The organism is Microbispora sp. KK1-11 (genome assembly GCF_006874435.1).
In the GTDB taxonomy this organism is placed as follows: domain Bacteria; phylum Actinomycetota; class Actinomycetes; order Streptosporangiales; family Streptosporangiaceae; genus Microbispora; species Microbispora catharanthi.
Genome location: NZ_VIRJ01000021.1, coordinates 114,077 through 165,188, shown reverse-complemented (window position 1 = coordinate 165,188; position 51,112 = coordinate 114,077). Strand labels below are relative to the sequence as shown.

Here is a 51,112-nt window from a genome sequence, read left to right as displayed (position 1 = left end):
CGGGGGCCCGCCCCGCACCGCCGGGCCCCCGACGGGCCGCGGTGTGTCCGGGCCCCTTTAGATGGCGGCAGGCGGGCCGACCGCCACCCCCCCCAGTGGGTGGGGCGGCTTGCCCGGGTGGGCGAGGGGAGGGGAGGGGAGGGGAGCCGCCCGGGGGGGGGGGCCCCCCCCCCCCCCCCCCCCCGAGGGGGGGGCGCCCGCCTCTCCGGCGCTGCCGGGCGCGGCGGCGAGCCGCCGCAGGCATGCGAGCACGTCGGCCGGGGTGGCGTCGGACACGAAGTACGGGAAGGGCTTGACGTGGAGGACGACCTCACCCGCGAGCCCGCGGGCGAGGAGGTGGTCGGCCAGCACGAGGTCGGGCAGCAACTCGCGCCCCGCGTTGTCGGCGACCAGGCAGATCCTTGCCGGTGCGGCGGCCTCGATGAGCGACCACAGCAGCGGGCGGTCGTCCACCACCAGGTCCGCCGCCCTCTCGTGGTCGCCCTTGAGGGTGACGCCGAAGGACAGGTCGGCGCGGTTGCCCCAGAGCGAGCCGAGCAGCAGCGCCTCGGCCCGCTCGGCCGGGGAGAGCGTCTCCGTACCGTCGAGCGCCGCCAGCTCCCCGTCCACGACAGTGCCCTCGAGTTCGGCCTGCTTCATGGGGCCGAACGGGTCGACCCCGCGCCACGGGCCGTCGCCGAAGTATCCGGTGGCCTCAAGCAGCTTCCGGTAGAAGTAGCTCTCACCCCACAGGAACGGCACGTCGACATAGCGGCGGCCGATCTTGCCACGTCCCCACTCGGCCCAGGCCGCGCCGTCGTGCGCCGACGGCTCCAGCGGCTCCATGACGTCGCGTACGACCTCGTCGAGCAGCCGGTCGAGCGCGCGCCGCCGGTCGGGCGGGTACGGCAGTGCCCGCGCGACCTGGCGGACGAGGACGGGGTGTCGCTCCCTGAAGACGCTCAGGGCGTAGGAGCCGGGGACGTTCCCCATGATCGGCGGGGCGTCCGCCACGGTCTCGTCGCGGGCACCACTCATCCCCGGCATCCTCCTTCGGCTCGCGGGACCGCACCGTCAGTGCAAGTCAGGACGATTGACGGGATCCCTTCCGATCATATGGTGGCGATCAGAGGTCCACCGCTGACGCCGTCTCCTTCAGCTCCTGTGCGGTCATGTCGGTGACGCGGCTGGCGAAGAACCAGGAGTGACCGAACGGGTCCTCCACCTCCACCTGCAGATCACCGTGGAACTGCATCTCCAGCGGCCGGATGACGCGCGCTCCTGCAGCTATGGCCCGCTCGGCGAACGTCTCGACGTCCGGCACGAAGACCAGCAGGTTGACCGGTGTGCCGCCGATCGTCTTCGGGCTGCGGAAGTGGTATTCGGGGTATTCGTCCCGCAGCATGAAGACCGCCTCGCCGATCCGGAACTCGGCGTGAGCGATCTTGCCACCCTGCCGTGGGATCTCGATGCTCACCTCCGCGCCGAAAGCCCTTCGGTAGAAATCGATGGCCGCCTTCGCGTCGTGCACGTTGAGGTAGGGGACGCCGCCCTTGTACTCCTGGGGGACGGGGTTCGTCATGATGCCTCCTCTCGTCGTTGGCGTCTCCATCTTCGACACCCCGTCTACCTGCGACAACGACGAAATCCGCAACGATCGTTAACCTCTGAGTCAGCGATCGAGCTCCGCGCGGAGGAGCGTGATGAACGAACGCACCCTGCCGGTCTGAGCGCCGGCCGGCCAGACCGGCCCGTACTCGATGGGCGGCAGGTCGGCGATGGGCACGTAGACGATGTCGGGCCGGGCGTGGTACCGAGTGGCCTGGTTGCCCACCACGGCCACCCCGGCGCCGCCGCTGACGAGCGTCAGCAGCTCCTGCCGGGAGGTCGTCGTCCGCGCCCGCTGAATGGGACGCCCGCTGGGCGCCTGCGCCGGGATAAGCGCGTCGAGCAGATACTCGGGCGCGCCGGTGGGCGCGAGAACGGTGTCCCTGGTGAGGTCCTCCACGGTGACGCTGTCCCGCCGCGCGAAGGGATGCCGGGCGGATACGGCCAGCATGCGCTCATCGCGCAGCAGTACCGGCCCGCTCGACAGGTCGGGCTCGCGCACGGGCAGTTCGGTGATCTGCACGTCGAGTTCGCCGGCTCGCAACGCGCCGAACGCGTCCGACAGGTGCACCTCGCGGATGCGCACCTCGCATTCCGGATGACGGGTGCGGAACGCCTCGGCGGCGGCCATGATGGCCTCCCCCACCAGCGGGCTGGAAAAGCCCACCCGCAAGGTCCCGGAGAAGCCGCGCCCTGCGGCGATGGCCTTGGCGATGCCCTCTTGTATGCGTTGGTAGCCCGCCTGCACATCCTCGCGCAGCGCACTGCCGACCGGGGTCAGCGCCACCTGGCGGCTGGTGCGCTGGAACAGTGCCACACCGAACCGGCGCTCCAACCGCTTGATCGTCTGACTGACGCGGGCGCCGCTGACGCCCAGCCGCTCGGCCGTACGGGTGAAATGCAGTTCCTCGGCCAGGGTCAGAAAGATCTCTATGTCACGCCGTTCCATAACCCGCAGGTTAGCGATCCGCCACTGATGCCAATCGAGCCGTGAATCGCAGCGGCCGAGCGATCGGGGAAGGCGGGGCGGCAGGGGTGAGGGCGTGGGTGCGCGAGGCCCCTGCCGCCCGCGGCGTCACCCGTCGCCGGTGATGCGGCCGAGCCGCTCCATGGCCTCGATGTACTCCTCCACCATCTCGAAGACGACCTGCCTCGCCGGCTTGACCTGGTTCATCGCACCGATGATCTGGCCGGCGGGGAACGTGGCCAGCTCGGTCGCGTCCGACCTGCCGATCCGCCGCAGCGCGTCGGAGATCAGCATGAACTGCAGCGGCATCGGCAGCGTGCCGGGCGACTCGGCCGACTCCCACGCGTCGGTCCACTCGTTCTTCAGCAGGCGGGCGGGCTTGCCGGTCCAGCTCCGCGACCTGACCGTGTCGCGGGAGGTGGCCGCGATGATGCGCTGCCGCACGGTCTCGGAGGTGTCGGCCTCCTCCACGGCCAGCCAGATCGAGCCGGTCCAGACGCCTTCGGCGCCGAGCGCCATGCCCGCGGCCATCTGGCGGCCGGAGCCGATGCCGCCCGCGGCCAGGACCGGCACGTCCACCGCGTCCACCACCTGCGGGATCAGCACCATCGTGGAGATCTCGCCGGTGTGGCCGCCCGCCTCGGTGCCCTGCGCCACGACGACGTCCACGCCGACCTCGACCTGCTTGATCGCGTGCCGGGGCGTGGAGGCGAGCGCGGCCACCTTCACGCCCTTCGCGTGCGCCTGCTGCACGACGTCGGCGGGCGGCGGGCCGAGGGCGTTGGCGAGCAGCGCGATGGGATGCCGGAGCGCGACCTCGACCTGCGGCCGGGCGGTCGCGTCGGTCCAGCCGAGCAGCACCTTGCCGGAGTCGGAGCCGTCCAGCGGCGGCACGCCGTGGCGGGCCAGCAGGTCCTCCACGAAGGCCCGGTGCCCCTGCGGGATCATCCCCTGCAGCCGCGCCACGAGTTCGGCCGGGGAGTCCACGTCGAGGTCCGCGCCCTCGTAGGAGGCGGGCATCACCACGTCCACGCCGTACGGACGGCCGTCCACGTGGTCGTCGATCCACTTCAGCTCGATCTCGAGCTCTTCCGGGGTGAAGTACAGGGCGCCGAGCACCCCCATGCCGCCGGCGCGGCTGACCGCGGCGACGACGTCCCGGCAGTGGCTGAAGGCGAAGATGGGGAACTCGATACCGAACATGTCGGTGACACGTGTCCGCATGCGTCGAACGTACGTCGGCCCCCAGCAGACTGCAACGCGTTCTAATAAGCCGTACCGGATGGGTTCCTACCAGACGGTAACCAGCCACCGAGAGGAGGCCAAGGCCCACGCGAGAACACGTTCCACGCGGTGGCCGCCTCTCTGCGACGCACCCCAGCGGCATCATCTGTCACAAGGGTGGCGATAGCTCACGGTTAAAGTCAGATTTCATGACAATGCGGGATTGCGGCCATACCACGGGGGCCGTACCTTCCCCCTATGGATCTGGAGATCCGCCACCTCAGAATCGTGCACGCGGTCGCCGAAGCCGGAAGCGTCACGAAAGCGGCCACCCGGCTCGGCCTCGCCCAACCGTCGCTCACCGCTCAGCTCAAGCGCATCGAGCGCTCACTCGGGGGTCCGCTGTTCGAACGCGACCGCAACGGCGCCCGTCCCACTCCTCTCGGCGAGATGGTGCTGTCCCGTGCCCGGGTGCTGCTGCCCGCCGTACGGGACCTCCAAGAGGACGCGGTGCGGTTCGCCAACACCTCCGTCAAACTGCCCGGCTACCGCATCGGCGCGACGAACGGGCCCATACTCGGCGGGCTCGTCGAGCGCCTGACCGCCGACCAGCCGGGCATCCCGGTCACCACCCGCACCTCATGGTCGGCCGGTGAGCTGACCGCGCTCGCCGTGGCCGGCCGACTCGACTTCGTGCTACTGGGGACGTGCGGTGACAGCCCGCCTCCCCCGGCCGAGGCGATGAACTGGACCACGGTCGGCACCGACCCGGTCTTCGTGCTCCTGTCCGAGGACCACCCCCTCGCGGGGGAGAAGGAACTGGAGCTGTCCAGCCTCGCCGACGAACACTGGACGGTCGCCCCCGGCGACGGCTGTTTCGCCGACTGCTTCGCCGCCGCCTGCGCACGGGCCGGGTTCGTCCCCGAGTCCATCTACGAGACGGACGTGGGGACCTGCCTGCACCTGGTCGGAGTGGGTAAGGCGGTCGCCCTGTGCCAGGCCACCTTCCGGCTCACCGCCGGGCTCGTCATGATGCCGCTGGCCGGGGCTCCGCTGCGGTGGCGGCACCTGCTCGGCTGGCACACCGACTCGATCGGCGCGCGGGCCGCCGCCCCCGTCGTCGCCGCCCATGCCCGGGCCGCGTACGCCGACGCGGTGCGGCGCAGCGCCCGCTACGCCGACTGGCTCGTCACCAACCCCGAATACGGAGCGGTTCCCTAGCCTGCAGAGTGCGCCGGTTGACCGGGGCCACGGTTTCAGGACCACGGTTTCAGGACCATGATCCCCTTGTGACGGGACCGCAGGACCGGCCATGATTCGGACATGGTCGGTCTCGAGGTGGCCCGCCAGGCAGGGGGTTCGCCGCGACGCCCGACGGCGGTGTGGGCCGCCGCGGGAGCGTGGGCCGGCAGCCTTGTCACCGTCACCGTCGGTCTTGTCCTCGGCGGCGGGAACCCGTCGCCGTACCTGCTGGTCGATTCGGTTCAGGGCCTGGTGTATCCGGCGGTGGGAGGGCTGGTGGCGGCCCGCAGGCCACGCAACCCCGTCGGGTGGCTGCTCGTCGGCATCGGCGCCGCCCACGGTCTGGACGTCCTCACGGGTGCGCTCCTGCTCCGCGGCGTCCCCCTGGCCGCCTGGGCGGAGAACTGGCTGTGGTTCCCAGGGCTCGGCACGCTGACGGCCGTGCTGCCCTTCGTCGTTCCGGACGGTCGCCCGCCCGGCCGGCGGTGGCGCCCGTTCCTGCTCCTGTCGGCAGGCACGGTCGGCCTCGCGACCCTGGTGGCGATGGCGCAGCCGACCATACAGGGCCGGCCAGGAGAGCTGCTGACCAACCCGGTGGGTGTCCCGGGCGCCGCCGCCGCGGTGGGGCCGGCATTCGTGCTCTATCTGACCTGTTCCGTGGTGGCCGTCGCATCGTTCGTCCGGCGTTGGATGACCAGCGACCGGGACATGCGCCGGGCCCTGCTGCCCGTCCTCGTCGCGGTGGTCGTGGTCGTCCTCGCGCTCGTCACGGTGAAGGCGGTGCAGGAGCTCGGCGGCGGACCGGCGGCCGGACCTCTGGTGCAGGCGGTGGTGCTGCCGCTGATCCCGGTGTCCGTCGCCGTCTCGGTGCTTCGGCACCGGCTGTTCGACATCGAGTTGGTGCTGCGCCGCTCGGTCGTCTACCTGGTACTCGCCGTGCTGCTCGGCGCCGTGTACGCAGCGCTGATCTTCGTCACGACGGGCCTGCTGCGCCATCGGTTCCCCACGGTGCCGGTGACGGTCGCCACCGTCGGAGTGGCCCTGGGGTTCGCCCCGCTGCGCACCGTCGTCCAGCGTGCCGTCTCGCGCGTGCTGTTCGGCGACCGGGACGACCCGTACGCGGTCCTCTCGGCTCTCGGACACAGGCTGGCCGCGGCCAGGCGCCCGGGTGGCGCGCTCGACGGCGTGACCGAGCTGGTCTGTCGGACGCTGCGGGTTCCGGCGGCGAGCCTTGTCGGCAGGAACGGCACGGTTGTCGCGGCCACCGGCACCCTGCCGCCCGCGGCGCTGCGACTGCCCATCGTCATCGACGGCGAGGAGGAGGGCGAGCTCCTCGTGGCTCCCCGTGCGCCAGGGGAGACCTTCGGCCGGCGGGACCGCGAGCTGCTCGAAGACCTGGCACGGTCCGCCGGCCCGGCGTTGCGCTCTGACCGGCTCGCCGCCGAACTCCGCCGGTCCAGGGAGCGGCTGGTGGCCGCCCGCGAGGAGGAGCGCCGCCGGCTGCGCCGGGACCTGCACGACGGGCTCGGGCCTGCGCTCGCCGCCATCACCCTGCAACTCGACGTCGCCGAGGCGCAGCTGACCCGCGACATACGCGCGGCCGGTGAGCTGCTCGCGGAGGTGCGCCGCAGCGCGGCGCACGTGGTCGCCGACATGCGGCGCGTGGTGAGCGACCTGCGCCCGGCCGAGCTGGACGACCTCGGCCTGCCGGCGGCCCTCGATCGGGTGGCCGAGCGGATCTCGCCCGGCGGCCCCGCAGTCTCCGTCCGTTGCGCCCCTCTGCCCGCGCTGTCGGCGGCCGTGGAGGTCGCGGCCTACCGCATCGTGCAGGAGGCCGTGACCAACGCCGTCCGGCACTCCGGCGCGCGGCGGGTGACCGTGGACGTCGCGGCTCGGGACGGCGAGCTCACCGTGTGCGTGCAGGACGACGGGACCGGTCTGCGGCCGGACGCCGTGCCGGGTGTGGGCACCGAGAGCATGCGGGAGCGCGCCGCCGAACTGGGCGGCGCCGTGGACACCCGTTCCCGCGCCGCCGGGGGCACACAGGTGGCGGCGCGTCTGCCGCTGGAGCCACGATGATCGACGCCGACCCCGGTCCCTCGCTGCGCGTCGTCCTGGCCGACGACCATCCGCTGTTCCGGCACGGGCTCCGCATGCTGCTCGAACAGATCGGGGGGCACCGCGTGGTGGCGGAGGCCGGCGACGGCGAGGCGGCGCTCGCGGCGGTGGCCGAGCACGAGCCCGACGTGGTGGTGATGGACCTGACCATGCCGGTGCTGTCCGGTCTGGAAGCCACCCGGAGGGTGGTGCGCGACCATCCCCGTACCGCCGTGCTCGTGCTCACGATGAACGAGGACGACAACTTCGTCTTCGCCGCGCTGCGCGCCGGTGCGCGGGGCTACGTGCTCAAGGGATGCGAGGGCGCCGAGTTCCTGCGGGCGGTGCGCGCCGTCGCCGCCGGTGAGGCGTTATTCGGACCCGCCGTCGCCGCGCGGATCTCGGCTTTTCTCGGCGGCGGGCCGCCGGGTGCCCGCGAGGCGTTCCCGGAACTGAGCGATCGCGAGCGCGAGATCCTTGACGCGATCGCCGCCGGGAAGAGCAACGCCGCGATCGCCCAGCGGCTGCACCTCAGCCCCAAGACGGTGAAGAACTACATCACCTCCATCTTCGACAAGCTGCAGGTGGCCGATCGCGCGGAGGCGATCGTGCGCGCCCGGGAGGCGGGGCTGGGCCGAGAGTAGAGGGACCGTGACGGGACCGCGCGCACTACCGGGCGGGACCGGGGGACCGCGACGGTGACTGGCGTCGGTGCCGGTCGGCGGCACCCAGGTGACTCGGAGGCTTCCATGTCCCGCACGACCAGGCTGGTCGCGGTGCTCTTCGCGCTCGGCTTCACGATCTTGCAGCCCTACTTCGGCCAGCAGGCCGGAACGGTGCCGGCGGGCACCGGCTACGACACCGCCAACCGCTGCTACGCCCTGGTTCTCGCGGTCCTGGTGTGGCTGTGCGTGCTGCTGCGGCGCCGTGCGGGCGAGGCCACGGCGACGCTCGGCGTGGGCGCCGCGGCCACGGCCACCGCCGGAGTGGCGTTGGAGTTCTGGGTCGGTCCGCTGCAGGACCGGCCGCTGTCGGCCGACGCGCAGCGAGCCGGCCTGCCGGACAGCGCCATCTGGTGGGGAAGCAACGCCGGTTTCTGGGCGTTCGCCGCCGCGGCGATCGTGCTGGCCGTCACCACGATCGTGTGGGGCGCACGAGCCGGTCGGCGCGGCACGCTTCCACGATCGGTCGCGCTCGCACTCGGGCTCACCGGCCCGCTCGTCGTCGTGAACTTCGGCTTGACGAACTTCGGCCCGGTGGCCGCCGGTGCCGGTGGCCTGCTGCTGGCCGGTCCGTGGCTCTTCGCGGCGCTGCCGTCCCGTGAGCGGCGGGAAGCCGCCGAGGACGCGCGACCGGCCCGAAACCCCTGATGGCGGGGCGTTTTGCACACGCTCCCTCCAGGCGACCCGGGCCGGTTACCGTGCCGGAAGCCGTGCGGGGGCGGCCAATTTCGGGCCAGCGAATCTCCAGACGAGGGCGGTTCCATAACTCGGTGATAGGGGCGAACTGATAGATCCACGTGACAGCGGAGGTCGGTTACGTTGACGGCACCCCCCACAGACAAGGAGAGCCCCACATGCTCCACAGACGCACCGTACTCGCCGGATGCGCTCTGGCCGTCACGGCCCTCGCCACGGTCGCCACCCCCGCCATGGCCGAGCCGAACAACTCTCCCGCCTCCTCCGCCGTCAAGCCCCCGCCCGCGATGGTGGACGCCATGCAGCGCGACCTCGGGCTCACCCCCGCCCAGGTCGACGCCCGCCTGGCCAACGAGGCGAAGGCCATGTCCACCGACGCCAAGGTCCGCGCCGCGATCGGCGACGCCTACGCCGGATCCTGGGTCTCCGGCGCCACCTCCGAGAGCTTCATCGTCGCCACCTCCGACGCCTCCAAGGCGGGCGCGGTGCTGGCCGCCGGTGCGCAGCCGAAGATCGTCAGCCGCAACCTCGCCGCCCTCGACTCCGCCGAGGCCGCGCTGGACCGGGCCGCCGCAGACGCGCCCGCCTCCACGTCCGTCTGGTACGTCGACGTGCTCAGCAACAGCGTCGTCGTGCTGTCCTCCAACACCGCCGAGGCCGCGGCCTTCGTGGCCGCGAGCGGCGCCGACAAGTCGGCCGTACGCGTCGAGCAGTCGAACGAGCAGCCGCAGACCTTCTACAACCTGCAGGGCGGCGACGCGTACTACATCAACAGCTCCGCCCGCTGCTCCATCGGCTTCCCGGTGCGCAGGGGCAGCACGCCCGGCTTCGTCAGCGCCGGCCACTGCGGCCGCGCCGGCAACACCACGACCGGCTACAACCGGGTCGCGCAGGGCACCTTCCAGGGCTCCTCGTTCCCCGGCAACGACTACTCCTGGGTCTCGGTCAACAGCAACTGGACGCCCACGAACATCGTGTCGTACGGCAACGCGAGGGTGAGCGGCTCCAGCGTCGCCGCCGTCGGCTCCTCGATCTGCCGGGCCGGCTCGACCACCGGCTGGCACTGCGGCACCGTCCAGCAGCTCAACGCCAGCGTCCGCTACTCGCAGGGCACGGTCAGCGGGCTGACCCGGACCAACGTCTGCGCCGAGCCCGGTGACTCCGGCGGCTCGTTCATCTCGGGCAGCCAGGCCCAGGGCATGACCTCCGGCGGCTCGGGCAACTGCTCCTCCGGCGGCACCACCTACTTCCAGCCCGTCAACGAGGCCCTGTCGGTCTACGGACTGACGCTGGTCACCAGCTGATCCCGGCCGATCGAAGGAGGCTCCCCCGCCGGCCCGTCACCGGGTTCGTCGGGGGAGCTGCTCAGCGGGGGAGCCTTCGCCATAGGGGCCGGGGCAGCAGGCGCATGACGGCGAACGCGAGCCGCAGCCGCGCGGGCACCCATACGGTCACCTTCCGCGTGTCCAGGGCATCCACGACCGCGTCCGCGACCTCGGCCGCCGTCACCGACATCGGGGCGGGGGTCATCCCCCGCGTCATCCGGCCGATCACGAACCCCGGCCGGACGACCACGACCCGGGCCCCGGAGCCGTGCAGCGCGTCGGCCAGTCCCTGGGCGAAGCCGTCCAGCCCGGCCTTGGCCGAGCCGTACACGAAGTTGGCCTTCCGCACCCGCACCCCGGCCACCGACGACAGCACGACGAGCGTGCCGTGGCCCTGCTCGCGCAGCCGGCGTGCCGCGGCCAGGCCGATCGAGACGTGGCCGCCGAAGTTGACCGCGACGTCGCGGGCGGCGGCCACCGGGTCGGCGTCGTAGACCGCCTGGCTGCCGAGCACGCCGAACGCCGGGATCACCACGTCGAGGTCGCCGGCCTTGGCGGCGGCCTCCTCGATCAGGGCGGCGTGCGTCTCCGGGCGGGCGGCGTCGAAGTCCAGCACGTGGACCTCGGCCCCGAGCCGTTCCAAATCCTCGACGGGTGCGATCGCGCCGCGTGCGGCGAGCACGACCCGGCGGGCGCCCCGCCGGACCAGCCGCTCCACGATCGCGAGGCCGATCTCGCTGCGCCCGCCGAGCAGCAGGACGGTGTCGACCGAGCCCAGCGCGTTCCTCACAGCCACTCCCTCGACGACGGAATCAGCACAGGCGCAGCCTACGGGCGAGGTCGGAGACGAAGACGCCGTCCGGGTCGGCCCGGCGCCGGATCTCCCGCCATTCCCCCAGCCGCGGGTACGTCGCGGCCATGGTGGCGGCCGACATGCGGGAGTCCTTGGCCAGGTAGAGGCGGCCCCCGGCCGCGGCGACCCAGCCGTCGAACTCGGTCAGCATCGCGGCCAGCCCGCTCTGCCCGGCCGGGATGTCCAGGGCCAGCGTCCACCCGGGCATCGGGAACGACAGCATGCCGGGCGTGCCCGCCCCGAACCGCTTCAACACGGTCAGGAACGACACGACCCCCGCGCCGGACAGCCGCTCGACCACCCGGCGCAGCGTGTCCTCCGCCCCGAGCGGCACCACGAACTGGTACTGCACGAAGCCGCGCGGGCCGTACATCCGGTTCCAGCCGCCCACCCCGTCAAGAGGGTGGAAGAACGGCGCGACGCCCTGGACGATCCGGCGCGGGGCGGCGGGGGCCTTGCCGTACCAGGCGGCGTTGAAGGCCCGCACCGTGGCCCGGTTGAGCAGGCCGCCGGGCGCCCAGGGCGGGGCGGACAGCAGGGGCCGCGGCGCGAAGGCGAGGGGGTTCCCGCGCGCGCGGGCGGGCAGGTCGCCGGGCTCGGCGTGGTCGCCGCGGGTGAGCACGCCCCGGCCCATCCGCCCGCCCCGCGCGAGCAGGTCGATCCACGCGACCGTGTAGCGGTGACCGTCGTCGGTCGCGGCCATCGTCTCCAGGGTCTGGTCGAGGTCGCGGGTGCGCTCGACGTCCACCCGCATCCACGCGGTCTCGATCGGCACGCACTGGAACGTCGCCTCGACGATGACGCCGGTCAGCCCCATGCCGCCCACGGTCGCCCAGAACAGGTCGTCGCCCGGTTCGAGCGTACGCACGCTTCCGTCGGCGGTGAGCAGGCGCAGCGAGCGCAGGTGGGCCCCGAAGGAGGAGTCCACGTGGTGGTTCTTGCCGTGCACGTCGGCCGCGACGGCCCCGCCGACAGTGACGTACCGGGTGCCGGGGGTCACCGGCACGAACCAGCCGCGCGGGACGAGCGCGGTCATGAGGTCGTGCAGGCTGACCCCCGCCGACGCGGTGACGAGCCCCCCGGAGTCCAAGCGCCACGGACCCAGGCTCCACGATGGCTCGAGCGCCGTGCAGTCGAGCACGAGCCCGCCCGCGTTCTGCGCGGCGTCGCCGTACGCGCGGCCGAGGCCGCGGGCCACGACCCCGCGCCGGCCCGCCTTCGCCACGAGTTCTGCGGCCTCCTCGGCGGTGCGCGGGCGGGCCACCGTCGCACGCGTGGGCGCGGTGCGCCCCCATCCCGTCAGCAGCGTCATGCCAGTTGGATACCGCATGCCAGCAGGATCAGCATCAGCGCGAGGAAGACCTGGAGCGGCCGGTCACGCAGCACCAGTTCCTCGGGTTCCTCCCCCACCCCACGGTCGACCAGCAGCGCGTGCCGCAGCACGACCAGCACGAACGGCACGATGCTGAGCGCGCAGAACGCCTTGGCCGGCCCGGTGTGCTCCTGGAGCGCCCACAGGCAGTAGGTGACGATCATCGCCCCCGAGGCCATGACGCGCACATGGCCGAGGTAGCTCGCGGTGTACGTCTCCAGCGTGGCCCGGGTGACCTGGCCGTCCCCCGGCCCGGCGCGGAGCTCGGCCTCCCGCTTGCCGGCCACCAGCAGCAGCGAGCCGAGCGAGACGACGACCAGGAACCAGCTCGTCACCGGCACGGCCACGGCGACCGCCCCCGCGTAGGCGCGCACGACGTGGCAGCCGGCCACCGCGACCAGGTCCACCACGGGCTGGTGCTTGAGCCAGAGGGTGTAGGAGAAGGTGAGCGTCAGATAGGCGGCGACGACGGCGGCGAGCGGCCACCCGCCCGCGAGCCCGGTGAGCAGGCCGGCCGCCAGCAGCGCCGCGCCCGCGGTCCGCGCGAGCCGTACGGACACGATCCCGGCCGCGATCGGGCGCAGCCGCTTGCGGGGGTGGCGCCGGTCGGCGGCCACGTCGGCCGCGTCGTTGAAGAGGTAGGAGCCGCTGGCGGCCAGGCAGAAGGCGGCGAACGCGACGAGCGAACCGCGCAGTCCCGCCCCGGTGGTCAGCACTCCTGCGGCGGCCGGGGCGGCGAAGACGAGCGCGTTCTTGAGCCACTGCCGGGGCCGGCAGGCCCGCAGCAGCCCCGCCGCGCGCGAGCGCCGGGAGGGCGTGCCCGCCGGAGGCGTCGCCACCGGCGGGCCCATCGGCGGGTTCAGGGTGCTGTCCCGTTTCACGGCTCGGCCGGCTTTCCCGGGTCAGTCCACGCGGCCCGGCCGCAGCAGCAGCCACACCCCGACGACGGCGAGCGCGAGCCCGAGGATGAGCGCCACCAGCGGGAGCGTCGTCTTGATCAGCGTGATCTGGGCCATGTTGTCGCGGGCCGTCTGGACGAGCTCGCCGACGGTCTGCGGCGTGAACGAGGCGGTGGCGATGAGGGCGGGCATCCGCTCGACGCCGTCGGCCGTCTTCAGCACCTCGTGGCGCTGCTGCTCCTGCTTGACCGGGACGCCGGTGGTCGGCTCGACCCAGAAGGTGTTCACGCCGTCGTAGACGCGGTCGACCTGGATGTCGCCCTTGCCCTTCATGTGAAGCACGGAGGCGGGCGCGCTGAGCTTCTCGATGGGCGTCGGCGGGATCTGCTGCACGAACCGGTAGACCCGCAGGCCGTTGACCGTGTCCTCGCCGTCGAACGTCGCGTCGTACGCCTTGCGGGTGTCGGTGTTGAACACCTGGTAGGTCTTCTTCTCGACGCCGAACGGGAACAGGAAGATCTGGCCCTGCAACTGCACCGGCTGCGCGCCCGACCCGCTGTTCACGCTCGTGCCGCAGCAGGTGACGCCCTGTCCGTTGTATTTGTTGAACGCGCTGCGGAACTGCGACATGGAGATCTGCGGATTGTTGTTGGTCACGTCGTTGGCGTTGGTGAACTGGTCCCACACGACGTGGTCGTCCTTGGCCTCCTTGACGTCGCCCCTGGTCGTGACCGTGATGTCGAGGGTGCCGGTGAGGACCTTCAGATCCCGCTTGCTGAAGTACTGCGCGTTCTCGGCGGTCAGCCGCGTGATGCTGTACTGGTTCGCCGGCGCCTGCACGAGTTTGTCCGCGACCTGGAACCTCAGCAGCGGCGCGAGAACGACAAGGAACGCCCCGAGTCCTACGAGGACCACTCCCAATCCGCGGCGCATCGCTCCTCCTGGGGCAGGCCAGTTACTGCCTATTTGTCCTGAAACACGTTCCTATTTCGCTGTATGTTAGACGGGGCAGTGACCGACGTCACCAGGGATGCGGAAAAGTGACCGAAACAGGTTCTAGCTCGACGGCGACTCGTGACATGTTACCGGCCGGTTCGCAACCCGTTCGTGACACACCCGTGCTTTCCGGTCGGGTTCCATCCGGACATGTGGACGCCCTCGACGGCGTGCGGGCGCTCGCTGCCGTCGCCGTCCTCGTCTTCCACGTCGCGATCGAGTCGGCGGCGGCGTTGCGGGACAACTTCTTCAGCAGCCTGCTCGCCCGGGGAGACGTCGCGGTCCCCATCTTCTTCGCACTGTCCGGGTTGCTCCTCTACCGGCCCTACGCGCGCGCCGCGCTGCTCGGCGAGCGTCCCCCGGACACCCGCGTCTACCTGATCAAGCGCGCCCTGCGCATCCTCCCGGCGTACTGGCTGGTCGTGGTCGTGGCGATGGTGCTGTGGGCCGGGCCGCACGTCGGAGACGTCAAGACGTGGCTGCAACTGCTGCTGCTCGGCCAGACCTACGAGATCCACCCCTGGTGGTTCGGCCTCGGGCCGCGCGGGCTCGCCCAGATGTGGAGCCTGTGCGTCGAGGCCGCCTTCTACGTGCTGCTGCCGCTGGTCGCCGCCGCGCTGGCGGCGTACGCCCGGCGCGGCGGCCCGGGTCTCGACACCCGCGCCCGGCGGCTGCTGACCGGCGTCGCCGTGCTGGCCGCCTCGTCGTTCGCGTGGGCGCTGCTCACCTACTTCCCCGTCTACCGGCCCTACCTGAACACCTGGCTCCCCCGGGCCTGGGTGTTCTTCGCGGTCGGCATGGCGCTGGCCGTCGTCTCCGAGTGGGCCCGCCAGGAGGAGAGCGGGCGGGAAGACGGCGAGAACGGCCCGGCGCACCGGTTCGTCCGGGCCGTGGGCGCATCGGCGGGCTCGTTCCTGCTCGTCGCCGCCCTCGCGTACGCCGTGGCGGCCTCGCCGCTGACCGGCACGCGCTTCAGCGGCGTGGACGGCGTCTGGGCGGACCTGTCGGAGCTGGCCCTGTACGCCACCGTGGCGGCCGGGCTGGTGACCCCGGCCGCGCTGCTGCCGGCCGGGGGCTCGCCGTACGGCCGCTTCCTGGGCAGCCGGGTCATGCGCTTCCTCGGCCGGGTGTCCTACGGCGTGTTCCTGTGGCAGTTCGTGGCCCTGTATCTCTGGTACGACTTCACCCAGCAGCAGGCGTGGAGCGGCAACTTCGCCGGCAACCTGGTCGTGGTCGGCGCGCTCACGCTGCTGCTCGCCACGCTCACCCATCGCTTCGTCGAGGAGCCGGCGAGGCGCCTCGCCCGCTTGGCGACCTCTTCGCGGAAGGGGACGCCGAAGGGGACGCCGACGGAGTCGGAGACGCCGACGGGGACGGCGGCGGCGGCGCCGCGGCCGTAGGGGCGGGTGCTCCGGGCACCGGGTCGCCGTAGGCGAAGCCCTTCAGGCAGACCGCCGCCGGGTCGTCCAGCCGGATCAGCAGCCCCTTGCCGATGGCCGTGACCGGGAACTGCACCAGCGCGCCGCCGGAGCCGGTGGCGTGGAACCGCAACTGCCCCCGCTGCCCGTTCATCTCGTAGCTACCGGTGCCGGCGCGCTTGGCGGTGTAGGCCAGCCCGGCGATCGGCCCCGGCCCGCCGAAGGACACGACGTCAGGGAAGAAGATCACGTCGCCGAAGAGCGGGAAGCACGAGCGGCCTCCCGGCGGCACCACCCCGATCGACGCCTTCACCTCGGCCGGCGCGAGCCCGCCCTTGTCGTCGAAGACGAGCGCGTGCTCCGACGGCTCGGGCACGCGCATCCGGGCGCGCAGCGCGGGCCGGGCGAGCGGGGCCAGCAGGTGGTGGCTGAGCCTGCGGTTGCCGTTCCACGGCAGCACGATGTCCTCGGGGAGCGGGCTTGAGTAGATCACCGCCGTGTCCGGGGCCTTGGCGAGGGAGGCCCGTACGGCGGCCAGGTAGGCCCGCACCCGGTCTCCCGACAGCGTGTCGCGGTAGTTCTGGATCGACACGATCGACATCGCGAGGTAGGCGCCCGCGAGGAGGCCCGCCGCCGTCGGCAGCCCGCTCCCGGCGGGAATCGGCCGCCGGTAGGGCTCGGCCTCGTCCCGCAGGGGCAGCAGCGCGAGCCCCAGGCAGACCGCGAGCACGATCGCGGCGTCCGCGACGTAGCGGGTCTCGGAGCCGACGACCTGGGTGAGCCCGGTCCCCCGTGCGATCGCCGTCGGCACGCCGTCCGCGGCGACCAGATAGCCCGCCAGGACCAGCCAGGCGCGCGCCGCCCTCCGCCGCCACAGCACGGTGGCGACCACCAGGGCGGCGAGCACGGCCCATCCGGCGGCCACCAGCAGCGGGCTGGGGTCGGCAAGACCGCCGTTGGGCAGCACCGGGCCCCACGACAACGGCCCGCCGACCACCCCGGCGGGGAAGACCTGGCCGAGCAGGCGGCCCAGCAGGTCGGCCGCGTCGCCCGGCGCCGGGACGGCCGCGCCCTCGCCAGGCGCGGTGCCGCGGCGGGCGAGGTACAGCGCCGCGTATCCGCCCATCAGCAGCACGTACGAGCCCCACAGCCGCCAGTGGGAGCGCAGCTCGCGGAGCATGAGCGCGATCCACGGGCCCGTCCACGGCCGCAGGTGCGACGTGGTCAGCGCGAACAGCAGGAACGGGACGAAGACCCCCTTCGTGCTGAACGCCATGCCGGCGAGGACCCAGTAGAAGGCCCGGCGGGCGTGCCGCGTCCCGCCCTCCCTGGCCCACCTGACCTGGGCCGCCAGAGCCATGACCAGCGCGAGCTGGAGCGGCACCGCGTTGACGGCGGCCGACCACCAGCCGAACGCCGGCACCGTCAGCGGCGAGAACAGGCCGAGGGTGAGCGGCAGCAGGATCCCGGGCCGCGCGCCGAACAGCCGCACGAGCAGCCGCAGCAGCATGACCGCCACGGCCGCCTGGACGGCGAACGTGACCGCCGAGACCAGCAGCCAGTCGTACGGCGACAGCCGCGACAGCACCCAGGTGAGCCCGAGCGCCCCCGGCATCAGGTGACCCTTGTGGACGCGGAACAGGAAGTCGAACGTCAGGGAGTGCTCGTAGGCGTCGCCCACGAACAGGAAGTCGTCCTCGACGAAGGAGGAGGACGTCAGGACGGGGATCCGGACCGCCAGCGACGCCGCGACCAGCAGGACCGCCGTGATCATGACAGGGTTCGCCAGGGCCTCGCGCCATCGCGGCAGCGCGATGCCCGGCCGTCCGGTACGCACGATCTGAGTCATCGGGATTCTCCCAGCGCCATGGGGCAGAAGGGGGTACAAAAGGGGTGTTATGCTCCGGCGCACCCGACAGGAGAGGGACGTCGTGCACGCCGAGCTGTTCCGCGCCGACCTGGCCCGTTCGATTCGCCTGTTCAGCGCCTTCCGCAAGGAGCAGACCGACCCCGACTTCTTCTACGGCCTGCTCGCCCGTGACACCGTCGCCCAGCTCGCGGCGTACGCCGACCTCGACGGCGCGCTCGTCGCGGACGTCGGCGGCGGGCCCGGCTACTTCACCGACGCGCTGCGCGCCGTGGGCGCGCGGCCGGTGTGCGTCGACTGCGACGCCGGGGAGATGAGCGCGCGCACCGGCTCCGTCCCCGACGGCGCGGTGCTCGGCAGCGCCCTCGACCTGCCGATGAAGAGCGGCTCCGTCGACGTGTGCTTCTCCTCCAACGTGCTGGAGCACGTGCCCGATCCGTGGCGGATGGGCGACGAGATGGTGCGGGTGACGCGGCCGGGCGGCATCGTCTACCTGTCGTTCACCAACTGGCTGTCGCCCTGGGGAGGCCACGAGACCTCGCCGTGGCACTACCTGGGCGGGCACCACGCCGCGCGCCGCTACGCGCGCCGCCACGGCCGCTCCCCCAAGAACGTGTACGGCACGAGCCTGTACGCCGTCTCGGTGGCCCGGGCGCTCGCGTGGGCCAGGCGGCATCCCGGCGCCGACCTCGTCGACGCCCTCCCGCGCTACCACCCTCGCTGGGCGACCCCGGTGATCCATCTACCCGGCGTTCGCGAGATCGTGACCTGGAACCTGCTGCTGGTGCTGCGCCGCCGCTGACCCCCTCGGCCGGGTCGCGATCCGGGAGGCGACGGCGAGCACCACGGCGAGCACGGCGGCGAGCAGGCCGCACGCCAGCGGGATCCACTCGCGCGTCAGCAGGATCCACCGGCGGAACCTGGCCGCCTCGTCCGCGAAGGCGCGCACCTCGGCGGTGCTCGTCATCAGGTCGGCGTCGAAGGCGACCTGCCGCTCGACCTGGTCGAACGTGCGCAGCGTGTCGCGCCGCCGCTCCTGGGTGCGCACGGTCAGCCCGCTCTCCGGCTCGACCCAGATCGTGCGGGTGATCTCGGTGTACCTCGCCACGGCGACCCGCTCCTCCCCCGGCATCCCGACCGTCGTGCCGGGCACCGGGCCGGGCAGGTCGGCCGTCTTCACCGGCCCGGCCGAGTAGGTGTAGCGGTAGGTCGGCACGCCCTCGACGATCTCCTCGCGCTCGAACCGCATCGGCGCCTCCCGCCGCAGCACCGGGTCGAACATCGTGTACGAGCGCGGCTCGGCCCCGGCGGGCAGGCGGAAGGCCAGCCCGGTCTGCCGTACGCCGGGGTCGTCGTCGACGTACTCCCCGCAGCACTCGACGGCCAGGCCGGTCCGCCGGTCGAAGGCCGTACGGCGCTCGTGGTAGTCCACGCGCTCGCCGTCGCGGGTGTCGAGCGAGGAGAACTCCACCCAGACGGCCGTACGGTCGTCGCCCGCCTGCGGATCGCCGTAGACGGCCACCGTGTTCTGCACCGGCACGTTCCGGTGCAGCCGGAAGGTGGCGGTGTCGAGGTAGGTGGCCGAGGGCGAGACGAGCCGCTGGACGCGGGTCTGCTCCAGCGGCAGGACCGTGGTGCGCGGGTAGACGTAGAAGTGGAACAGCGCTCCCACGGTGATCAGGAAGGCGATGCCCGCCAGGAGGAGCGTGCGCCGAAGCCGTACGAACGCGCCCGTCATCGAGCCACCTCCCCCTGCTGGTCCCGTACGGCGGCCAGCAGCCGGGCGAGCACGACGAGACAGAGCGCGTCGGCGGCCGGGCCCTGCCCGGAGGCTTGGGCGAGCCCGGCGAGGCCGAGCGCGACGAGCGCCACCCACGCGGAGGCGGCGTGGCGCGCGAAGGCCCGAAGGCGGCTCGGCCCCGCGTGCTGGGCGCCCGCGATCCCGCGCAGCCACAGGAACACCGCCAGCGCGGCGGCGACGACGACCACGCCCGCCACGCCCCCGGCCCACAGCCCGGCGACCGGCGCCGCGATCCACACCCACGGCGTGCGGACGCGGCCCGGCCCCACGGCGCGCAGCCGCGAGCGGCCGCGCACCAGCGCCAGGGCCACCACCACGAGGGCCAGGCCCAGCCCGGCGAGCAGCGCGATGCGGTAGGCCGGGTCGGGCTCGTAACGCAGCACCACCTCGCCGCCGCCGGCCGGCAGCTCCCAGGCCTGCCGCCACCCGTCGAGGCGTGCGGGTGTCAGCCGCGCGCCGTCGAGGTACGCCTGCCAGCCGGCGTTGTAGTTCTCGTTCACCACCAGATAGGACGGCGCGGCGGCGGTGACCCGGAGGCGGCGCTCCTGCGGCCCCCACGACGTCACCGTGGCGGGGGTCGCGGTCACCGCCGCGCTCTTCTCTCCCACCCTGGCCTCTCCCGCTCCGTCGTCCAGCACCACCGAGCGCACCCGGAAGGCGTCGCCCGGCGCCATGCTGACCCGGCTGCGGCCCTCGGTCAGGTGCACGGGCGCGCACCCCGAATAGGTCAGCGGACGGCCGTTGAGCACGTCGTCGAGCGTGCCGCCGACCACCCGGGTCGGCACGTCGTCGCCGTCCACCCGCAGCGTCGGGCCATAGCCGCAGGGCAGCCGCAGCGGGATGGCGCCGAGGCCGCCGAGGGGCTTCACCCCGGGGATGGCGATCTCGGCCACCTCGATCGCGCGGGAGGCGGGCGCGGTGAACTCGATGGTGAACTTCCGCGTCTTCAGCGCGGGGAACGTGAACACGCCGTCACGGTCCACCCAGCCCTGCACCGCCCTTGTTTCCGAGAGCGCTGCGCCGGCGCGCAGCGTGAGCCTCACCGGCGGGATGCCCTGCGCCGAGTCGGGGAACAGCACGCGGATCCGGGAGAACGTCCTGGTCCTGCCCAGGTCGATCGACAGCGTCGGATGCCGGTCGAACGGCTGGGCGTACCACAGCGTCGAGGGATCGCCGTCCATCGCCTGGCGGCCCAGCACGGCCCCGTGCTCGGCCGCCGTGGACGACGCGCTGACGTGCGGATACTGGTTCGGCAGCGTGGTGATCAGGTCCGCCGCCTTCGGATCGGTGAGCACGGCCTGCCCGCGCACCGTGCGCACGCCGTCGCGCGCCACCGGGATGAGCCGGTCGAAACCGTAACCGTCCTCACCGATGATCTGCAGCCGTGAGGAGCAGGTCCAGGTGACCGAGCCCCGCATGCACGCGTCGGCGTCCCCCTGCTTGGTGAGCAGCACGGTGCCCGGGTCGCCCGTGCCGGTGCCCGTGTTGGATGTGTCCGGCACCGAGATGGTCCGCACCGCCCGCACGCCCGGAATGCGCAGGTCGGTGATGCCGACCCGGCTGCCGAGCGCGGTCCTCGGCTCGTACGCGAGCCTGGTCACCCGGATCCGCAGCCACGAGCTCTTCCCTGGCGCCGGGCGCAGCGGCTGGAGCGCGTCGGTCCGCGCCACCGCGACACGGCGGACACCGCGCTCGGTCTCCAGCGCGACCTCCGCCACCGGCGGGCCGATCGCCCCCTGCTCGAAGGCCGCCGAGATCTCGGTCAGATCCACCTCGCCGGTGAAGCGGACCTCCAGCCACTCTCCGGCCGCGCCGTGCCAGCCGTCCGACCGCCATCCCGTGCGCGGATCCTCGTCGAGCGCGGCGTACGGCTGCCGCCCCGGGTCGCGCTGGCCCACGGCGGCCGTGACGGCGGAGTCCGCCGACGAGGCGGTGACGTCCTTCACGTCGAGGTAGCGGGCGGTCGAGGTGGCCGCCGACCAGGCCGGATCGGTGAGGTCGGTCGAGACCGGCGCCTGGTTGCCCGTCAGCGTCGCCGACGCGATGCGCCGTACGTCACCGAACACAATGTCCCGTTTGCGCAGTGTGTCGGTGAGGATCATGTCGCGGGCGGGGATCGCCGCCGCGCCCGGCTCGTCGCCCACGAGCACCGGGCGGTCGCCGGTGAGCAGTCCCTCCTCGGCCAGGTCGAGCACGGCCTCGGGGGCGCCCTCCACGTGCAGCGTGCCCGCACGGGGCACGGTCGAGGCGAGCGGTGCCGTTCCGGGGATCTTGTAGACCTCCAGCGCCGGGTAGGGCTGGTCGAGCCAGCCCGAGGCGGTGCCGTTCGCGGTCAGGCCGACCAGCGGCCCGAACTCGGCGGTCCTGGACAGCCCGGAGTCCTGCAGGGTCTGGTGCACCCGGGCGGGCCAGGCGGTCCCGAGCGTCTCCCTGACCAGGTCGTTGCGGATGAGCAGGTAGGTCACCCCGGCCCGGCGCAGGGCCTCGGTCAGGCCGGGCGAGCCGTGCCCGGTGGCGAAGCGCTCGTCCACCGCCTGCACGACCCGGGCCAGGCCGGGCGATCCCCACGGCACGTTGGCGTGGGTGGCCCAGCGCACGGTCAGCAGCGACTGCATGGGCTCGTCGAGCGGGCGGCCCCACAGATACTCGCCCCGGGCCGAGCCGGGCATGGCGAGCACCATGCCGTCGCCCGCGTTGCGGTTCAGCCAGGCCGCCGCCTCGCGCCAGTAGGCGGGGAGGTCCGCGAAGGAGCCGCGGGCGGTCACCCCGGCCGTCGCGACCGGCACGATCGTGAGCGCGAGCAGCCCGGCCGCCACGGCGGTGACCGGCCTGCGCAGGCGCACCGGCCCTGTGATCGGCAGGGCGACGGGAAGCGCGGCCAGGCCGAGCGCCAGCGGTAGCCGGATCAGCGCGTCGAACTTGTGCAGGTTGCGGAAGGGCGCGAGCGGCCCGTCGAGCAGGTCCCTGACCTGGCCGGTCCAGGGATGGGCGAGGTCGCCCGCGTGGCCGGCGGTGACGATCAGCAGGCCGGCGATCACTGACAGGACCAGGAACGTCCGCTCGGGGGTCGCCCTGCGGACGACGCCGGTCAGCCCGAGCCCGGCCACCAGCGCCGTGGCGGCGACCAGCCACGGCACGGTGGCCTGGTCGTAGGCCGCGGGCAGCCACGGCTGCCCGTCCACCGGCAGGAACGAGATCCAGCTGGACGTGCCGCGCAGCGTGTTCACCAGTGAGGTGACGCTGGTGGTCGCCGACGCCGTCTCGATGAACGGCAGGAACGAGAAGATGTAGCGCCCGAGCAGCAGCAGCGGGACGATCCACCACATCGACACGAGGCCGACGAACAGCAGCCACCAGCCGAGCAGGGCCCACGTGCGCCCGCCGTGGCGGCGGCTGAGCAGGTAGACGAGCGGGACGACGAGCACGGCCAGCTCCGCCGCCGCGTTGACGCCGCCCGCGAACAGGAACGCGGCGGCCGACAGCGCGGCGGCCCGGCGCGGGCTCGCGCCCTCCCGCGTCCCGTAGACCAGTGGCAGCAGCACCCACGGCAGCACGGCGCTCGGCTGGAACTCCGAGGAGTTGATCCCGATCAGGGCCAGCGCGTGCGGGGCCAGGGCGTAGGCGAGGGCGCCGAGGATCCGGGTGCCGGGCGAGCCGATCCGCATGGCCCGGGCCAGTCGCTCGGTCCCGAGGAACGCCGCGCACAGCACGAGCGACATCCACAGCCGCTGGATGTCCCAGGCGGGCATGTCCATGGCCCGGAAGAGCACGTAGAACGGGCCCATCGGGAAGAGGTAGCCGTACGCCTGGTTCTGCAGGTGGCCGAAGTAGGCCGGATCCCACAGGTGCAGCGCGCGCGAGAGGAACCCCAGGGGGTTGACCGCCATGTCGAGCTTGGTCTCGGAGATCACCGCGCCGGGCGCGGTGTTGAAGGCGACGGCCGCGAGCAGCAGGCAGCCCGCCAGCAGCCGGAGCCGGTGCCGCATCGCCCGGCCCGGCGGCGCGGAGCGGGCGGCGGGGGCCGGCTGCGGGGCCCCGGCGATCTCCTCCGGCGCCGGAGTCATCGCCTCCCCGGAGGGACCGGGCTCCTGCGGCTGGACCGAGACGTCAACGGACACGGGCGCGCTCAGGACTTCTCACGGAGGCTCTCGGCACACTTCTCGGGATACCGCGCGGGGAGCTCGCCGAGCTCGCCCGCGACCAGCCTGGTCATCGTCGCCCCCGTCTTCCCCCAGGTGAACTCGCCCGCCCAGCGACGGCACGCCCGGGCCATCCGCGCCCTCGTCAGGGGGTCGTCCAGCTCCCGCAGCGCCTGGTCGACCACGTCGGCGAGCCGCTCGCCGTCGCGCACCAGCCACCCGGTCACGCCGTGCCGTACGGAGTCGCGCAGGCCGGCCACGTCGTAGGCGACGGTGGGCACGCCGAGCGCCGCCGCCTCGATCACGGTCAGCCCCCATCCCTCGAACTCCGAGGCCGTGACGTTGAGCCTGGCGCCGCTCAGCACCGCGTTCTTCTCCGCCTCCGGCAGGAATCCGTGCAGGTGGACGCGTCCGGCCACGTCGGCCCTGCCCGCCCGCTCGGCCAGCCGGTCGTGCTCGGGGCCCCGCCCGACGACGTGCACGTGCAGGCCGGGACGGCCGGGCGCCAGCTCGGCGGCGAGCTCGACCACCCGCTCGACGCGCTTGTGGCCGACCAGGCGGCCGAGGTAGACGACGGCCGGGTCGCCCGGCACCGGCTCCCTCGCGACGGGCCTGGCGGTCGGGCTGCCGTTGGGCACCACCTCGATCGGGGCCAGCCAGCGGAGGCGCTCACGCAGCTCGTCGCGGGAGGACTCGGAGACCGTCACCGTCGTGCACCGCCGATACAGCAGCCGCGCCACCGGCCCCTCGATGAAGCAGCCGATCCGCGCCAGCCACCGGGGGAAGAACGCGTAGAACTGCCGGTCGTGCACGTGGTGGACCACGCAGATCACCCGCGTACGGCGGCGTGCCACGACCGGCGAGAAGAACGGGATTCCGTTCATGCAGTCGATGATGACGTCGAACCGGCGGCGGCGCAGCAGCAGCCAGAGCGGGACGAGAAGGTAGACCAGATACTTGTTGCCCATCCTGCGCAGTTCGATGCCGTCACGCGACTCGCCGCGGGTCTGGTACCGCTCCCGGCTGGTGACGAAGTGGACGCGCGCCCCCTGGCCGACGAGGTAGGCGGAGACCCGCCAGGCGTACTCCTCGGCGCCGCCCGCGACGGTCTGGCTCGGTTCGCGGAAGTTCAGCACGGCAACGCGCACGCCGTGCAGCGGGGGAACGGCGGCCGGAGCCGCACCTGCGCCGGTGGCCGCGAGATGCGGCCTGTCGGGCGGCTCGGGAAGGGCGGCCGGGCGCCCCGAGGACTTCGCCTTCGCACCCTGTGCGACCACGACCACTCCTTCGGGTGACGCGTCTTCGCGGCGAGTTCGGGGCACCGGGGACGCGGCCCCCCGTTACAGGTGGTCCCGGGGCGCGGCGGGTGAGGCGGTGCGGCGAATCGGGGCACGGACGCATGAGGGCATGGCGAAACCACGCCCCTGACGAACTGGGTCTTCGCGGGGAGTCCTTTTCGAGGGAGTCCTTATGAAACGGGCGTCAGGTCTGGTGCGCTCACCTGTCGCCGTAGTTGTAGAGCGGCTTGTTGGGCGGCTCGGCGGTGGGCGCGGCCACGTTGACGACCGCCACGGAGGCGACGCCGGCGAGCACGGCCCCGACCGCGAGAGCAGCCAGCACCTTCAACACGGATGCTTCCTCCTCGTCGAAACGCGCGGTGCGCCGAGATTAGAACGTGATACAGCTCCTACACCATAGCCTTGGTCAAACCGTGATAAAAAGACTTACCGTCCAGTATGCCGCGAGTCCTGGATCTTGGCTGATCACAGCCGCACCAGGAGTAGTTCCGGGCCCCTGTAGACGGGGGTCGCCCCCGGCAACCGGGACAAGAACGTGTTCTCGTCAACTCCTCCGGCGAGCACAAACCGCACCCCCTCCCGCTTGAGCGCCCCGGTGAGCGACGCCGTCGCCGGCCCCGCCAGCAGCGCGCCGATCCGCCGCGCGCGGGGGCTCTCGGCGGCCACCCGGATCCGTCTCCCGCCGCCCGTGCCGACGACGAGCGCGTCGTTCCACACCACCGGCCGGGAGAACATCTTGGTGGCGGGGTCGAGGACCACCCGGCCGCCGTTCCAGGGGAACGCCCGGTAGGCGCTCCAGGGCAGCGACAGCAGCGCGCCGGGGGCGGGATCCCCGTTGACGACGGCCTGGACGCGGCGCCACTCCTCGGGATACTCGGCCGTCCCGAGCCTGCCGAACGCGCCAAGCGCGAACGTCGGCAGGGCCAGCACCGGCACCGCCACCGCGACCGCCGCGACCGGCGCGGGCATGGCGGCGCGGAGGGCCGCCATCGCCACCGCGACCCCCACGGCCTGCGCCGCCGCGAGCGGCGCGACGTACACCTGAGCGTCGCGCAGCGGGCCGAACCCGGCCCACCAGCCGATCAGGGCGCGCGGCACGCCCGGCGCGAACGCCCCGGCGCACGCGATCAGGACACCGGCGCACGCCGCCGCGGCGAGGCCGGGCCACCACGCGGGCCGCCGCACGGACCCGAGCCGCACAGACCCGAGCCGCACGAACCCGAGCCGCACGAACCCGAGCCGCACGAACCCGGCGACCGCGACGAGGGTGAGGGCGAGACGGACGGCGGCGAGCGCGGGCATGTCCTGTCCGGGCACGGTGGCATGGGAGTTCCAGATGCCGCCGAGGGTGAGCAGGCTGCCGAGCGTCCCGAACGGCCCGTCCGCCCGGGGCGCGAAGGCGGCCACCCCGGCGGGATCGGCCGTGGCGTCCGCCCCGAGCACCGATACGAGCGCCGGGACGAGCCACGGCAGGCTGAGCACGGCGAAGACGCCCAGTGGCGGCGACACCGACGACAGCACCGCCCGCCAACGCCTGCGGGCACGCGCGCTCCCGCCCGGCTCGACGGGCCGCGCTTCCGCGTGATCCGGCGGCTCCGGCCGGTGGGCGGGGAGTCGCCGCAGCGCGGCCACGGGGAGCACGGTCAGGGCGCTGACGAGCATGGCCTGGAACCCGCCCACGGCGGCGGGCAGGAGGGCCACCGCGAGCCGCAGGGCCCCGCCGCGCGCCGCGGCGCGCACGGCCCAGGGCAGCCCGGCGTATCCGAGCAGCAGCGCCCACTGCCCGATGAGCAGGCGCTGGGCCAGGTAGGCGTTCCAGGCGTAGAACGCCGCCGCGGCCAGCCGGGGCACAATCCCCCCTCCCGGCAGGACGTCGCGCGCGAGAGCCCCGGCCCCGGAGGCGGCCAGCACGAACAGCCCGAGCAGGATCGCCTTCTGCACGATCTGCGCCGGCACCACGGCCGACAGCAGCGCCACGACCTGGTCGCTCGGCACGGCCCGGGGGAAGCCGTCACCGAGGCGGAGCGGCGGGTCCGGCACGAAGACCATGTCGTAGCGCAGGACGAACCCCGGCCCGAGGGCGGGCCCGAGCGCCAGCACCCCGAACGCCAGACCCAGCGCGGCCGGCCACCACCGCGCGAGCGCCGGCCCCGGGGCGGCGCCGTCACGCCCCCCGAGGCCAAGCCACGCAAATCGGAAGGGCCGCCACATGCCGTACAGGCTATTGGGCCTTTCCTGAGGTCCCGGCGGCAACCGGGGCGTGATCGGCCCGCGCGGCCGAGGGCGTCCGCGGCAGGGCGAGGTAGGTCAGGGCCAGCCCCGCCAGACTCAGCACCGCACCGGCCAGGCCGGTCCAGCGCAGAGCGCCCGCGGAGACGATGAGGCCGCCGACGGCCGAGCCGGCGGCGGCGCCGAGGTTGAAGGCGCCGACGTTGGCGGAGACGGCCAGCGTCGGGGCGTCGCCCGCGTGGCGCAGGATCAGCCCCTGCAGCGGCGCGATGGTGGCGGTGGCGAGCAGGCCGAGCAGGAGGACCGCCGCCACGGCGGAGGGCTGCCGGACGGCGGCGAACGGAAGGAGGAAGAGCACGCCGGTCAGCCCGCCGAAAACGCCGCGCACGGTGGCGCTCACGGACTTGTCGGTGAGCCGGCCAGCGAGGAGGTTGCCGAGAAAGCTGCCCGCTCCGTACGCGAGCAGGAGCCCCGAGACCGCGGCGGCGGAGAAGCCCGACACGCGCGTCAGCAGCGGGGCGATGTAGGTGAACACCGTGGCGACGCCGGAGAACCCCGCCGCGGTGGTGGCGATGGCCAGCACGACCGGGCGGCGGGTCACCACCCGGATCTCGTCCAGCAGCCGCGTGGCCGGGGCCGGCTGCCTGGGCAGGACGACTGCGAGCAGCACGACACCCGCCAGTGCCAACCCGGTCAGGACGGCGAACGGGATGCGCCACCCCGCGCGCTCCCCGAGCAGCGTGCCCAAGGGCACCCCCAGCAGGGTCGCCACGGTGAAGCCGGAGGCGACCGCGGAGATCGCCGTGCCGGTCTTCTCCCGCGGCACCACGCCGGTCGCCATCACGAGCGCCAGGGCGAGGAAGGCGGCGTGGCTGAACGAGGAGACCAGGCGTCCCGCCAGCAGCAGCGCGTACGAGGGGGCCGTCGCGCTGATCGCGCTGCCCGCCGCGAACAGCAGCATCAGGCCGAGCGCGAGTCCCTTGCGGGGCGTCCTGGCGGTCAGCGCGGCCACGACGGGCCCGCCGATCACGACTCCGAGCGCGTAGACGGTGACCGCTTGCCCGGCCGCGCCCACGGACACCTTCAGGTCCGCCCCGACCTGGGGCAGCAGCCCGGAGATCAGGTATTCCGACGTTCCGACGACGAAGACGCTCACGCACAGGGCGGCGAGCGTGGCGAAGGTCTTGCTCATGGCGAGGACGCTAAAGTCTCACATGGATGTGAGAGTCAAGTGGAGGAGCCATGCGCATCGGCGAGTTGGCACGGCGGACCGGCGTCCACGAGCGCCTGCTGCGCTACTACGAGGAGCAGGGCCTGCTCCATCCCGAGCGGCGTCCCAGCGGTTACCGGGAATACGGCGACGAGGACGTCAACACCGTCCGCCGTATTCGCAGCCTCCTGGCCGCCGGTCTGAACACCTCCACCATCGCCGCGATCCTTCCCTGCCTGCGCGACGACGGCGACCGGCTGATCCCGACGTGCTCGGATCTGCTCGCCGACCTTCACCGGGAGCGAGACAGGATCAGACGGTCGATCACAGACCTGCAGACGTCCCTGGGCGCGCTCGACCGGGTCATCGCCGCGGCTCCGCCCGATGTCAGGCGCCGCGCGCTCGCCACACACGACGTCGGCCATTGAGATCGGGGCGGGCCGGCGACCGGCCCGCCCGATCACACGAGGGCTACTTGCCCGGCTCCGGGTCGCGGGGCAGGCCGAGCATGCGCTCGGCGATGATGTTGAGTTGCACCTCCGTGGTGCCGCCGTAGATCGTCATCGCACGGGTGGCGAGCACGGCGCGGTTCCAGTAGCCGGCGTCGCCGAGCTTCCAGTCGGCGGCGGTGACGGCGGCCGGGCCGAGCAGCGAGACCGCCACCTCGGAGACGTGCTGCGCGTGCGCGGTGGACAGCAGCTTGCGCACCGACGCGTCGGCGCCCGGCTCGCTGCCGGCGAGCTGCTTGAGGGTCACCCGCAGCGACAGCGCGTTGATCGAGTGCGCTTCGCAGACCACGCGGGCCAGGTCCTGCCGCTCGGCGGCGGTGAGCTCGCGGCCCAGCCGGCCGGTCAGGCCGACCAGGTCGGGCACCGAGGCGCCGGTGCCGCCCGAGCCGGACGACAGCGAGACCCGCTCGTTCGACAGCGTGTTCCTGGCGACCCGCCAGCCCTCGTCGACCTCGCCGACGACCAGCTCGTCCGGCACGAAGACGTCGTCGAGGAACACCTCGTTGAACAGGTTCTCCCCGGTCATCTCGGTCAGCGGCCGCACGGTGACACCGGGTGCCTTCATGTCCACCAGGAAGTAGGTGATGCCGTCGTGCTTCGGCTTGGAGGTGTCGGACCTGGCGATGCAGATGGCCCACTCGGCGACGTGCGCCACCGACGTCCAGATCTTCTGGCCGTTGAGCTTCCAGCCGCCCTCGACCTTCTCCGCCTTCATCTGCAACGACGCGAGGTCGGAGCCGGCCCCCGGCTCGGAGAAGAGCTGGCACCAGATCAGCTCGCCGCTCAGCGTCGGCGGCAGGAACCGCTCCTGCTGCTCCGGCGTGCCGTACGTGACCAGCGACGGCACCACCCACGCACCGATGATCATCTGCGGCGGCTTGATCTTGGCCGCCCTGACCTCCTGGTGGATGAGCACCTGCTCCAGCGGGGAGGCCGCGCGGCCCCAGGGCTTGGGCAGGTGCGGCATGACGAAGCCCGCCTTGGCCAGGGCCCGCTTCTGCTCGACGCCCTCCAGGGCGGCGATCCCGGCGAGCTCCGCCCGGATGGACTCGCGCAGCGGCTCCGACTCCTCCGGCAGGTCGATCTCCATCTCCCGGGCGACGCCCTGGAGCGCGAGCGCGGCCACCCGGTCGGACCACTCGGAGGAGGAGCCGAGCAGCGCGCGGATGGTCAGCGCCCTGCGGTAGTACAGGTGGGCGTCGTGCTCGAAGGTGTAGCCGATGCCGCCGAACGTCTGGATGGCGTCCTTGGCGCACTGCACGGCCGCGTCGGGCGCCATGACGGCGGCGATCGCGGCGGCGTAGTCGCGCTCGGCGCCCTCCGCCCGGGTGGCGTCCCAGACCGTGGCCCGGGCCTGCTCCAGCGCCACCAGCATCCGCGAGATCTTGTGCTTGATGCCCTGGAACTGGCCGATCGGGCGGCCGAACTGCACCCGGACCTTCGCGTAGTCGGCGGCGGCGGACACACACCAGGCCGCCACCCCGGCCGCGTCCGCGCCGAGGACGATCGCGGCGATGTTGCGCACCTCGGCGCCGGTGAGGCCGGTCAGCACCCGCTCGGCGGGCACCTCTACGCCGTCCAGTTCGACCTTGGCCACGCCACGGGTGAGGTCGAGCGACTTGACCGCGGTGATCGTCGCCTGGGCGGCGTCGACGGCCACCCACTCCTCGCCGCCGTCCGTGGCCACCGGCAGGACCAGCACGTCGGCGACCGCCGCGCCGAGGACATACCCGGCCGCGCCGCTGATCGTCAGCACGTCGCCGTCGCGGACACCGGTGATCTCGCCGTCGAGCGCCACGGCACCGGTCAGCGATCCGTCCGCGAGCCCCGGCAGCAGGTCGGCCTGCGCCTTGCTCTCGGAGGCGAGGATCGCGGCGCCGGCGAGCACGGTCGGCACCATCGGACCGGGCGCCACCCGCTCCGACAGCGCCTCGATCGCCACGGCCGCCTCCAGGAGGCCGTAGCCGGAGCCGCCGAACTCCTCCGGGACGTGCAGCCCGAGCAGCCCCTGGCCGGCGAGAGCGGGCCAGAAGGCCGGGCGCTCCTCCGTACCCGGATCGGCGAGGACACCCACCGCGCTTCGCACGAGGTCGGCGGGCACGGCCCGCTCGGCCCATCCGGTCACCGACTCGCGAAGCGCCTCGTGCTCCTCGCTCAGCCCGATCGCCATAAGATCCTCCAGCACTAGGTCCTTGTAGAACCATATTCTAGAGGAATATTCGCTGGCTAGGCCGGGGCCGAGCACCCCGGGTATCGGCTGTCCCGGGCACCCGTCATGACCTGCGCGTGGTCCGGCGTGCCGCCTTGCGGCGACCGTTCCCGCAGGTAGACAGGGGACTATGCAGCTCTCACGGAAGGTCCTCCGTACGGTCGCCGCCCCGGCCGTGGCCGCGCTGGTCGCGGGGGGATGCGCGCAGGGAACCGCCCCGGGCGAGACCGCCTCCCCGACGGCGCCTCCGAAGACGAGGACGGCCGCGCCACTGCCGACCCGTCCGATCGAGCTCGAGACGGCCTACGAGCAGGTCATCAAGAGCGTCCTTCCGTCGATCGTGCAGATCACCACAGGAGAGGCGCTGGGCTCGGGCATCGTCTACGACACCGACGGCCACATCCTGACGAACGCCCACGTCGTCGGTGCCGCCACGGAGTTCCAGGTCACGCTGGCCACCGGCGGCAAGCCGAGGAAGGCCAGGCTGGTGAGCTCCTATCCCCCCGGCGACCTGGCGATCATCCAGGTCGAGAACAAGAACGGGCTGACGCCCGCGACCTTCGGCCGGTCGGCGAACCTCAAGGTCGGGCAGATCGTGCTCGCGATGGGCAACCCGCTCGGCTTCTCCGGCAGCGTGACCCAGGGGATCGTGTCGGCCCTGGGCCGCACCGTGACGGGCGAAAGGCACGCCGGCGGCGGGGCCGCGACCATCGCCAACGCCATCCAGACCTCCGCGCCCATCAACCCCGGCAACAGCGGCGGCGCGCTGGTGGACCTGTCCGGCCAGGTCATCGGCATCCCGACGCTGGCCGCCGTCGATCCCAACCTGGGCGCCGCGCCCGGCCTCGGCTTCGCGATCCCGAGCGACACCGCGACCGACATCGCCCGCCAGATCATCCGGTACGGCCGGGTCGTCAACAGCCATCGGGCGGCCCTCGGCGTACGGGTCGGCACGGCGGTCGACGCGGACGGCAACCCGATCGGCGTGGCCGTCGGCTCGGTGTCCCCCGGCGGCGGCGCGGACAAGGCGGGCATCCGCCCCGGCGACGTGATCGTGAAGGTCAACGGCACGCCCACGCCCACCGCCAGCGCCCTGTCGCAGGTCCTGGTGACACTCAAACCGGGCGACAAGGCTCGAGTCGAGCTGATGCAACCGGACGGCACCAGGAGGACGGTCACCGTCGTGCTCAGCGAGCTGCCGGCCGGAGGATGAGCCCGATCCTGACAAAGTGGTGTGAGATACCGCGGAATCGCTTGGTGGCGGCTCCTACCTGGTTGTTACGTTCTGTCCGTGATCTCCCCGCACCTCACCCGGTTCATCGCCGGGCTGCCCAAGGCGGAACTGCACGTGCACCACATCGGTGCGGCGTCACCGCACATCGTCGCCGAACTCGCCGCGCGCTATGAGGGGGCGACGGCCGTGCCGGCCGACCCCGCGCAGGTCGCGGCGTTCTACGACTTCCGCGACTTCTCCCACTTCCTCCAGGTCTACCCGCAGATCGTGGACCTGGTCAGGACGCCCGAGGACCTGTGGACGCTGGTCCACGGCGTGGGCGGCGACCTGGCTGCCCAGCAGGTGCGGTACGCCGAACTGACCGTCACGCCGCAGCCCCACCTGGCCCGGGGCTTCGCCCCGGAGGAGTTCTGCGAGGTGATCGAGGACGCCCGCCGCAGGGTCGAGGCGGACTTCGGCACCGTCCTGCGCTGGTGCTTCGACATCCCCGGCATCCCGGGCCCGCCCGCGGAACAGACGCTCTCCATCGCGCTCGACCAGCGGCCGGACGGCCTGGTCAGCCTGGGCCTCGGCGGCGCGGAGGCCGGGGTGTCCCGCTCGCAGTTCGCCCCGTACTTCGCCGCGGCCCGCGCCGCCGGGCTCCACTCGGTGCCGCACGCCGGCGAGGTCACCGACGCCGGTTACGTCTGGCAGGCGGTACGCGATCTCGGCGCCGAACGGATCGCGCACGGCATCCACAGCGTGGAGGACCCGGCGTTGCTGGAGCACCTGGCCGAGCACGGGATCACGCTGGAGGTCTGCCCCACCTCCAACGTGTGCACGCGGGCCGTGCCCAGCCTGGCCGAGCACCCGCTGCCCGAGCTGGTCGCGGCCGGGGTGGCGATCACGGTGAACACCGACGATCCGCCGATGTTCGGCACCGACCTGAACCGGGAGTACGCCGTCGCGGCCGAGTTGCTCTCCCTCGACGAGAAGGGCGTCGCCGACCTGGCCCGTGCCGCGGTGGAGGCGTCCTTCCTCGGCGCCGAGGGCACCTCGGCCCTGCTCGCGGAGATCGACGCCTACCTTGGTCAGAACTCGTCGGCGCCGCTCACCTGAACGATGTCGAAGACAGGCCGGGAGGCGGCGCAGACCGTCTCCAGCGCTCCTCAGGGGTGAGTCAGGCTGTCGCGCCCGGAGGCCGCGAGACGGCCACGACTTCCACCATGCCGTCGAGACCGGCGAAGTCCTTCGGATTGGCGGTGTAGAGAGGAAGCTCGTTACTGGCGGCGATGGCGGCGATCATCAAGTCGGCCACCCTGCCGCGTGGCTGCCGACCGGAGATACGAACGGCAGCGCATATCTGGCCATATATACGGGCAGCCTCGGCGTCGTAGGGCAGCGCGTCAAAAGTGGCCTCGACATGCTGCAGGACCGCTATCCTCCGGGCACGTTTGATCGGGTCAGCGGTGGCATGCGGCGCGTCCGACAACTCGCCCAGTGTCACAGCGGTGATCAGGGATGCTTCCGGGAGTTCGGCGGCATCGAACAGGGACAGGACGGCCACGATGTTGGTGTCGAGCACGCCTTCCGCATGTCTCACAGGCCGGTCCCCTCCAGCGGATCTGCGGGCAACTCCTGATCGATCACGGCGTCCAGGTCAGCGCGGAGCTCGTCGACATCGAGGGCAGGCGCGGTAGCGAACACGGCCAGCACCTCCGCCGTTGGAACGGCCCGGCGACGCTTGATCGGGATGACCTCGGCAAGCGGTTCACCGTTGATCGTCAACACATACTGCTGTCCCTGCCGCAGCCCCCGGGTGATGCTGCCGGAGTCGCTGACGAACTGTCGCACGCTGACATCGACAGGTCTGGGTCTGGCGCTCATCGTTTCATCCTAACGACCCGTACTACGCCGTACCACAGTACACGTCGGTCAGAACTCGTCGGCGCCGCTCACCTGAACGATGTCGAAGACGTGCCGGGAGGCGGCGCAGACCGTCTCCAGCACGTGGATCGGCAGGTCGTCGGCCGAGTAGGCGGCCCGCACGATCTGGACCACCCACTCGCGGGGGTCCAAGTCCAGCATGGTCGCCTCGTCACCCCTTGGCGGCCGGGCCACCAGGTGCTCCTCCGCCCGGCCGAACCGGTGACCCAGTTCCTCGATGCGCGCCTGCAGGCTCGGCGCGAGGAAGCCCGGCTCGCACAGTGGCGTGTCCGCGAAGAGGTCGAGCCGCAGAAAGCTCGTGGCGACCCGCACCGGCACGTCACCGGCGAGCAGCAGCTTGCGCCGGGCCAGCACCGGCGTGCCCGGCTCGACCCGCAGCCCGGCGGCCACATGCTCGGAGGCGGGCTCCGGGCCGACGTACAGCATCCTGCGCCCGGCCCGCACCCCCTGCCGCTCCGCCTCCGTCAGGAACAGCGAGGCCGAACTCCGTACGGCAGGCTCCGACGGCAACGATCGCCGCACCACGATTCTCGGCTCCCCCACGGCAAGCCCCCTCCCACGTATCGCCCCGACAGTACTCGTCATGCCTCAGAGCCACTCCCGACGATCACGCAGCGCGTGCAGCTGTCGGTCGGCGTGCTCACCGCCTCCGGCCCTCAGGAGCTCGCCCAGCGCATGAAGATTCTGCAGTCAAAGGCCTCGACCATCTGCTCACCGTCGTCCCGGTGACACGTCCGATCTGAAGTCCGGCAGACAGCAGAAGGGCGGGGAGGAAGCGAACGCTTCCTCCCCGCCCTTCTGCGGAGATGTGGAGGTGGCGGGAATCGAACCCGCGTCCTTCAACACCAAGACAGGGCTTCTCCGGGTGCAGCCTGTTGCGATTTTCTCGGCCCCGGCAATCTCACAGGCGAGTCGCCGACGGGCCCAGTCACTGTTTGGTTTCCCGTACGGCCCCGTGACCGGGCCGGACGGTTGAGCCTTCTAGCGATGTCAGTTCCGGGCCGAAGGCACTCCCGGGCTGACAGAGGTTTCTCGCTGCTTAGGCGGCGAGAGCCAGGGAAGCCTGGCTCACCTCAGTGCTCTTGTTATTGGCACTTATTGTTTTGCGGTCACAGTGTTGACGGGGTTATGTCCGCAGTCCCCGACCCGCTTCCCCTGACTTGCAATGTCGAAGTCGAAACCGGTCACCCCCTGTGCAGTTGTCAATCCAGACCCGAGGGCCTGGCATGACAAGCTTACTCATGACAACACCGGCGACGCGAACCGAATTCCTGGCCCCCCGGTACGCCGGTGGGGCCGGTGAGACGCCGAGGCCCCCGGGAACGCGGCCTCTGGCGCGCGCCCCCGGGGGCCGACCGGCAGGGTCGAGCCGGTCAGGACGGGCAGGGCTCCCCCCGAGATGGAGCCCTGTCCTCATCACGGTGACTGGGCCCGCAACCCCCCAAGCGGGTCCCAGTCACCTAGAAAGACGCCGGTCACCGCCCTGATGGTTGCTCGCCTCCGAGCATTTTTCAGGTCTGGGGCTGAGCGTCGCGGAAGAAGCTCCCGGCGATCGCCGAAGCGGCCGCCGTATCGCCGCTCTGCGCCAGCACGGCGACCGCGACGTCCCCCTGCCAGCCCACAAACCACGAGAGCTTGGTGCGCTCCTTCTTCTCCGTCTGCGTGACCTCGGCGGCCACGCCGTACACGGGGTCGCCGGGGGCGGAGGCGGCGGAGGCCGCGCCGGACGTCACACCGGCCCGCATGAGCGTGCGCAGCTTCGCGATGATCGCGGGATCGAGCGTCACGGGCTGCGCGGCGGCCTGCGTGACGCCGTCCCCGGCCGCCGGGTCGGGAGCGACGGGCGAGGTCACCAGCACCGGCGGCCGCCATGTGCCGGACTTGACGGCCGCGGCGACGAGGGCCATCGCCAGCGGGCTCACGCGGGCGCCCTGCCCAGCCATGATCTTCGCGATGGCGGCGTCGCCGTTGGGAGCGTTCATCGACCCGCTGAACGTCTTCAGCGGCAGCTTCCAGTTGCCGCCGATGCCGAACTGGCTCGCGCTGGCGGACAGCCGCTGCCCGCTGATCCGCCGCGCCAGCGACGCCAGGGCGGTCACGCAGCCCTGCGCGAAGTCGGTCTGGAAGGTGGGCGTCATCACGCCGTTGACGCCGGGCTGCTGGAATCGGGCTCCGCCCACGGTGCGATCGGCGCTGCACGGCACCTTCTGCTTCGGGTCGAGGCCCGACTGGAGCAGTCCTTCCGCGGCGACGACCGAGAAGGCGGTGCCGGCCGCGAACTTGCCGGCCAGCGCGTCCTTCTCCTGGTGCAACTGGTTGGTGGAGACGGCGAGCAACTGGCCGGTGGATGCCTGCACCGCGACGAGCGCGGCCGGACGGGGCCCCGCCACCGCGGCGTCCCCCACGCTCTGCAGGCGGCTGTCGATCGTGGTCTGGACCGACGAGTTCTCCCGCCCCGGCCACGCCTTGAGCTCCTTGACCAGTCGCCCTGTGGCGTTGTCGAGGATGACGACCCGGGTCTCGGTCGAGCCGGTGAGCTGGTCCTGGTAGGCCTTCTGCAGGCCGTCCCGGCCGAGCGTGTCGCCGGCCCGCTGCGGCCCGCCGAGCCGCTGCTCCGCCTCCGGGGTGATGGCCGTGACCACCCCGACGATCTGGGTGGGCGACTTGGGGGCGACCGGCGGGTTGTCGATCTGGAACTCCAGACCTTGGATGGCCTCCAGCTTGGATCTGATCTGGGCGAACTTCGTCCGCCCGAACGTCGCGAGGGGGACGAAGTCCTGCGGGGGCGACGACAGGATGCGGCTCAGCAGGCGGTCCTGGGCGAAGCCGGTGACCTTCGACAGCTGGTCGCAGAGCCGGCCGGGGTCCTTGACCTTGGCGGGGTAGACCCCGGCGACGTGCAGGACGGTCTCGTCCTGCAACGGGCTGCCGTTCCGGTCGAGGACCGGCCTGCGGCCCTTGGGGACGGTGGCGACCGCGAGCCGCTGCCCGGGGTGCAGGTCGGGGTGGACGACGCTCGGCGACCACCGCACCTTCCACTGGTTGCCGACCAGGTGCAGGGGCAGGTTCCCGTCGTACTGCCAGAGGGGGTTGTTCTCGCCGAGGTCGACCTCGGCGTGGTAGCCGGCCTGCGCGGCGTCGCCGTCCTGGCTGATGCCGCGCAGGGAGAAGCGGATCGAGGCGGCGTCCAGTTGCAGCCGGGCGTCCTCAAGCGCCTTGCGCACCGCCGCCTGGTCGCCGTCGGCCCGGCGCGCGGCGGCCGCGTAGTCCCCCGTCTGCCAGCCGACGAGGAAGTCGCGCACCGCGTCGTGCGGCGTCGGCTCCTCGAAGCAGCCGGTCAGCAGGGGCGCGGTCAGCCCCAGCGCGAGCGCGGCCCGTACGGCTCTCGCCCGGACGACCCCGAATGATCGGAAGGACACGGCCTAACGGCCCCCCCGGCGGCGGACCGCGTTCGACATGGCCCGCGCCATCTCCCGGCTCGCCTGCTTCTCCATGAGCGTCTGCCGCTTGTCGTAGTCCTTCTTACCCCTGGCGATGCCGATTTCGATCTTCGCCCGGCCGTCCTTGAAGTACATCGACAGCGGGATCAGCGTGAGGCCCTTCTCCTTCAGCGTCGCGTCGAGCTTGCCGATCTCCTTGCGGTTCAGCAGCAGCTTGCGCGTGCGCCGGGCGGCGTGGTTGGTCCAGGTGCCCTGGCTGTACTCCGGGATGTACACGTTGATCAGCCAGACCTCGCCGCCCTCGACCGAGGCGTAGCCGTCGGTCAGGTTGGCCTTTCCCGCCCGCAGGGACTTGACCTCGGTGCCGGTCAGGACGAGCCCGGCCTCGTAGGTGTCCTCGATGAAGAAGTCGTGCCTGGCACGCTTGTTCTGGGCGATCAGCTTGCGCCCGGTCTCACGTGGCATAAGGGGAGCCTACCGTCGCCGCGAAGGGCGGAAACGAGCTGCGCGGCCGGTGCGGTGTCACACCCGCAGGTAGCGGCGCAGCGTGACGAACGAGGCGAGCACACAGATCAGCACGCCGATGGCCATGGTGCCGGTGATCACGCCCGCGACCGTGTCCCAGCCGAGGGGCGCGGCCATGTAGGTCTGGATCGACTCGAAGATGAAGACCTTGACGATGATCAGGATCACGCCGGACAGGACGCCGCCGATGAGGCCGGCGATCAGGCCCTCCAGCACGAACGGAAGCTGGATGTAGATGTTGCTGGCGCCGACCAGCCGCATGATGCCGGTCTCTCTTCGGCGGTTGTACGCCGACAGCCGGACCGTGTTGCCGATCAGCAGGGTGGCCGCGATCACCATGAGGATCGCGATGCCGAGCGCCACGTTGCGCAGCGTGTCCATGAAGCCGAAGACCGACTGGAGCAGGTCGCGCTCGTTGACGACGTTGGAGACGCCGGGCTGCCCCTTGAGACTGCTCGCGACGGCCGCCGCCTTCTCCGGGTCCTTCAGCTTGACCCGGAACGACTCCGGCATGTCCTCGGGCTTGGTCACAGAAAGCAGCAGCGTGTTGCTCTCGGTGCTCTGGAAGTTCTTGAACGCCTGGGCCTGGTTCTCGAACTGCACCCGCTCGACGTCCGGGAGCGCCTTGATCGTCTGCTCCAGGGTGCCCTTCTCCTCCTGGGTGACGGCGCCCCTGTTCTTACAGGGTTCGAAGGGCGAGCCCTTGGTGCACAGGTAGACCGACAGCTCGACCTTGTCGCTCCAGAAGCCGGTCAGCTTCGAGACCTGGGAGTTGATCATCAGTCCGACGCCGAGCAGCGCCATGCCGACCGCCACTGTCACGATCACCGCGATGGTCATCGTGAGGTTGCGCCGAAGGCCGATCCAGACCTCGGAGAAGATGAAGTTGGCCCGCATGGTCCCAGTTACTCCTAATACGCCTGGCCGTACACGCCGCGCGACTGGTCGCGGACGATCTTGCCGTCCTCGAGCTCGACCACGCGCTTGCGCATGGAGTCGACGATCGCGGCGTCGTGTGTCGCCATGAGGACGGTCGTGCCGGTCCTGTTGATTCGGTCGAGCACCTTCATGATGCCGATGCTCGTGGCGGGGTCGATGTTTCCTGTGGGCTCGTCGGCGAGCAGAATCATCGGCCGGTTGACGAACGCGCGGGCCATGGCGACCCGCTGCTGCTCGCCACCGGACAGCTCCTCCGGCATGCGGTGCGCCTTGCCCTCGAGGCCGACGAGCTCGATGACCTCGGGCACGACCTTGCGGATGAAGCGGCGCGGCTTGCCGATGACCTCCAGGGCGAACGCCACGTTCTCGTAGACGTTCTTGTTCGGCAGCAGCCGGAAGTCCTGGAACACGCAGCCGATGCGGCGGCGCAGGTGCGGCACTTTGAAGTTGGACAGCTTCGACAGGTCCTTGCCGGCCACGTGGATGGAGCCGCTGTTGGGCCGCTCCTCCTTCAGGACCAACCGGAGGAAGGTGGACTTCCCCGACCCTGACGGACCGACCAGGAACACGAACTCGCCCTTGTCGACATCCACGCTCACGTGGTCGAGGGCGGGCCGGTTTTGGTTCGCGTAGACCTTGGTGACATTATCGAAATGGATCACGGGCGCATCACGGCTAGCCAGTCTAGGGGGTGGGACGGCCGGTCCGGGGGTCGCCGGTCACTTTGCTCTGGATCGACGTTCCGTTTGGCCAGAGGCCAGTCTAGGGGTAACACTGGCATGGAACGTCCATAACGGAAACAAAACGATTAGCCCTTGGGCGATGGGGCGGTAAAGCTGCTATGAGCTGCGAACATCTGATCTGCGCCGCGTGCGCGGGCCCCGTGGTGGAGGGGCGCTGCCCCGTCTGCCGAGAGGGCCGCGCCAAGGTTCACCACCACGGGTTCATGGGGCTGTCGCCCCTGGTCATCGCGCTGATCGTGCTACTGGTCGTGGCGCTTGTCGCGCTCACGCACGTCAGCGGTTACTGAGCGTCACCCGACTCCTGGCGGCGCGTCCAGCGGATCTCGCCCTCGATGAACTCGTCGAGGTCGCCGTCCAGCACGGCGGAGGGGTTGCCCGCCTCCACGCCCGTACGCAGGTCCTTGACGATCTGGTAGGGGTGCAGCACGTAGTTGCGGATCTGCGTGCCCCATGACGTCGTCGTCTCGCCGCGCAGCTCGTTCATCGCCGCGGCCTCCTCCTGCCGCTTGCGCTCCAGCAGCTTGGCCTGGAGGACGGCCATCGCCGTCGCACGGTTCTGCAGCTGCGACCGCTCGTTCTGGCAGGAGACCACGATCCCGGTCGGGAGGTGGGTGATCCGCACGGCCGAGTCGGTCGTGTTCACGCCCTGGCCGCCCGGCCCGGACGACCGGTAGACGTCGATGCGCAGGTCGTCCTCGTTGATGTCGATGTGGTCGGTCTGCTCGACCACGGGCACCACGTCCACGCCCGCGAACGAGGTCTGACGGCGGCCCTGGTTGTCGAACGGGCTGATCCGCACCAGCCGGTGGGTGCCGTGCTCGCCCCTGAGCGTGCCGTAGGCGTAGGGGGCCTTGACCGCGAAGGTGGCCGACTTGATGCCGGCCTCCTCGGCGTAGGAGGTCTCGTAGACCTCCGCCGGGTAGCCCTTGCGCTCGGCCCACCGCAGGTACATGCGCAGCAGCATCTGGGCCCAGTCGGCCGCGTCGACGCCGCCCGCCTGCGCGTTGATGGTCACCAGGGCCTCGCGGGCGTCGTACTCGCCCGACAGGAGGGTGCGGACCTCGAGCGCGCCGACCTCGGACCTGAGCGCGGCGAGCTCCCTCTCCGCCTCGGCCAGCGCGTCCTCGTCGCCCTCCTCGGACGCCAGCTCGAACAGGACCGGCAGGTCCTCCAGACGGCGGCCCAGGCCGTCCACCCGGTTGACCTCGGCCTGCAGATGGGAGAGCCGGCTGGTGACGCGCTGCGCCTGCTCGGGGTCGTTCCACAGATCGGGCGCGGCAGCCTGGTCCTCCAACTCGGCGATCTGCTTGCGCAGGGCGTCGAGGTCGAGCACGTCCTGAATGCCCTTCAGCGTGCCGCTAAGCTCGTTGATCTCTTCGGCTGGATCGATGACTGCCACGTCTGTAAAGGGTACGCGAATCGGAGACCCGGTCAGGCAGCACGCGTCGGTAGCATGTGGATCGATTGCATGGGGAGGCTGGCGTGAACGGGGTCGTTCGGAGTGCGCTGGCCCTTGCCCTCGTCACCTGTACGGCCGTCGCCTGCTCAGGCGGGGAGCCGGCCCGGCCGACGGCCAGCCCGGCGGCGGCCACCTCCGCCCTGCCGAGTCCCGGCGACAGCCCGTCGCCGTCGCCCAGTCCCCCGGCGGTGACGCTTGAGGAGGCGACCCGGGCGCTCGACGCGTTCCTCGACACCGACGACGTGCTGCGGCTGGCCGGGGCCGACCGGTGGGAGCTCCTGCTCACCCAGGACGGCCAGCGGCCCATCACGATCGCCGGCATCCACTCGCAGGAGGGCAAGCCCGCCCGCTACACCTGGGATCGCCGTACGGTGCTCGTGCCCCGGCAGAGCGGCCGCTCGACCGTCTGGTTCGCGGCCACCGCCCGGCGGCGCGACGCGTCCGGCGAGGTCCGCACGGGCGTGTTCACGTTCGTACGGCAGGGCCGGGACGGGCGATGGCTCAACAGCTTCGCGTCCCTGCTCTACCCCGGCGAGAAACCGCCCTCGGTCGCCCTCGACGCGGACGGGTACGCGACGGCGCTGGAGTCGCGCGACGCCTCGGTGGCCATCAGCCCCAACCTCATGGGCCCGCTGCACGCCACGGTCGCCGAGGAGGGCCCCAAGGGCTACGCCTCCGGGCTGATCGCGCCCGGCCCGCAGACGACGGGCTTCTACGACGAGATCAGCAAGACCAAGGAGACGGCGAAGGCCGACGACTGCATGAACTACGAGTCGATCTTCGCCTCGGCCCCCAACTACCCGATCTTCGCGCTGCGCACGCGTGACGGCGGCGCGATGATGCTGTACACGCTGATCCGCACGTCCTCGTGGACCCCCAACCCCCAGGGGCTCAAGTGCGGCGAGGGACGCCCGGTGACGCTCCCCGCCGCGGCCCGCTGGCTGCTGAGCCCCACCAAGGACCTGTTCATCCGGCAGAAGCGGCAGATCATCGAGACCCAGCAGTACGTGAGCGCGGTGCCGCCCAAGGCGTCCACCGCGCCCGCGCACGTCGTCGGCTACGAAGGCATCGTCACCGGCGGCTCGAACCGCTGATCACCACGGGTGGTCACGCCTCCGCGTGCGGGAGGTTGCTGGTGGAGACCAGCGTCCGCACCGCGCGCAGCGCGACCGACAGCGTCGCCAGGTCGAAGGTGTCGCTCTCCCAGATCTCCGACAGCGTCTGCCGCGACCGGGTCACCGCGGCCTGGTTGGCCTCCGTCCAGCTCGCCAGCCGCTCCTCCGGCGACAGGCCCGGACGGCTGTGGATGAGCACGTCCCTGGTGAGCGTCGCGTGGGCCGCGTACAGATCGTCGCGCAGCGCCGACCTGGCCATCGAGTTCCACCGGCTGTCGCGCGGCAGCGCGATCACCCGCTCGCGCAGCCGGGCGAGCTGGAGCCGGTCGGCCAGGTCGAAGTAGACCTCGGCCACCTCGCTCACCGGCCGGCCGGTGTACGCCGCGATCTCCACGAGGTCGAACGTGGAGTAGGCCGGCACCATCGCGGCGACCCGCTCGGCCAGCTCGCCGGGCACGCCCCTGGCCACGAAGGAGTCCCTGCGCTCCTCGTACGCCGCCAGGTCGGGGCCGGTCAGCAGCTTGGGCAGGTGGGGCAGCAGGCCCCCGGCGCCCTCGATGAAGTAGCGGGCCGTGGAGGCGAGGTCGAGCGGGGGGCGGCGGTTGCCGAGCAGCCAGCGGGTGCCGCGCTCGGACAGCTTGCGGCCCTCCAGCAGCATGGCGAGCTGGGTCGCGGTGTCCACCTCGTTGTCCAGCTCCTCGATCTGGCGCATGAACGAGGGCAGGTCGAAGACCTCCCGCGTCACGAGGTAGGCCCGCACGATGTCGGGCGTCGAGGCGCCCGTCTCCTCGCCGAACCGGTAGACCAGGCTCGTCCCGCCGAAGTTCACCACGTCGTTGACGATCCGGGTCGTGATGATCTCCCGGCGCAGCGGGTGGGAGTCCATGTACGCCCGGAAGCGGTCGCGCAGGGCCGAGGGGAAGTACGACACCAGCCACGACGCCAGCGACGGGTCGTCGGGGATGTCCGACTGCAGCAGCTCCGCGTCCACCACGAGCTTCGTGTAGGCGAGCAGCACCGCGAACTCGGGGTTGCTGAGCCCGAGCCCGGCCTGGCGCCGCTCGGCGAGCACCTTGTCCGACGGCAGGAACTCCAGCTCCCGGTTGACCAGCCCCTCGCGCTCCAGCCTCCGCAGGTAGCGGGCGTGGATGTGCAGCATCTCCGGCGCCTGCGCCCGGGCCGCCGCGAGCACGACGTTCTGGGCGTAGTTGTCCTCCAGCACCAGCCTGCCCACCTCGTCGGTCATGTCGAGGAAGAGCTGGTTGCGCTGCTTGTCGGTCATGTCGCCGTCGCGGACGACCTGGTCGAGCAGGATCTTGATGTTCACCTCGTGGTCGGAGGTGTCCACACCGGCCGAGTTGTCGATGAAGTCGGTGTTGATCAGCCCGCCGTTCAGCGCGAACTCGATCCGGGCGCGCTGGGTGAAGCCGAGGTTGCCGCCCTCGCCCACGACCTTGCAGCGCAGGTCGGCCGCGTTGATCCGCAGTGCGTCGTTGGCCTTGTCCCCCACGTCGGCGTGGGTCTCCGACGACGCCTTGACGTACGTGCCGATGCCGCCGTTCCACAGCAGGTCGACGGGGGCCCGCAGGATCGCGCTGATCAGGTCGTTCGGCGCGAGCGCGGTGACGGTGTGCGGCAGGCCGAGCGCGGCGCGCGTCTGCGGCGAGACCGGGATCGACTTCGCGGTGCGCGGCCACACGCCGCCGCCCGCCGAGATGAGCGACCTGTCGTAGTCGTCCCAGGAGCTTCTGGGCAGCTCGAACAGCCGTCGCCGCTCGGCGAAGCTCCGCGCGGCGTCCGGGTCGGGGTCGACGAACACGTGCCGGTGGTCGAAGGCCGCGACGAGCCGGATGTGCTCCGACAGGAGCATGCCGTTGCCGAACACGTCGCCGGACATGTCGCCGACGCCGGCCACGGTGAAGTCGGTGCTCTGCACGTCCACGCCGAGCGTGCGGAAGTGGTACTTGACCGACTCCCAGGCGCCCCTGGCGGTGATGCCCATGGCCTTGTGGTCGTAGCCCACCGACCCGCCGGAGGCGAAGGCGTCGCCGAGCCAGTAGCCGTACTCCTTGGCCACCTCGTTGGCGATGTCGGAGAACGTCGCCGTGCCCTTGTCCGCGGCCACCACGAGGTAGGTGTCGTCGCCGTCGTGCCGCACGACGTCGGACGGCGGCACGACCTCCCCCGCGACCAGGTTGTCGGTCAGGTCGAGCAGGCCGGAGATGAACTGGCGGTAGCAGGCCACGCCCTCGGCCAGGAACTCGTCGCGCCCTCCCGCGGGGGGCCGCTTGACGACGAAGCCGCCCTTGGAGCCGGTCGGCACGATGACGGTGTTCTTGACCATCTGCGCCTTGACCAGGCCGAGGATCTCCGTGCGGAAGTCCTCCATGCGGTCCGACCAGCGCAGGCCGCCGCGGGCGACCTTGCCGAAGCGCAGGTGCACGCCCTCGACCCGCGGCGAGTACACGAAGATCTCGTACTTCGGCCGGGGCAGCGGCAGCACGCTGATCGCCTGCGGATCGACCTTCAGCGAGATGTACGGCTTGCGCCTGCCGGTGACGAACTGGCTGCCCGCGTCCCCGGCGTCGCGCCCGCCGGCCGTGTCCTTCCCGGAGGGCGCGGCCTGGAAGACGTTGGTGCGCAGCGTCGCCTGGATCATCTCCAGGTAGGCCCGCAGGATGCGGTCCTCGTCGAGCGAGGCCACCTCGTCCAGCGAGGCGAGGATCTCCTCGGTCAGCGCGTCGCAGACCTCCGCCCTGCCGTCGTCCGGCCGCCGCGGGTCGAGCCTGGCCTCGAACAGCCGCACCAGGAGCCGGGCCAGCCGCACGTTGCCGCGCAGCACCCTTTCTATGTACGACTGGCTGAACGTGGTCCCGGCCTGCCGCAGATACTTGGCGTACGCCCGGAGGATCTCGGCCTGCTCCCAGGTGAGCCCGCCGGCCAGCACGAGCGCGTTGAAGCCGTCGTTCTCCACCTCGCCGCGCCACAGCACGGCGAAGGCGTCCTGGAACAACCGCTTGAACTCGTCGCGGTGCACCTCCTCCGAGGGGGTGTACCGCAGGCCGAAGTCGTAGATCCAGGCGTCCCGGGTGTCGGGGTCGTGGTCGCGGTCGATCTCGTAAGGCCGCTCGTCCACCACCTCGACGCCCATCCGCGTGAGCAGCGGAAGCACCCGCGACAGCGAGATCGGCGCGCCCAGCCGGTAGAGCTTGAAGCGCCGCTCCCCCTCCGCCGCGCCGTACGGCTCGTAGAGGTTGATGCCGATGGCGTTCGGGTCCTCGCCGAGCGCCTCCAGCCGCTTGAGGTCGGCGACGGCCGTACGCGCGGGGAAGTCGGCCTTGTAGCCCTCCGGGAACGCGGTGCCGTAGCGGCGCAGCAGCCGGGGCGCGTCCTCCTCCGGGCACAGCTCGTTGATCGCGGCGGCGAGGTCGTCCTCCCAGGTGCGGGTGGTGGCGGCCAGCCGCGCCTCCAGTTCCTCGACGTCGACCGGCGTCTCGCCGAGCGGTTTGCCGCGCTCACCGCGGATCACGACGTACAGCCGGGCCAGCGCCGACTCGCCGATCATCGTGCTGTAGTCGAGCGAGGTGCCGCCGAGCGCCTTCATCAGGATCCGCTGCATGTGCAGGCGGACCTTGGTGGTGTAGCGGTCACGCGGCAGGAAGATCAGGCAGGAGATGTAGCGGCCGTAGTCGTCGCGGCGCAGGAACAGCTTGACCTGCTTGCGCTCGCGCAGCCGCAGCACGCCGAGCGCGATGGGCAGCAGCTCGTCCACGGAGATCTGGAACAGCTCGGTGCGCGGGTAGGTCTCCAGGATCTCCATCAGATCCTTGCCGTCGTGGCTGTCGGGCGACAGCCCGGCACGCTCCAGCACCTCGGCGAGCTTGCGCCGCAGGACCGGGATCCGGGAGATCGACTCGTTGTACGCCACGTGGGTGAACAGCCCGAGGAACCGCCGCTCGCCGATCACCTCGCCCTCGGGCGAGAAGACCTTGATCCCGACGTAGTCGAGGTAGTGGGGCTTGTAGACGGTGGCCCGGCTGTTGGCCTTGGTGACGATCAGCAGCTGTTTCTCCCGCGCCTTCGCCCGCACCTTCGGCGGCAGGGCCGCGAAGCTGGCCGATCCGGCCTTGTCGGCCCGTAGGACGCCGAGCCCGGTGCCGGGCAGGCCGCGCAGCGCGGCGCCGCCGTCGGTCTCCTCGAGCCGGTATTCGCGGTAGCCGAGGAACGTGAAGTGGCCGTCGGCCAGCCAGCGCAGCAGCTCCATGCCGTCCTCGACCTGCGCGGGGTCGAGCGGCGGCGGGTTGACCGCCAGATCCTCGGCGGTCTGCACGGCCAGCGCCCGCATCTTGGCGAAGTCCTCGACCGCGCAGCGCACGTCCTGCAGGATCCGCTGCAGGTCGCTCTCCAGCTCCTTGAGCACGCCGTGATCGGCCTGCCGGTCGATCTCGATGTGCATCCACGACTCGCGGACGACCTGCCCGGTCATGTTCTCTTTGTCTGGGCCGAGCAGCTCGCCGGTCATGTCCCTGCGCACCCGCATCTGCGGGTGGACGATCAGGTGGGTGCCGATCTCGTGCCGGTCCAGCTCGGTCGTCACCGAGTCGACGAGGAACGGCATGTCGTCGGTGACGATCTGGACCACCGTGCGGCCCGGGTCCCAGCCGCACTCCTCAAGCGTGGGGGTGTAGACGCGGACCAGCGCGCGTCCCTGCGGCCGGTGCTGGGCCAGGTGGCGGTGGGCCATGGCGGGGCCGTACACGTCCACCGGGTCGCGGTCGGCGAGGTCCTCGACCGGGACGTTGCGGTAGTACCGCCTCAGGAAGGCCAGGGGGTCCTCGCCCTCCACGTGCGGCGCTCCCGGCGCGTGCGCGCACCTCTCGGCGGCGACGCGGAGAAGCTCGTCCAGCGCTTCATCCGATTCGTGCCGATTCAGCGCCATTTCGAGCGGCATGTCGCTACTCACTCCCTTGTGAGGATTCAAAGCCAGGCCCGGAGTTCCCAGAGCAGGGGAAAGAAGTGCAAACGCGTCCTTCCCCTCAAGTACGGTGCCCCGGACGAGCCTCCCGTACCGGATTTCGTGCCGATCTGGCGCTCCACCATCTGCACGTGCCTCATCCGCCAGAGCGCGGTCGTCTCATCGTGGGTGAGGAGATCTTCGGCCAGGTCCCACAGATCGTCGTACGATCCCCGGTCACGGGCCACGGCCAGCAGGGATTCCATGATCTCGTCGTCGGAGACCGGCAGGCCGCGCTGGGAGAGGGCGGTGAGGTAAGCATCCCACAGCGTCGGTTCGGCGAGCCGCCGCCGGAGCCTGGCGAGTTCCGCCTCGCTCGCGTCCCTCAGCCGGCCGAGGTACGCCGGGTCCTTGGCACCCGAGAGGAACTCGAGCTCGCGGAACTGCACCGACTGGAAACCGCTCGCGGGGGCGAGGACCGACCGGAACTCCAGGAAGTCCTGCGGCGTCATGGTCTCCAGCACCTGGACCTGGTCGACCAGGACCTTCTCCGCCGCGTGGACCCGGCGGAACAGATGCCTGGCGCGCCACAGCGCCCCCTCGACCATCGCGTCCCTGATCCGCTCCAGCTCGTGCAGGAGGAGCTTGAACCACAGCTCGTAGACCTGGTGGACGGTGATGAACAGCAGTTCGTCGCTGGCCCCGGACCGCTGCTCCTGCTGGGCGAGCAGCTCGGACAGGCGGAGGTAGTCGCCGTAGGACAGGCGCCCGCCCTCCTCGCCGAAGCTGCGCGGCGGGGGCAGCACGTCCCCGGACCCGGCCCGGCCGTACGGCGTCGCAGGCATGCGCCACTCCTCCACGATGGGCGCGTCCCTTCCGGTCCCCATTGACCGAAAGCCCGGCACCACCGCCCCCGATACCACCCCATAACGGCACAAACGTCAACTTCGTCCGCGCCCTCGCGACCAGGGGATTGACCTTGTCCCATTTAAGCAGCCACGCCTCCGCTGAGGGGTCTCATGCACATACAGCCGCCGAGAACGACCATGGGCGGGAGGCCCTCGCACCGGGCATCGGGAAATCGCGAATGCCTGATCACAAAACGGCTCGAACTTCTCGAAGCTGCTTTCGATTCACGTACGATCATGCGTCGTGAAAGATCATCGTCCGGAGCGTACGGCCGTCTTCGTGGACCAGAGCGGGCGCCGGGCGAGGATCTTGACAGCCGCCGCGGTCGGCGGGGCGATCGTCGTCCTCGCGTTGACTCTCACCCTGGTGAGCGGAGCACTGGCCGGTCCCGAGCTCCCTCCGATGGGATGGCTCGGCACGCAGGGGCAGCAGGTCGTGGAACGCTCCCCCACGGGCTCCCCCACCCCGTCCCGCAGGTCCGAGCGCAGGCGTGCCCCCCGGGACGAGGTGCGGGCGAGCGGCACGCCGCGCGCGACGGCGGCTCCGGCGCGGCGGACTCCCTCCGCTCGCAGGCCGCCGAGCAGGATGCCCTCCGCCTCCCCTTCGAAGAGCCTCAAGCCGAGCACGACGCCTTCCGCGATCCCGGAGCCGGATGTGGAGATCTCCGCGTCCGGTGAGTCCACGCCCGCGCCGTCGGCGCCCGAGGTCGCGCAGACCACGGCGCCGGCCGAGGAGGCGACGCGGACCCCGGCACCCGGGCCCGGCCCCGTCCAGACGCCTCCCCAGCAGCCCGGGGCCTCCCAGTGAGGCGTCGATGAGACGACGGCGCAGACCGGCCGAGCGGAGACCCGCCGAGCCGCGCGGCCACTGGTTCCTCGTCGCGATCGCCGCGCTGCTCATGGCCGGAGCGCTGCTGCTCAACGCGTACGCGCACAACGTTATCGGCGAGACCCGGCCGCCCCTGAGGGACTTCGGCGACTCCGCCGAGCTGGAGCGGATCCGCTCCGGCGGCCCTCTGGTCAACGTCTCGGGATCCCGGCCGCTCAGCGCGCGGCCCAAGCCCCGCCGGGTGGCGCTCACCTTCGACGACGGACCCGATCCGCGGTGGACGCCCCGGCTGCTCGACCTGCTCCGCGAGCACCACGCGAAGGCGACCTTCTTCGTCCTGGGAGCCCACGTCGCGGAGCACCCCGAGCTCACCCGCCGCGTGGTCGCCGAAGGGCACGAGATCGGCAACCACACCTACACGCACGCCGACCTGGGCGCGGTGCCGGCCTGGCGGGCCCGCGTGGAGATGTCCCTGACGCAGAAGACGCTGGCCGCGGCGGCCGGGATTCACACCCGTCTCGCCCGCATTCCGTACTCCTCGGGCCCGGGAGCGGTCGGGAACGGACAGCTCGCCACCATGCGGCTGCTCGGCAACGAGGGATACCTCGTGACGTTCACCGACGTGGACACCCAGGACTGGAGCCGCCCGCCCGTGGACGAGATGGTCCTGGCGTCCCTCGCGCACACGGTCGAGGGCGAGGGCGCAGTGATCATGTTCCACGACTCGGGAGGCGACCGCGCCCGGACGCTGGCCGCCGTCGACCGGCTGCTCACCCGGCTGGAGAGGAAGGGATACACCGCCACCACCCTCACGGACGCCGTCGGGCTCCCCACGGCGCACACCGCCGCCTCTCCTGACGAGCGCGTCCTCGGCACGGTCCTGGGGTTCGCCCAGCGCGCCTCCTTCGCCTTCGTCGAGGCGCTCGGCTGGTTCCTCGCCGCGGCCGGCGTGCTCACCCTGCTCCGGCTGGCCCTCTTCGTCGCGCTGGCGTGGGCGCACGCCCGCAGGACGCGTGGGAGACCCGCGAACGCCGGCGTCCCCCACTGGGCGGCCCCGCCGCCGGTCTCGGTGATCGTGCCCGCGTACAACGAGGCGGCGGGGATCGCGGCGACGGTCCGGTCACTCGTCGCGACCGGCTATCCCGGCCCGGTCGAGGTCGTCGTCGTGGACGACGGCTCGGCCGACGAGACGGGACGGATCGCCGCCTCGCTCGGCCTGCCCGGAGTCCGGGTGATCCGGCAGCCGAACGCCGGGAAGCCCGCCGCGCTCACCACCGGCATCGCCCACGCCGCGCACGACATCCTGGTCATGGTGGACGGCGACACCGTCTTCGAACCCTCGACCATCGGGAACCTCGCACGGCCGTTCGCGGACCGCACGGTCGGCGCGGTCAGCGGCAACACCAAGGTCGGCAACCGGCGCGGGATGATCGGCCGCTGGCAGCACATCGAGTACGTGGTCGGGTTCAACCTGGACCGCCGCGCGTTCGACCTGCTCGGCTGCATGGCGACGGTGCCGGGGGCGATCGGCGCGTTCCGCCGCGAGGCGATCGCGTCGGCCGGCGGCGTCAGCGCGGACACGCTCGCCGAGGACACCGACCTGACCATGGCGATCAGCCGCAGGGGCTGGCGAGTGGTCTACGAGGAGCGGGCGCGCGCGTGGACCGAGGCGCCCGCCTCGCTCGGCCAGCTGTGGCGGCAGCGCTACCGGTGGTGCTACGGCACGCTGCAGGCGATCTGGAAGCACCGCGGGGCGGTCGCGGAGCGGCGTCCCTTCGGCCGGCGATGCCTCGGATATCTCGCCCTGTTCCAGGTGATCCTGCCGTTGCTGGCCCCCGTCGTCGACGTCATGGCCCTCTACAGGCTGTTCGTCGGCGATCCCCTGCCCGTCGTCGCGGTGTGGGCCGGCTTCGTCGCGGTGCAGGCGCTCACCGGCTGGTACGCGCTGCGCCTGGACGGCGAACGGGCCTCGGTGCTGTGGGTGCTGCCGCTGCAGCAGTTCGTCTACCGGCAGCTGATGTATCTGGTCGTCATCCAGTCGGTGGCCACCGCGGTCCTGGGTGCCCGGCTGCGCTGGCACACGGTCCGCAGGGAGGGCACGTTCACCCTGGCGGGACCGCCCGTCCCGAGACCGCCCGTCCCGAGACCGTCCGTCCCGGGACCGCCCATCTCGGCCCGCCGGCGCGGGCCGGTCAGGGGTGGGCCGGTCAGGGGTGGGAACGCTCCGAGGAGGAGACGGAGCCGTCCTTGATGGCGTCGAGCATGCCGGGCAGCTCCTGGGTCTCCAGCAGTTCCGCCCGGCATGGCGCGCATTCGTCGAGGTGCCGTTCGAATGCCTCGGCGTCGTCGTCGTCCAGCACTCCCAGGGCGTACGCTGCCA

40 protein-coding genes and 1 other RNA gene (1 of these 41 only partly in view) are annotated in these 51,112 nt (G+C 71.9%); 14 read left to right on the top strand and 27 right to left on the bottom strand.

Features of this window, described 5'->3' with window-relative positions:
• Positions 1 to 57 precede the first annotated feature (57 nt).
• The 4 genes from FLW16_RS27290 to FLW16_RS27275 form a co-directional block, all read right to left on the bottom strand.
• Complete coding sequence (locus FLW16_RS27290; RefSeq protein WP_260615631.1) at positions 58 to 1,017, bottom strand: damage-control phosphatase ARMT1 family protein; 960 nt, start codon at positions 1,015 to 1,017, stop codon at positions 58 to 60.
• 88 nt (positions 1,018 to 1,105) lie between these two features.
• The gene (locus FLW16_RS27285; protein ID WP_142562991.1) at positions 1,106 to 1,561 is read right to left on the bottom strand and encodes a VOC family protein; all 456 of its coding nucleotides are present in this window, start codon (positions 1,559 to 1,561) and stop codon (positions 1,106 to 1,108) included.
• Between the two features lie 90 nt (positions 1,562 to 1,651).
• Positions 1,652 to 2,536 carry a LysR family transcriptional regulator gene (locus tag FLW16_RS27280; RefSeq protein WP_142562990.1) on the bottom strand — a complete coding sequence of 295 codons (885 nt, stop codon included), beginning with the start codon at positions 2,534 to 2,536 and terminating at the stop codon, positions 1,652 to 1,654.
• 126 nt (positions 2,537 to 2,662) lie between these two features.
• Positions 2,663 to 3,778, bottom strand: a complete 1,116-nt coding sequence (locus FLW16_RS27275) for a nitronate monooxygenase family protein (RefSeq protein WP_142562989.1) — start codon at positions 3,776 to 3,778, stop codon at positions 2,663 to 2,665.
• Between the two features lie 258 nt (positions 3,779 to 4,036).
• Between FLW16_RS27275 and FLW16_RS27270 the strand changes: the two genes are divergently transcribed.
• From FLW16_RS27270 to FLW16_RS27250, 5 genes are all read left to right on the top strand, one after another.
• Positions 4,037 to 4,999, top strand: a complete 963-nt coding sequence (locus FLW16_RS27270) for a LysR family transcriptional regulator (protein WP_142562988.1) — start codon at positions 4,037 to 4,039, stop codon at positions 4,997 to 4,999.
• A gap of 102 nt (positions 5,000 to 5,101) precedes the next feature.
• Positions 5,102 to 7,099 carry a sensor histidine kinase gene (locus FLW16_RS27265; protein WP_142562987.1) on the top strand — a complete coding sequence of 666 codons (1,998 nt, stop codon included), beginning with the start codon at positions 5,102 to 5,104 and terminating at the stop codon, positions 7,097 to 7,099.
• Positions 7,096 to 7,761 (top strand): response regulator transcription factor, encoded by a 666-nt coding sequence (locus FLW16_RS27260; protein ID WP_142562986.1) that lies wholly within the window; start codon positions 7,096 to 7,098, stop codon positions 7,759 to 7,761. The genes FLW16_RS27265 and FLW16_RS27260 overlap by 4 nt, the downstream gene beginning before the upstream one ends.
• 105 nt (positions 7,762 to 7,866) lie before the next feature.
• Positions 7,867 to 8,487 (top strand): hypothetical protein, encoded by a 621-nt coding sequence (locus FLW16_RS27255; protein ID WP_142562985.1) that lies wholly within the window; start codon positions 7,867 to 7,869, stop codon positions 8,485 to 8,487.
• A 206-nt stretch (positions 8,488 to 8,693) separates the two neighbouring features.
• Complete coding sequence (locus tag FLW16_RS27250) at positions 8,694 to 9,839, top strand: S1 family peptidase (RefSeq protein ID WP_142562984.1); 1,146 nt, start codon at positions 8,694 to 8,696, stop codon at positions 9,837 to 9,839.
• A 61-nt stretch (positions 9,840 to 9,900) separates the two neighbouring features.
• Here FLW16_RS27250 and FLW16_RS27245 read toward each other — a convergent pair whose 3' ends face one another.
• Genes FLW16_RS27245 through FLW16_RS27230 form a run of 4 tightly spaced genes read right to left on the bottom strand, consistent with a single transcriptional unit; the run spans position 9,901 to position 13,917 of the window.
• Entirely contained in the window at positions 9,901 to 10,650 is a 750-nt protein-coding gene (locus FLW16_RS27245; protein WP_142562983.1) for a decaprenylphospho-beta-D-erythro-pentofuranosid-2-ulose 2-reductase, read from the bottom strand.
• 22 nt (positions 10,651 to 10,672) lie between these two features.
• A complete protein-coding gene (locus FLW16_RS27240) occupies positions 10,673 to 12,043 on the bottom strand; it encodes an FAD-binding oxidoreductase (RefSeq protein ID WP_185949611.1) in 1,371 nt (456 codons plus the stop codon).
• Positions 12,022 to 12,936, bottom strand: a complete 915-nt coding sequence (locus tag FLW16_RS27235) for a decaprenyl-phosphate phosphoribosyltransferase (RefSeq protein WP_142563010.1) — start codon at positions 12,934 to 12,936, stop codon at positions 12,022 to 12,024. The genes FLW16_RS27240 and FLW16_RS27235 overlap by 22 nt, the downstream gene beginning before the upstream one ends.
• 51 nt (positions 12,937 to 12,987) lie before the next feature.
• Positions 12,988 to 13,917: a DUF3068 domain-containing protein gene (locus tag FLW16_RS27230; RefSeq protein WP_142562982.1), complete on the bottom strand. Its 930-nt coding sequence runs from the start codon at positions 13,915 to 13,917 to the stop codon at positions 12,988 to 12,990.
• A gap of 215 nt (positions 13,918 to 14,132) precedes the next feature.
• Between FLW16_RS27230 and FLW16_RS27225 the strand changes: the two genes are divergently transcribed.
• Entirely contained in the window at positions 14,133 to 15,380 is a 1,248-nt protein-coding gene (locus tag FLW16_RS27225; RefSeq protein WP_260615630.1) for an acyltransferase, read from the top strand.
• A 1,916-nt stretch (positions 15,381 to 17,296) separates the two neighbouring features.
• Entirely contained in the window at positions 17,297 to 18,067 is a 771-nt protein-coding gene (locus FLW16_RS27220) for a class I SAM-dependent methyltransferase (protein WP_142562980.1), read from the top strand.
• Here FLW16_RS27220 and FLW16_RS27215 read toward each other — a convergent pair.
• The 6 genes from FLW16_RS27215 to FLW16_RS27195 form a co-directional block, all read right to left on the bottom strand.
• Entirely contained in the window at positions 18,008 to 19,003 is a 996-nt protein-coding gene (locus FLW16_RS27215; protein WP_142562979.1) for a DUF3068 domain-containing protein, read from the bottom strand. The genes FLW16_RS27220 and FLW16_RS27215 overlap by 60 nt on opposite strands.
• On the bottom strand, positions 19,000 to 23,184 hold the full coding sequence (locus FLW16_RS27210) for an alpha-(1->3)-arabinofuranosyltransferase (protein WP_260615629.1): 4,185 nt from the start codon (positions 23,182 to 23,184) through the stop codon (positions 19,000 to 19,002). The genes FLW16_RS27215 and FLW16_RS27210 overlap by 4 nt, the downstream gene beginning before the upstream one ends.
• A gap of 8 nt (positions 23,185 to 23,192) precedes the next feature.
• Complete coding sequence (locus FLW16_RS27205) at positions 23,193 to 24,482, bottom strand: glycosyltransferase family 4 protein (protein WP_142562978.1); 1,290 nt, start codon at positions 24,480 to 24,482, stop codon at positions 23,193 to 23,195.
• Between the two features lie 220 nt (positions 24,483 to 24,702).
• Positions 24,703 to 24,834, bottom strand: a complete 132-nt coding sequence (locus FLW16_RS45415; protein ID WP_256862666.1) for a hypothetical protein — start codon at positions 24,832 to 24,834, stop codon at positions 24,703 to 24,705.
• 134 nt (positions 24,835 to 24,968) lie between these two features.
• Positions 24,969 to 26,714 (bottom strand): hypothetical protein, encoded by a 1,746-nt coding sequence (locus FLW16_RS27200; protein WP_260615628.1) that lies wholly within the window; start codon positions 26,712 to 26,714, stop codon positions 24,969 to 24,971.
• A gap of 10 nt (positions 26,715 to 26,724) precedes the next feature.
• Complete coding sequence (locus FLW16_RS27195) at positions 26,725 to 27,924, bottom strand: MFS transporter (RefSeq protein ID WP_142562977.1); 1,200 nt, start codon at positions 27,922 to 27,924, stop codon at positions 26,725 to 26,727.
• A 50-nt stretch (positions 27,925 to 27,974) separates the two neighbouring features.
• Here FLW16_RS27195 and FLW16_RS27190 point away from each other — a divergent pair, with 50 nt between their 5' ends.
• Positions 27,975 to 28,370: a MerR family transcriptional regulator gene (locus FLW16_RS27190; protein WP_142562976.1), complete on the top strand. Its 396-nt coding sequence runs from the start codon at positions 27,975 to 27,977 to the stop codon at positions 28,368 to 28,370.
• Positions 28,371 to 28,413: 43 nt separating this feature from the next.
• On the opposite strand, the gene FLW16_RS27185 is transcribed toward FLW16_RS27190, so the two are convergent.
• Complete coding sequence (locus FLW16_RS27185) at positions 28,414 to 30,621, bottom strand: acyl-CoA dehydrogenase (RefSeq protein WP_142562975.1); 2,208 nt, start codon at positions 30,619 to 30,621, stop codon at positions 28,414 to 28,416.
• A 169-nt stretch (positions 30,622 to 30,790) separates the two neighbouring features.
• Here FLW16_RS27185 and FLW16_RS27180 point away from each other — a divergent pair, with 169 nt between their 5' ends.
• Positions 30,791 to 31,873 carry a S1C family serine protease gene (locus tag FLW16_RS27180; protein WP_142562974.1) on the top strand — a complete coding sequence of 361 codons (1,083 nt, stop codon included), beginning with the start codon at positions 30,791 to 30,793 and terminating at the stop codon, positions 31,871 to 31,873.
• 78 nt (positions 31,874 to 31,951) lie between these two features.
• The gene (locus FLW16_RS27175; RefSeq protein WP_221891315.1) at positions 31,952 to 32,992 is read left to right on the top strand and encodes an adenosine deaminase; all 1,041 of its coding nucleotides are present in this window, start codon (positions 31,952 to 31,954) and stop codon (positions 32,990 to 32,992) included.
• 61 nt (positions 32,993 to 33,053) lie between these two features.
• Here the strand turns inward: FLW16_RS27175 and FLW16_RS27170 are convergent, their stop codons facing one another.
• From FLW16_RS27170 to ftsE, 8 genes are all read right to left on the bottom strand, one after another.
• Positions 33,054 to 33,458: a type II toxin-antitoxin system VapC family toxin gene (locus tag FLW16_RS27170; RefSeq protein ID WP_260615627.1), complete on the bottom strand. Its 405-nt coding sequence runs from the start codon at positions 33,456 to 33,458 to the stop codon at positions 33,054 to 33,056.
• A 14-nt stretch (positions 33,459 to 33,472) separates the two neighbouring features.
• The gene (locus FLW16_RS27165; RefSeq protein WP_142562972.1) at positions 33,473 to 33,760 is read right to left on the bottom strand and encodes a prevent-host-death protein; all 288 of its coding nucleotides are present in this window, start codon (positions 33,758 to 33,760) and stop codon (positions 33,473 to 33,475) included.
• Positions 33,761 to 33,808: 48 nt separating this feature from the next.
• Positions 33,809 to 34,363, bottom strand: coding sequence for a UTRA domain-containing protein (locus FLW16_RS27160; RefSeq protein WP_260615626.1), 555 nt, complete (start codon positions 34,361 to 34,363; stop codon positions 33,809 to 33,811).
• A gap of 263 nt (positions 34,364 to 34,626) precedes the next feature.
• Positions 34,627 to 35,012, bottom strand: a transfer-messenger RNA (tmRNA) gene (gene ssrA, locus FLW16_RS27155).
• Between the two features lie 319 nt (positions 35,013 to 35,331).
• Positions 35,332 to 37,239: a penicillin-binding transpeptidase domain-containing protein gene (locus tag FLW16_RS27150; RefSeq protein WP_142562970.1), complete on the bottom strand. Its 1,908-nt coding sequence runs from the start codon at positions 37,237 to 37,239 to the stop codon at positions 35,332 to 35,334.
• Positions 37,240 to 37,242: 3 nt separating this feature from the next.
• Entirely contained in the window at positions 37,243 to 37,725 is a 483-nt protein-coding gene (smpB, locus tag FLW16_RS27145) for an SsrA-binding protein SmpB (protein ID WP_142562969.1), read from the bottom strand.
• 57 nt (positions 37,726 to 37,782) lie between these two features.
• A complete protein-coding gene (ftsX, locus tag FLW16_RS27140; protein ID WP_142562968.1) occupies positions 37,783 to 38,682 on the bottom strand; it encodes a permease-like cell division protein FtsX in 900 nt (299 codons plus the stop codon).
• A gap of 14 nt (positions 38,683 to 38,696) precedes the next feature.
• Positions 38,697 to 39,386: a cell division ATP-binding protein FtsE gene (gene ftsE / locus FLW16_RS27135; protein WP_079315626.1), complete on the bottom strand. Its 690-nt coding sequence runs from the start codon at positions 39,384 to 39,386 to the stop codon at positions 38,697 to 38,699.
• 179 nt (positions 39,387 to 39,565) lie between these two features.
• On the opposite strand from ftsE, the gene FLW16_RS27130 reads away from it, so the two are divergent.
• Complete coding sequence (locus FLW16_RS27130; protein ID WP_030509253.1) at positions 39,566 to 39,754, top strand: hypothetical protein; 189 nt, start codon at positions 39,566 to 39,568, stop codon at positions 39,752 to 39,754.
• Here FLW16_RS27130 and prfB read toward each other — a convergent pair.
• Entirely contained in the window at positions 39,748 to 40,866 is a 1,119-nt protein-coding gene (gene prfB / locus FLW16_RS27125) for a peptide chain release factor 2 (RefSeq protein WP_142562967.1), read from the bottom strand. The genes FLW16_RS27130 and prfB overlap by 7 nt on opposite strands.
• Before the next feature lie 83 nt (positions 40,867 to 40,949).
• Here prfB and FLW16_RS27120 point away from each other — a divergent pair, with 83 nt between their 5' ends.
• A complete protein-coding gene (locus FLW16_RS27120; RefSeq protein ID WP_142562966.1) occupies positions 40,950 to 42,020 on the top strand; it encodes a hypothetical protein in 1,071 nt (356 codons plus the stop codon).
• 13 nt (positions 42,021 to 42,033) lie between these two features.
• Here the strand turns inward: FLW16_RS27120 and FLW16_RS27115 are convergent, their stop codons facing one another.
• A complete protein-coding gene (locus FLW16_RS27115) occupies positions 42,034 to 46,992 on the bottom strand; it encodes an NAD-glutamate dehydrogenase (RefSeq protein WP_142562965.1) in 4,959 nt (1,652 codons plus the stop codon).
• Positions 46,993 to 47,018: 26 nt separating this feature from the next.
• Positions 47,019 to 47,840 carry a tryptophan 2,3-dioxygenase gene (locus FLW16_RS27110; RefSeq protein WP_142562964.1) on the bottom strand — a complete coding sequence of 274 codons (822 nt, stop codon included), beginning with the start codon at positions 47,838 to 47,840 and terminating at the stop codon, positions 47,019 to 47,021.
• Between the two features lie 307 nt (positions 47,841 to 48,147).
• On the opposite strand from FLW16_RS27110, the gene FLW16_RS27105 reads away from it, so the two are divergent.
• Together FLW16_RS27105 and FLW16_RS27100 are read left to right on the top strand one after the other, a co-directional pair.
• Positions 48,148 to 48,711, top strand: a complete 564-nt coding sequence (locus tag FLW16_RS27105; protein ID WP_142562963.1) for a hypothetical protein — start codon at positions 48,148 to 48,150, stop codon at positions 48,709 to 48,711.
• Between the two features lie 7 nt (positions 48,712 to 48,718).
• Positions 48,719 to 50,983, top strand: coding sequence for a bifunctional polysaccharide deacetylase/glycosyltransferase family 2 protein (locus tag FLW16_RS27100; RefSeq protein WP_221891314.1), 2,265 nt, complete (start codon positions 48,719 to 48,721; stop codon positions 50,981 to 50,983).
• Here the strand turns inward: FLW16_RS27100 and FLW16_RS27095 are convergent.
• Positions 50,940 to 51,112 carry the 3' portion of a zf-HC2 domain-containing protein gene (locus tag FLW16_RS27095; RefSeq protein WP_142562962.1) on the bottom strand. 28 nt of this gene lie beyond the right edge of the window, so the window shows 173 of its 201 coding nt (coding positions 29–201); the start codon falls outside the window, past its right edge — the gene reads right to left on this strand; the stop codon is at positions 50,940 to 50,942. The genes FLW16_RS27100 and FLW16_RS27095 overlap by 44 nt on opposite strands.

Bases quoted from the DNA above. Each gene is read 5' to 3' on its own strand.
- FLW16_RS27200 (WP_260615628.1), bottom strand. From the start codon at position 26,714: ATGTGGCGGCCCTTCCGATTTGCGTGGCTTGGCCTCGGGGGGCGTGAC.
- FLW16_RS27265 (WP_142562987.1), top strand. From the start codon at position 5,102: ATGGTCGGTCTCGAGGTGGCCCGCCAGGCAGGGGGTTCGCCGCGACGC.
- FLW16_RS27290 (WP_260615631.1), bottom strand. From the start codon at position 1,017: ATGAGTGGTGCCCGCGACGAGACCGTGGCGGACGCCCCGCCGATCATG.
- FLW16_RS27260 (WP_142562986.1), top strand. From the start codon at position 7,096: ATGATCGACGCCGACCCCGGTCCCTCGCTGCGCGTCGTCCTGGCCGAC.
- FLW16_RS27100 (WP_221891314.1), top strand. From the start codon at position 48,719: ATGAGACGACGGCGCAGACCGGCCGAGCGGAGACCCGCCGAGCCGCGC.
- FLW16_RS27130 (WP_030509253.1), top strand. From the start codon at position 39,566: ATGAGCTGCGAACATCTGATCTGCGCCGCGTGCGCGGGCCCCGTGGTG.
- FLW16_RS27255 (WP_142562985.1), top strand. From the start codon at position 7,867: ATGTCCCGCACGACCAGGCTGGTCGCGGTGCTCTTCGCGCTCGGCTTC.
- FLW16_RS27235 (WP_142563010.1), bottom strand. From the start codon at position 12,936: ATGGGCCCGCCGGTGGCGACGCCTCCGGCGGGCACGCCCTCCCGGCGC.
- FLW16_RS27270 (WP_142562988.1), top strand. From the start codon at position 4,037: ATGGATCTGGAGATCCGCCACCTCAGAATCGTGCACGCGGTCGCCGAA.
- FLW16_RS27180 (WP_142562974.1), top strand. From the start codon at position 30,791: ATGCAGCTCTCACGGAAGGTCCTCCGTACGGTCGCCGCCCCGGCCGTG.
- FLW16_RS27190 (WP_142562976.1), top strand. From the start codon at position 27,975: ATGCGCATCGGCGAGTTGGCACGGCGGACCGGCGTCCACGAGCGCCTG.
- ftsX (WP_142562968.1), bottom strand. From the start codon at position 38,682: ATGCGGGCCAACTTCATCTTCTCCGAGGTCTGGATCGGCCTTCGGCGC.
- FLW16_RS27110 (WP_142562964.1), bottom strand. From the start codon at position 47,840: ATGCCTGCGACGCCGTACGGCCGGGCCGGGTCCGGGGACGTGCTGCCC.
- FLW16_RS27165 (WP_142562972.1), bottom strand. From the start codon at position 33,760: ATGAGCGCCAGACCCAGACCTGTCGATGTCAGCGTGCGACAGTTCGTC.
- FLW16_RS27115 (WP_142562965.1), bottom strand. From the start codon at position 46,992: ATGCCGCTCGAAATGGCGCTGAATCGGCACGAATCGGATGAAGCGCTG.
- FLW16_RS27185 (WP_142562975.1), bottom strand. From the start codon at position 30,621: ATGGCGATCGGGCTGAGCGAGGAGCACGAGGCGCTTCGCGAGTCGGTG.
- FLW16_RS27280 (WP_142562990.1), bottom strand. From the start codon at position 2,536: ATGGAACGGCGTGACATAGAGATCTTTCTGACCCTGGCCGAGGAACTG.
- FLW16_RS27195 (WP_142562977.1), bottom strand. From the start codon at position 27,924: ATGAGCAAGACCTTCGCCACGCTCGCCGCCCTGTGCGTGAGCGTCTTC.
- FLW16_RS27285 (WP_142562991.1), bottom strand. From the start codon at position 1,561: ATGACGAACCCCGTCCCCCAGGAGTACAAGGGCGGCGTCCCCTACCTC.
- FLW16_RS27250 (WP_142562984.1), top strand. From the start codon at position 8,694: ATGCTCCACAGACGCACCGTACTCGCCGGATGCGCTCTGGCCGTCACG.
- FLW16_RS27275 (WP_142562989.1), bottom strand. From the start codon at position 3,778: ATGCGGACACGTGTCACCGACATGTTCGGTATCGAGTTCCCCATCTTC.
- FLW16_RS27230 (WP_142562982.1), bottom strand. From the start codon at position 13,917: ATGCGCCGCGGATTGGGAGTGGTCCTCGTAGGACTCGGGGCGTTCCTT.
- FLW16_RS27215 (WP_142562979.1), bottom strand. From the start codon at position 19,003: ATGACGGGCGCGTTCGTACGGCTTCGGCGCACGCTCCTCCTGGCGGGC.
- smpB (WP_142562969.1), bottom strand. From the start codon at position 37,725: ATGCCACGTGAGACCGGGCGCAAGCTGATCGCCCAGAACAAGCGTGCC.
- FLW16_RS27220 (WP_142562980.1), top strand. From the start codon at position 17,297: ATGCTCCGGCGCACCCGACAGGAGAGGGACGTCGTGCACGCCGAGCTG.
- FLW16_RS27240 (WP_185949611.1), bottom strand. From the start codon at position 12,043: ATGCGGTATCCAACTGGCATGACGCTGCTGACGGGATGGGGGCGCACC.